50 protein-coding genes are annotated in these 53701 nt (G+C 71.8%); 12 read left to right on the plus strand and 38 right to left on the minus strand.

The features are described 5' to 3' along the window. Positions 1–72: 72 nt before the first annotated feature. The 3 genes from HAV40_RS35025 to HAV40_RS35035 form a co-directional block, all read right to left on the minus strand. Complete coding sequence (locus HAV40_RS35025; RefSeq protein WP_239086761.1) at positions 73–2892, minus strand: helix-turn-helix transcriptional regulator; 2820 nt, start codon at positions 2890–2892, stop codon at positions 73–75. Between the two features lie 71 nt (positions 2893–2963). Continuing rightward, positions 2964–3584 carry a TetR/AcrR family transcriptional regulator gene (locus tag HAV40_RS35030; RefSeq protein ID WP_166388596.1) on the minus strand — a complete coding sequence of 207 codons (621 nt, stop codon included), beginning with the start codon at positions 3582–3584 and terminating at the stop codon, positions 2964–2966. 139 nt (positions 3585–3723) lie between these two features. Then, positions 3724–4506: an SDR family oxidoreductase gene (locus HAV40_RS35035; protein ID WP_166388597.1), complete on the minus strand. Its 783-nt coding sequence runs from the start codon at positions 4504–4506 to the stop codon at positions 3724–3726. Positions 4507–4687: 181 nt separating this feature from the next. On the opposite strand from HAV40_RS35035, the gene HAV40_RS35040 reads away from it, so the two are divergent. Then, complete coding sequence (locus tag HAV40_RS35040) at positions 4688–5908, plus strand: acetyl-CoA C-acetyltransferase (RefSeq protein WP_166388598.1); 1221 nt, start codon at positions 4688–4690, stop codon at positions 5906–5908. Positions 5909–5985: 77 nt separating this feature from the next. On the opposite strand, the gene HAV40_RS35045 is transcribed toward HAV40_RS35040, so the two are convergent. The 7 genes from HAV40_RS35045 to HAV40_RS35075 form a co-directional block, all read right to left on the minus strand. Continuing rightward, positions 5986–7266, minus strand: coding sequence for an ABC transporter substrate-binding protein (locus HAV40_RS35045; RefSeq protein WP_166388599.1), 1281 nt, complete (start codon positions 7264–7266; stop codon positions 5986–5988). Positions 7267–7354: 88 nt separating this feature from the next. Continuing rightward, a complete protein-coding gene (locus HAV40_RS35050; protein ID WP_166388600.1) occupies positions 7355–8473 on the minus strand; it encodes a branched-chain amino acid ABC transporter permease in 1119 nt (372 codons plus the stop codon). Then, positions 8470–9348 (minus strand): branched-chain amino acid ABC transporter permease, encoded by an 879-nt coding sequence (locus HAV40_RS35055; protein ID WP_166388601.1) that lies wholly within the window; start codon positions 9346–9348, stop codon positions 8470–8472. The genes HAV40_RS35050 and HAV40_RS35055 overlap by 4 nt, the downstream gene beginning before the upstream one ends. A gap of 35 nt (positions 9349–9383) precedes the next feature. Next, positions 9384–10109 carry an ABC transporter ATP-binding protein gene (locus HAV40_RS35060; protein WP_166388602.1) on the minus strand — a complete coding sequence of 242 codons (726 nt, stop codon included), beginning with the start codon at positions 10107–10109 and terminating at the stop codon, positions 9384–9386. Then, entirely contained in the window at positions 10106–10942 is an 837-nt protein-coding gene (locus tag HAV40_RS35065; protein ID WP_166388603.1) for an ABC transporter ATP-binding protein, read from the minus strand. The genes HAV40_RS35060 and HAV40_RS35065 overlap by 4 nt, the downstream gene beginning before the upstream one ends. Positions 10943–11143: 201 nt before the next feature. Beyond that, positions 11144–12253: an acyl-CoA dehydrogenase family protein gene (locus tag HAV40_RS35070; RefSeq protein ID WP_166388604.1), complete on the minus strand. Its 1110-nt coding sequence runs from the start codon at positions 12251–12253 to the stop codon at positions 11144–11146. Beyond that, positions 12250–13425 carry an acyl-CoA dehydrogenase family protein gene (locus HAV40_RS35075; RefSeq protein WP_166388605.1) on the minus strand — a complete coding sequence of 392 codons (1176 nt, stop codon included), beginning with the start codon at positions 13423–13425 and terminating at the stop codon, positions 12250–12252. Before HAV40_RS35075 ends, HAV40_RS35070 begins: the two co-directional genes overlap by 4 nt. A 242-nt stretch (positions 13426–13667) precedes the next feature. Here HAV40_RS35075 and HAV40_RS38755 point away from each other — a divergent pair, with 242 nt between their 5' ends. Continuing rightward, positions 13668–13877, plus strand: a complete 210-nt coding sequence (locus HAV40_RS38755; RefSeq protein WP_239086759.1) for a DUF3311 domain-containing protein — start codon at positions 13668–13670, stop codon at positions 13875–13877. A 53-nt stretch (positions 13878–13930) separates the two neighbouring features. Next, positions 13931–15529: a sodium:solute symporter family protein gene (locus tag HAV40_RS35085; protein ID WP_166388640.1), complete on the plus strand. Its 1599-nt coding sequence runs from the start codon at positions 13931–13933 to the stop codon at positions 15527–15529. Between the two features lie 78 nt (positions 15530–15607). Here the strand turns inward: HAV40_RS35085 and HAV40_RS35090 are convergent, their stop codons facing one another. Then, complete coding sequence (locus HAV40_RS35090; protein WP_239086756.1) at positions 15608–16360, minus strand: hypothetical protein; 753 nt, start codon at positions 16358–16360, stop codon at positions 15608–15610. A 258-nt stretch (positions 16361–16618) separates the two neighbouring features. On the opposite strand from HAV40_RS35090, the gene HAV40_RS35095 reads away from it, so the two are divergent. The 3 genes from HAV40_RS35095 to HAV40_RS35105 are packed head-to-tail and all read left to right on the plus strand — an operon-like array spanning position 16619 to position 21476. Next, the gene (locus HAV40_RS35095; protein WP_166388607.1) at positions 16619–19666 is read left to right on the plus strand and encodes a putative bifunctional diguanylate cyclase/phosphodiesterase; all 3048 of its coding nucleotides are present in this window, start codon (positions 16619–16621) and stop codon (positions 19664–19666) included. 49 nt (positions 19667–19715) lie between these two features. Continuing rightward, the gene (locus HAV40_RS35100; protein ID WP_203671709.1) at positions 19716–20969 is read left to right on the plus strand and encodes an aminotransferase class I/II-fold pyridoxal phosphate-dependent enzyme; all 1254 of its coding nucleotides are present in this window, start codon (positions 19716–19718) and stop codon (positions 20967–20969) included. A 21-nt stretch (positions 20970–20990) separates the two neighbouring features. Next, on the plus strand, positions 20991–21476 hold the full coding sequence (locus HAV40_RS35105) for a DUF309 domain-containing protein (RefSeq protein WP_166388608.1): 486 nt from the start codon (positions 20991–20993) through the stop codon (positions 21474–21476). Here the strand turns inward: HAV40_RS35105 and HAV40_RS35110 are convergent, their stop codons facing one another. Together HAV40_RS35110 and HAV40_RS35115 are read right to left on the minus strand one after the other, a co-directional pair. Then, positions 21477–21935: a hypothetical protein gene (locus HAV40_RS35110; RefSeq protein WP_166388609.1), complete on the minus strand. Its 459-nt coding sequence runs from the start codon at positions 21933–21935 to the stop codon at positions 21477–21479. Positions 21936–22047: 112 nt separating this feature from the next. After that, complete coding sequence (locus HAV40_RS35115; RefSeq protein WP_166388610.1) at positions 22048–22788, minus strand: DUF6518 family protein; 741 nt, start codon at positions 22786–22788, stop codon at positions 22048–22050. Between the two features lie 153 nt (positions 22789–22941). On the opposite strand from HAV40_RS35115, the gene HAV40_RS35120 reads away from it, so the two are divergent. Further along, the gene (locus HAV40_RS35120) at positions 22942–23535 is read left to right on the plus strand and encodes a hypothetical protein (protein WP_166388611.1); all 594 of its coding nucleotides are present in this window, start codon (positions 22942–22944) and stop codon (positions 23533–23535) included. Between the two features lie 409 nt (positions 23536–23944). Here the strand turns inward: HAV40_RS35120 and HAV40_RS35125 are convergent, their stop codons facing one another. From HAV40_RS35125 to HAV40_RS35135, 3 genes are all read right to left on the minus strand, one after another. Further along, positions 23945–24430, minus strand: a complete 486-nt coding sequence (locus HAV40_RS35125; protein ID WP_166388612.1) for a GNAT family N-acetyltransferase — start codon at positions 24428–24430, stop codon at positions 23945–23947. Between the two features lie 80 nt (positions 24431–24510). Beyond that, on the minus strand, positions 24511–25251 hold the full coding sequence (locus HAV40_RS35130; protein ID WP_166388613.1) for a hypothetical protein: 741 nt from the start codon (positions 25249–25251) through the stop codon (positions 24511–24513). Positions 25252–25516: 265 nt separating this feature from the next. Beyond that, the gene (locus HAV40_RS35135) at positions 25517–25837 is read right to left on the minus strand and encodes a hypothetical protein (RefSeq protein ID WP_166388614.1); all 321 of its coding nucleotides are present in this window, start codon (positions 25835–25837) and stop codon (positions 25517–25519) included. 124 nt (positions 25838–25961) lie between these two features. Between HAV40_RS35135 and HAV40_RS35140 the strand changes: the two genes are divergently transcribed. Both HAV40_RS35140 and HAV40_RS35145 read left to right on the plus strand, forming a co-directional pair. Further along, the gene (locus HAV40_RS35140) at positions 25962–26894 is read left to right on the plus strand and encodes an MBL fold metallo-hydrolase (RefSeq protein WP_166388615.1); all 933 of its coding nucleotides are present in this window, start codon (positions 25962–25964) and stop codon (positions 26892–26894) included. A gap of 111 nt (positions 26895–27005) precedes the next feature. Beyond that, positions 27006–27944: an LLM class F420-dependent oxidoreductase gene (locus tag HAV40_RS35145; RefSeq protein ID WP_166388616.1), complete on the plus strand. Its 939-nt coding sequence runs from the start codon at positions 27006–27008 to the stop codon at positions 27942–27944. Positions 27945–28062: 118 nt separating this feature from the next. Here HAV40_RS35145 and HAV40_RS35150 read toward each other — a convergent pair whose 3' ends face one another. After that, on the minus strand, positions 28063–28971 hold the full coding sequence (locus HAV40_RS35150; protein WP_166388617.1) for an ADP-ribosylglycohydrolase family protein: 909 nt from the start codon (positions 28969–28971) through the stop codon (positions 28063–28065). A 174-nt stretch (positions 28972–29145) separates the two neighbouring features. Between HAV40_RS35150 and HAV40_RS35155 the strand changes: the two genes are divergently transcribed. Further along, positions 29146–30747: an MFS transporter gene (locus HAV40_RS35155; protein ID WP_166388618.1), complete on the plus strand. Its 1602-nt coding sequence runs from the start codon at positions 29146–29148 to the stop codon at positions 30745–30747. Between the two features lie 16 nt (positions 30748–30763). Here the strand turns inward: HAV40_RS35155 and HAV40_RS35160 are convergent, their stop codons facing one another. From HAV40_RS35160 to HAV40_RS35205, 10 genes are all read right to left on the minus strand, one after another. After that, complete coding sequence (locus HAV40_RS35160) at positions 30764–31120, minus strand: ADP-ribosylation/crystallin J1 (RefSeq protein ID WP_166388619.1); 357 nt, start codon at positions 31118–31120, stop codon at positions 30764–30766. 62 nt (positions 31121–31182) lie between these two features. Beyond that, a complete protein-coding gene (locus HAV40_RS35165; protein ID WP_166388620.1) occupies positions 31183–32178 on the minus strand; it encodes a LacI family DNA-binding transcriptional regulator in 996 nt (331 codons plus the stop codon). A 159-nt stretch (positions 32179–32337) separates the two neighbouring features. Next, on the minus strand, positions 32338–34116 hold the full coding sequence (locus HAV40_RS35170; protein WP_166388621.1) for a right-handed parallel beta-helix repeat-containing protein: 1779 nt from the start codon (positions 34114–34116) through the stop codon (positions 32338–32340). Positions 34117–34185: 69 nt separating this feature from the next. Further along, on the minus strand, positions 34186–35805 hold the full coding sequence (locus tag HAV40_RS35175; protein WP_166388622.1) for a glycoside hydrolase family 13 protein: 1620 nt from the start codon (positions 35803–35805) through the stop codon (positions 34186–34188). A 29-nt stretch (positions 35806–35834) separates the two neighbouring features. Beyond that, positions 35835–38798 carry a carbohydrate-binding protein gene (locus HAV40_RS35180; protein WP_166388623.1) on the minus strand — a complete coding sequence of 988 codons (2964 nt, stop codon included), beginning with the start codon at positions 38796–38798 and terminating at the stop codon, positions 35835–35837. Between the two features lie 168 nt (positions 38799–38966). Beyond that, positions 38967–39854: a carbohydrate ABC transporter permease gene (locus tag HAV40_RS35185; protein WP_166388624.1), complete on the minus strand. Its 888-nt coding sequence runs from the start codon at positions 39852–39854 to the stop codon at positions 38967–38969. An 11-nt stretch (positions 39855–39865) separates the two neighbouring features. Continuing rightward, positions 39866–40828, minus strand: a complete 963-nt coding sequence (locus HAV40_RS35190) for a carbohydrate ABC transporter permease (RefSeq protein WP_166388625.1) — start codon at positions 40826–40828, stop codon at positions 39866–39868. A gap of 99 nt (positions 40829–40927) precedes the next feature. Beyond that, positions 40928–42289 carry an ABC transporter substrate-binding protein gene (locus HAV40_RS35195; RefSeq protein WP_166388626.1) on the minus strand — a complete coding sequence of 454 codons (1362 nt, stop codon included), beginning with the start codon at positions 42287–42289 and terminating at the stop codon, positions 40928–40930. Between the two features lie 546 nt (positions 42290–42835). Beyond that, positions 42836–43846 (minus strand): LacI family DNA-binding transcriptional regulator, encoded by a 1011-nt coding sequence (locus HAV40_RS35200; RefSeq protein WP_239086750.1) that lies wholly within the window; start codon positions 43844–43846, stop codon positions 42836–42838. Positions 43847–43940: 94 nt separating this feature from the next. Then, positions 43941–45002, minus strand: a complete 1062-nt coding sequence (locus HAV40_RS35205; RefSeq protein ID WP_166388627.1) for an FAD-dependent monooxygenase — start codon at positions 45000–45002, stop codon at positions 43941–43943. Between the two features lie 55 nt (positions 45003–45057). Here HAV40_RS35205 and HAV40_RS35210 point away from each other — a divergent pair, with 55 nt between their 5' ends. Then, positions 45058–45615 (plus strand): TetR/AcrR family transcriptional regulator, encoded by a 558-nt coding sequence (locus tag HAV40_RS35210; RefSeq protein ID WP_166388628.1) that lies wholly within the window; start codon positions 45058–45060, stop codon positions 45613–45615. A gap of 43 nt (positions 45616–45658) precedes the next feature. Here HAV40_RS35210 and HAV40_RS35215 read toward each other — a convergent pair whose 3' ends face one another. Next, positions 45659–46210, minus strand: coding sequence for a signal peptidase II (locus tag HAV40_RS35215; RefSeq protein ID WP_166388629.1), 552 nt, complete (start codon positions 46208–46210; stop codon positions 45659–45661). Between the two features lie 89 nt (positions 46211–46299). Further along, positions 46300–46980, minus strand: coding sequence for a VOC family protein (locus HAV40_RS35220; protein ID WP_166388630.1), 681 nt, complete (start codon positions 46978–46980; stop codon positions 46300–46302). Between the two features lie 71 nt (positions 46981–47051). Between HAV40_RS35220 and HAV40_RS35225 the strand changes: the two genes are divergently transcribed. Further along, entirely contained in the window at positions 47052–47981 is a 930-nt protein-coding gene (locus HAV40_RS35225; protein WP_166388631.1) for a site-2 protease family protein, read from the plus strand. Between the two features lie 100 nt (positions 47982–48081). On the opposite strand, the gene HAV40_RS35230 is transcribed toward HAV40_RS35225, so the two are convergent. The 9 genes from HAV40_RS35230 to HAV40_RS35270 all read right to left on the minus strand — a co-directional run bounded on the left by HAV40_RS35230 (position 48082) and on the right by HAV40_RS35270 (position 53474). Next, positions 48082–48276, minus strand: a complete 195-nt coding sequence (locus HAV40_RS35230; protein WP_166388632.1) for a DUF397 domain-containing protein — start codon at positions 48274–48276, stop codon at positions 48082–48084. 132 nt (positions 48277–48408) lie between these two features. After that, positions 48409–48609: a DUF397 domain-containing protein gene (locus HAV40_RS35235; protein ID WP_166388633.1), complete on the minus strand. Its 201-nt coding sequence runs from the start codon at positions 48607–48609 to the stop codon at positions 48409–48411. Between the two features lie 59 nt (positions 48610–48668). Further along, entirely contained in the window at positions 48669–49565 is an 897-nt protein-coding gene (locus HAV40_RS35240; protein ID WP_166388634.1) for a helix-turn-helix domain-containing protein, read from the minus strand. 128 nt (positions 49566–49693) lie between these two features. After that, a complete protein-coding gene (locus tag HAV40_RS35245) occupies positions 49694–50119 on the minus strand; it encodes a DUF6232 family protein (protein WP_166388635.1) in 426 nt (141 codons plus the stop codon). A 316-nt stretch (positions 50120–50435) separates the two neighbouring features. Next, positions 50436–50807, minus strand: coding sequence for a hypothetical protein (locus HAV40_RS35250; RefSeq protein ID WP_166388636.1), 372 nt, complete (start codon positions 50805–50807; stop codon positions 50436–50438). A gap of 42 nt (positions 50808–50849) precedes the next feature. Continuing rightward, entirely contained in the window at positions 50850–51230 is a 381-nt protein-coding gene (locus HAV40_RS35255) for a roadblock/LC7 domain-containing protein (protein WP_239086748.1), read from the minus strand. 53 nt (positions 51231–51283) lie between these two features. Beyond that, positions 51284–52249 carry an ADAM 12 protein gene (locus HAV40_RS35260; RefSeq protein WP_166388637.1) on the minus strand — a complete coding sequence of 322 codons (966 nt, stop codon included), beginning with the start codon at positions 52247–52249 and terminating at the stop codon, positions 51284–51286. A 14-nt stretch (positions 52250–52263) separates the two neighbouring features. Further along, positions 52264–52641, minus strand: a complete 378-nt coding sequence (locus HAV40_RS35265) for a hypothetical protein (protein WP_166388638.1) — start codon at positions 52639–52641, stop codon at positions 52264–52266. A 407-nt stretch (positions 52642–53048) separates the two neighbouring features. Beyond that, the gene (locus HAV40_RS35270) at positions 53049–53474 is read right to left on the minus strand and encodes a hypothetical protein (RefSeq protein ID WP_166388639.1); all 426 of its coding nucleotides are present in this window, start codon (positions 53472–53474) and stop codon (positions 53049–53051) included. Between the last annotated feature and the right edge of the window lie 227 nt (positions 53475–53701).

The raw sequence follows: 53701 nt of genomic DNA on the forward strand, positions 1-53701 counted from the left end.
TGGTGGGGGCGGGGCGGCGGGCGGGGTGCCGCCAGGTGGGGCGGCGGGTGGCGGGGCTGGTGAGGGTGGGGTTCAGGTGAGGGCTTTGGCTAGTTCTATGCGGGAGCGGATGTTGAGGCGGGCGAAGATGTTGCGCATGTGGTGGTCGACCGTGCGGGGGCTGAGGAAGAGCTGAGCGGCGACCTCGCGGTTGGTCGCGCCGTCGCAGACGAGGCGGGCGATCTGGAGTTGCTGGGCGGTGAGGACGTCGGCGGCGCGTACGGCGGGGGCGTCGACGGCCTCGCCTGCTGCGCGCAGTTCGGCGCGGGCCTGGTCGGCCCAGGCGGGCGCGTCGAGCTGGGTGAAGGTCTCCAGGGCCCGGTGCAGGTGTTCGCGGGCGTCGCGGGGGCGGCGGGCGCGGCGCAGCTCCTGGCCGTACAGCAGCTCGGTGCGGGCCTGCTCGAAGTCGGCCTCCCCGGCCAGGTGCAGGGCCAGCGCCTGCTGGAAGTGCTCCTCGGCCTCGGCGCTGCCGCGCGCGGCGAGCAGGGCGTGGCAGCGGGCCGACAGGGCCCGGCGCACCGGGTCGCCGGTCGACGACGCCCACAGGTCGAACCCGGCCAGCGCCGCGACGGCCTGCTCCCGGTCGTCGGCCCGGACCGCCGCCTCGACCAGCCACGGTGTGGCCATGGCCTGCACCACGATGTGGCCCCGGCCGGTGACCGGGCAGGCGATGCCCGCGATGCGGGCGACGGTGTCGGCGGGGCGGCCCGCGATCAGGTCGAGCACCGCCAGCGCCCACTGGCTCAGCGCCTTGGGCCGGTTGACCTGCCCGGTGCCGGGCGCGACCTCGATGTCGCGGATATGGCGCAGGGCCTGTTCCCGGTCACCCCGGATGGCGGCCAGCACGGCCAGCATCGCCTGGTGGTCCCCGGCGTAGTTGCCCTGCCCGCAGGCCCGCGCGGCGCGCAGCCCGTGCATGCTGGTGGCCGCGGCGGCGTCGTAGCGGCCGAGCCAGTACTCGGCGTACGCGGTCATCTCCAGGGCCAGGGGCAGCGCCGACACGTCGCCGCTGTCCCTGGCGACCTCGACGGCGCGGGCGGCCAGCCGGTGCGCGCCGACGTCGTCGGCCAGCAGCAGTGCGGCGGCGCTGGCGCAGGTCAGCGGGGACGCGGTGTCCAGGGCCGCGCCGAGTTCGAGGACGCGCCGCAGGGGCGCGAGCGCGCGGTGGTGACGGCCGCCGAAGGTGTACGCGAACCCGGCGATGTGCTCGAACACCACCTCCAGGTCCGGCGGGTCGCCGGGGCGGCGCAGCGCGGCGGCCCGGCTCGCCACCTCGGCGTAACGCGGGTAGTCGCCGGAGAAGCAGACGGCCTCCCCGGCCCGCATCAGCGCCAGCACGGCCAGCTCGCGATCGGAGGCGGCGAGCCGGTCGGCGATGGTGAGCAGCGACTCGGCGGCGTTCGCGGTGGCCCCGGCGCGCAGCTCGATCTCGCCGGACAGCACCTCGCTCTCGGCTGACACGCCCGGGGCGGCCGGACGGGCGCGGCGCAGCAGGCTGCGGGCCCGCCCGGCGCTGCCGGACTGCCAGGCGTATCGCGCGGCGGTGACCAGCCTGCTGGCCGCCCCGCCGGGTTCGGTGGTGAGCTGCGCGGCGTGCTCCAGCGCCGCCGACGCCCGCGAGTAGCCGCCGCCGGTGGCCGCCTCCTCCAGTTCCTCGGCCAGCTCGGCGTCGGGGCCGTGCGCGGCGGCGGCCAGGTGCACCGCGCGGCGCAGCCGCTGGCTGTCGGCGTCGAGGATCTGCGCCAGGTGCAGGTGCGCGGCCCTGCGCTGGGCGAGGGGCGCCTCCTCGTACGCCAACGCGCGCGCGATGGGCTGCGGGAACACGATGCCGCCCCGGCTGACCCGGACCAGTCCCCCGCGTTCGGCGGGCGCGAGCGCGGCGATGTCCACGCCGGAGCTGTGCGCGGCCCGCATCAGGCCCGCGGCGTCGGTCTCCTCGTCGGCGGCGGCGAGCAGCAGCAGCCAGCGCGTGTCCGGCGGCAGCCGGTCGAGCCGGGCGCGGTACGTGCGCAGCAGCGCGCTGTCGGCGGGCAGCCGCGTCGGCAGCGGGGCCTCCCCGGCGAGCTGGCTGTCGCTGAGCGAGTCGGCCAGGTCGGCGAGCGCCCGAGGGTTGCCGCCGCCCAGCGCGGCGAGCACGGCCGGCACGTCATCGCTCGGTTCCACGGCACGCGGCCAGGCACCCGATGCCGTCCGACCGGAGCCGTCCTCGGCAGCGCTCCGGGCATGCGCGAGGTCTTCGGCCCAGCCGTGGTCACGCCCGGACAACAGATCAGCCAGCATGGCGCGGCCGGATGCCGGGTCGAGCGGCCGGAGCGGGAGGCGCGGCACGCCGTTGAGCGGGAGTTCGGCGGTGGAGGTGAGCAGCAGTGCCACCCGGTGGGCGCGGACCCGGCGGGCGGTGAACGCGATGGCGTCCAGCGACGGCCGGTCCAGCGCGTCGGCGTCGTCGACGCAGCACAGCACGGGATGCTCCCGGCCCAGTGTGCCCAGCAGCGTGAGCACGGCCATGGACAGGGCGAGCCGGTCGTCGGCGGCGCAGCCCTGCCCGGACAGCGCCCGGGTGAGCGCGAGCGCCTGGTGCGCGGGCAGGTCCGCGATACGTTCCGCCACCGGCTGGAGCAGGCTCTGCAGCCCGGCGTACGGCAGGTCGGCCTCCTCGTCCAGGCCGGTGGCCCACAGCAGGACGGTGCCGTCGGGGGCGGCGGCCGCGGCGTGGCGCAGCAGGGCGGTCTTGCCGCCGCCGAGGTCGCCGTGCAGGAGCAGGGCTCCGCCCACCCCGGCGGCCGCACCGGCCTGGAGTTCGGCGATCGTCTGCTGCTCACGGGCCCGCCCGCGCAGCCTTGGTATGTGCACTGTCGATGCATTTACCATGCCGACAGTGTTACCTATAAGTAACGGCTTTGGAAAGACGCGGATCGTGCCGCTTATGCCATCCCCGACGCCATCGCCGTGAGCAGCAGCGCGGTGACGGTGCGGACCATGACACCGCGCGCGGCGTCCACGTCCAGGTCCAGCCCGTCCAGCAGCATCGACCAGGCGGGCCACATGGTGGACGCGATCAGCGCGGCCAGCAGCTGGTCCCGTCCCTGACCGGCCATCTCCAGCTCGGGGGCGAACAGCGCGGACACCTCGTCGCGTACCCGGTCGATGTGCTTGAGCCGGTTGCGGCGCAGCTGGGCCGAGACCGGCTCGCGCATCGCCGCGGCGCGCGCCATCGGCGCGATCAGCTGCAGCAGCTCGGCCCGCTGGCGGCAGTACTCCTCCACCCGCCGGTGCAGCGGCAGCGACGGGTCCACCGGCTGGTAGGCCGCGTCCTGGCGGGCGAGCACCTGCCCGCCACTGGCCTCGAACAGGGTCTCCATGTCGGAGAAGTTGGTCCACAGGGCACGCAGCGACACCCCGGCCCGCTCGGCGATACGCTCGCCGGTCGGCCGCAGGTCACCCTCCGTGATGAGCGCGAGGTGCGCGTCCACGATGGCGGCCCGGGTGCGCTCGGCGCGGGCGGTGCGCCCGTCCACCCTGCCCTCGGTCCCGGTCCTGCTCATACCGCCCCCGCCACCCTCTCGACGGTGCTGCCCACCGCGCCGACCGAACGTGCACGCAGAGTGTAGTCGCGCGGCTCACGCCGTGATCCGGCCGCTCGCCGCCGTCCCACGATCGGGACGGTGTGGCCGGGTCGCGGCGTCACGGGTTCGCCAGCCGCTGCTCCAGGTCCTGCTGCAGGCGGTTCATGCCACGCAGCCAGCGGTCGGGGTCCTCGGCCCGGCGCGCGTAGTAGGCGGCGACCTCGGCGTGCGGCAGCACCAGGAACGTGTCCCCGCCGAGCGCGGCCACCACGGCCTCGGCGCACTCCTCGGCACTGATCGCGCCGGGATCGAGCAGCACGCTGCCGCCCGGCCCGGACGCCTCCAGCATCGGGGTGCGCACGCCCTGCGGGCACAGCGCCTGCACGACCACGCCGCGATGGGCGTACGTGGCCCGCAGCCACTCCGCGTGCGCCACGGCCGCGTGCTTGGTGACCGCGTACGGCGCGTTGCCGAGCATGGTGAGCAGTCCCGCCGCCGACGCCGTGACCAGCAGGCGGCCCCGCCCGGCGGCCAGCCAGCGCGGCAGCAGCGCCTGGGCGGCCAGCACGTGCGACCGCACGTTGACCCGCCACGCCAGCTCCCACGCGTCCGCGCCGTCGGCGGGCGGGGCGACCCCCGCGTTGGCGCAGAACAGGTCCAGCGCCCCGAACGTGTCCCACGCGTAGTCCACCAGCGCCGCGACCTGAGCCTCGTCGGCGACGTCGGCAGGGAACGCCAGGCCGCCGGTCTCGTCGGCGACCCGCTGGGCGGCGACCGGGTCGCGGTCGTTGACGATCACCCGCGCGCCGTCGGCGGCGAAGCGGCGGGCCAGGGCCGCGCCGATGCCGGACCCGGCGCCGGTGACGACGACCGCTGCGCGGTCGAGGTGGAGGGCGGTCACATGGGCTCCTTCGCCGAAGGCCTAGTTGCACTAGCAGTGCCGATATTAGGGAGAACGGGACGGTCGGTCAACGGAGCACGGTCATGGTGACATGCCCCACCTGGCACGGCATTGACAGGGCCGGTCAACAAGATGCAGCTTGGGTGCACAAAGTTTGCCGTACTCGCGAAAGGACCCGACCGTGCCTGAAGCTGTGGTGGTCGCTGCGGCCCGCTCCCCGATCGGCCGCGCCAACAAGGGCTCCCTGGCCACGAAACGCCCCGACGACCTGGCCGCCGACATCGTGCGCGCGGCGCTGGACCAGGTGCCCGCCCTGGACCCGCGGGAGATCGGCGACCTGGTGCTCGGCTGCGGCCAGCCCGCGGGCGTGCAGGGTCACAACCTCGGCCGGGTGGTCGCCACCATGCTGGGGCTCGACCACCTGCCCGGCACCACCGTCAACCGGTACTGCTCGTCGTCGCTGCAGACGACCCGGATGGCGCTGCACGCGATCCGGGCGGGCGAGGGCGACGTGTTCCTGTCCGTCGGCGTCGAGTCGGTGTCGCACTACGGCCTCGGCCGCAGCGACGGCATGCCCGGCACCCGCAACGCGCGCTACGACGGCGCGCTCGCCCGCACCGAGCAGCGGGCCGCCGAGGGCGCACCGTCCTGGCACGACCCGCGCGAGGACGGCGAACTGCCCGACGTGTACATCGCGATGGGCCAGACCGCAGAGAACGTGTCACAGCTCAGGGGCGTCTCCCGGCAGTTGCAGGACGAGTTCGCCTGCCGCTCGCAGAACCTCGCCGAGCAGGCGGTCAAGGACGGCTTCTGGGCCCGCGAGATCACCCCGGTCACGCTGCCCGACGGCACGGTGGTCAGCGCCGACGACGGCCCGCGCGCCGGGGTCACCCTGTCCGCGCTGGCCGGGCTGGCCCCGGTGTTCCGCCCCGACGGCACCGTCACCGCGGGCAACTGCTGCCCGCTCAACGACGGCGCGGCCGCGCTGGTCATCATGTCCGACGTACGCGCCGCCGAGCTGGGCATCACCCCGCTGGCCCGCATCGTCTCGACCGGACTGTCCGCGCTGTCCCCCGAGATCATGGGCCTCGGCCCGGTCGAGGCGTCGAAGCAGGCCCTCGCCCGCGCGGGCATGACCATCGGCGACGTCGACCTTGTCGAGATCAACGAGGCGTTCGCCGTACAGGTCGTCGCCAGCGCCGCCGAGCTCGGCCTCGACTGGGACAGGCTCAACGTCAACGGCGGCGCGATCGCCGTCGGCCACCCGTTCGGCATGACCGGCGCCCGCATCACCACCACCCTGCTCAACTCCCTGCGCTGGCACGACAGGTCCATCGGCCTGGAGACCATGTGCGTGGGCGGCGGCCAGGGCATGGCCATGGTCCTGGAACGCCTCTCCTGACCGCCCCACCGGCCCGGCACGCGTGGCGCGTGCCGGGCCGGGCTCACCCTGATGGGTCGATCATGAACTGACGAACGTCAGGATGCTGCGGGGATGGTGTTGGCGGTGGGCGCGGGGCGCTCCTCCTTGAACTCGTTCACCGGGCCGGCGGCGGAGTCGGTCTCGTAGACGGGGCCGAAGAACTCCTGGTTGCCGGCGGTGACCTTGGTGAGCTTGCCGCCGCCCATACCCGCGTGGTTGTCCTTGCTGAAGCGGAACGGGGCGAGGCCGGGGCCCTTGAAGCCGCCCTTCTCGACGGCGGCGATCAGGCCCTCCCGGGTGAGGTCCTTGCCTGCGGCCAGCAGCGACTGGACGAACAGGTACGCCACCGACATGCCGTAGACCGTGTTGCCGTTGAACGGGGCGCTGCCGTTGTACTGGTCGTGGATCTTCTTGAAGGCGGCGGTCCACGGGTCGCTCATGTCGACCGGCGACGGCAGGTTGGAGATGCCGACCATGCCCTCCAGCAGGACCTTGCCCTCACCGAGCACCTTGGACAGGGTCAGGTAGTCCGAGCCGACGTTCGACACGACCCACTGCGGCTTGAAGCCGAGGCGGGCCGCGGTGCCCATGGACAGCGCGGTGAAGCCCGGCACGGTGGCCAGCACGACGACCTCGCACCCGGCCGCCTTCAGCGCACCGATCTGCGGGGCGACGTTCTGGTTGCTGGTGACGTACTTCTCCTTGGCGACCACCGCTCCCGCGCCGAGCACCTGCTCGACGCCGACCAGCGCGTCGCGGCCGAAGTCGTCGTCCTGGCCGAAGAAGCAGGTCTTCTTGCCCGCGTAGGTGGCCTTGATGTGGGTGGCCAGGATCTTGCCCTCGACCGTGTAGTCGGTGTTGAAGCCGAACGTGCCGGGGTACTTGTCCGGCTGGTTCCAGCTGCGGCTGCCCGAGGCGACGAACAGGTCCGGGACCCGGTTGGTCTTCAGGAAGTCCAGCACGCCGGTGTGGGTGGGGGTGCCCAGGCCGTTGAGTATGGCGAAGACCTTGTCCTCCAGCACCAGCTTGCGCACCACGGTCTGGGTGTTGGCCGGGTTGTAGCCGTCGTCCATGAACTTGTACGTGATCTTGCGGCCGTTCACCCCGCCGTTGGCGTTGACGTGGTCGAAGTACGCCTTGCTGGCCGGGGCGATCTCGGAGTAGCCGGCCGCGGCGGGACCGGTCAGCGGCATGTGCGTGCCGACCACGATCTCGCCGGCGGTCACGCCGGGCACGTCGGCCGGCGGGGTGTTCGCGTCCTCGCTGCAGGCCGCGACAGCCGCGAGCAGCACGGCGGCCGTGGCGAGCGAGAGCCCGCGTCGGGTCAGGGCGTTCATGGAAACACCGGTCCTTCCGTCACGCTTACATTGATGAATATCGATATAACAGGGGTGGAGCGCTTGGTACGGTGGTGCGGTCGCGAGATCAGCGGGCGGGCGCCCGCCGCCGGGCCCTCGCGCCGATCCGGCGCAGCAGGCCCTGCACGCCGCCCGGGGCGGCGATCATCACGACGATCAGGGTCAGCCCGAAGACGGCCAGCGGAAGGTTGCCCTCCAGCCGCTGCGCCACCGCGGGCGGAAGGGACACCAGTTGCGCGCTGTCGTGGGTCAGGTCGGGCAGCGCCACCAGCAGGATCGCGCCCCACACCGCGCCCGACAGGCTACCCAGCCCGCCGATGACCACGGCCATCAGCAGGAACAGCGACAGCGTCAGCGAGAACGCGCCCGGCGACACGCTCTGCGCCAGCAGCGCCAGCAGGCCGCCGCCGAGCCCGGCGCTGGCCGCGCTCACCACGAAGGCCAGCACCTGCGTACGCCCGACGTGGATGCCCGCCAGCCGGGCGGCCACCTCGTCGTCGCGTACCGCACGCAGGTTGCGCCCGACCCGGCTGCGCACCAGGTTGGCCAGCAGCAGCATGGTCAGCAGCGCCCCGGTCAGCGCGACCCAGGCCTGCCAGCGCTCGTTCGGGAAGTACAGCCCGAGCGACAGCGGCGGCGGCTCGACGGCCACCGACAGGCCCTGCTCGCTGTTGAACACCTCGTCGAAGGTGACCGTCGCCGCGGGCACCGCGACCGCGACCGCGAGCGTCACGCCGGCCAGGTACGGCCCGCGCAGCCGGGCGGCGGCCAGCCCGATGACCGCACCCGCGGCCATGGTGACCAGCACGCCCAGGGCCAGCGACAGCGGCAGCACCTGGTTGCCGGTGATCCCCCGGTCGGCGAGTGCGTTCTGGGTCAGCGCCACGGTGTACGCGCCGACGGCCATCAGCGCCCCGTGCCCCAGCGACAGCTGACCGTTCATGCCGACCAGCAGCGTGAGCCCGGCCGTCGCGCACAGGTATGCCGCGACCGTGGCCAGCTGGAAGTTGCGGAACGGGTCGAGCTGCTGGGTGAGCAGGAACAGCACCACTCCGGCGAGCACGGCCAGCACCAGGTGGCGCAGCAGCGTCGACCGGTTCAGCAAGCCCGGCAGACCCGGTGCCCGGCGCGGAACGGCGGCCTCGTTCGTGCCCGTCTCGCGGGCCGGGGTGACGGTCTCGCTCATGCCTGCCTCGCCACGGTGCTGGAGAAGAGGCCGCCCGGACGGACCAGCAGCACCGCGAGCAGCAGCACGAGCACTGCCATCGGGGTGACGTCGCTGCCCAGGTAGCCGCTGACGTACGAGAGGATCAGGCCGACGGCCAGGCCGCCGACCACCGCGCCCGGTGGGCTGTCCAGCCCGCCGACGACCGCCGCGGTGAACGCGGACACGAACACCAGGTCCATGGCGTGCGGGTGCAGGCCCAGTTCGGTCGGGATGACCAGCATCGCGGCCAGCGCGCCGACCGCCGAGGCCAGCGCCCAGCCCAGCGTCAGCATGCCGCCGACGTTCACGCCGAGTAGCCGCGACACCTCGGGGGCGAACGCCGAGGCCCGCATCCGCAGCCCGACGGAGGTACGCGTGAACAGCAGCGCGAGCCCGAGCAGCACCAGCAGCACGGCCCCGAACACGAACAGGTCGTATCGCGACAGCAAGGGCACGTCGCCGACGCTCAGCGCGGTCCGGCTGAACGGGGTGCCCGCGGGCAGGAACTCGTTGCCGTAGATCATTCCCAGCACCGCCTGCATGACCAGGACCAGGCCCAGCGCCACGATCACTTCGGACAGCGGCGAGCTGTGGTCCACGAACCGCATCACCGCCCGCTCGACGAGCATGCCGATCAGCAGCCCGCCCACCAGCGCCGCGCCGAAACCCAGCCAGTACGAGCCGGTCGCCGTGGTGACGCTGTAACCGGCGTACGCCGCGGCCACCGCCATCGCGCCCTGGGCGAAGTTGACGATGCGCGCGGCCCGCCAGATCAGCACCAGGGCCAGCGCGAACGCGGCCAGCACCGCCCCCTTGGACAGGCCGTCGAAGGTGAGGAAGACGAAGCGGTCCAACGGATACCTCCTTACTCGCAGTAGCGGGGCGGGGCTCAGAAGCCCAGATAGGCGTGGCGCAGTTCCTCGTCGTCGCGCAGCCGGTCGGCGCTGGTCGCCGTGACGATGCGGCCCAGCGACATGACCACCGCCTCGTCGGCCACCGACAGCGCGCTGCGTACGTTCTGCTCGACCAGCAGCACGGTCAGCCCGGTCGTGTCGCGCAACTGCCGCAGCAGCGCCATGATCTGCGCGATGACGCGGGGCGCGAGGCCGAGCGAAGGCTCGTCGAGCAGCAGCAGTTTCGGGCGGGCCACCAGGGCGCGGCCCAGCGCGAGCATCTGCCGCTCGCCACCGGACAGCTGGTGCCCGGCGCTGCGGCGGCGCTGCGCCAGCGGTTCGAACAGCTCGTACACCTCGGTCAGCGCCTTCGCCGCGTCCTCGCGGTCGCGTCGCCACAGGCCGCCGAGCCGCAGGTTCTCGTCGACGGTCAGCTCGGCGACCACGCCCCGGCCCTCGGGCACGTGCGCCATGCCCCGGCGCACCAGCTGCTCCACCGGCACGTCGCGCAGCGGCTGCCCGCCGTAGACGATCTCGCCGCCGCTCGGCCGGACCAGCCCGGACAGGGTGCGCAGCAGCGTGGTCTTGCCCGCGCCGTTGGCCCCGAGCACCGCCGCGATGGTGCCCGCGCGCACGGTGAGGTCCACCTCCTGCAGGACGGGCGCTGCGCCGTACCCGGCGGTCAGGCCCTTCACCTGCAGGATCACGTCGTCAGCGGTCATGCCGAAGCCTCCTGGCGGCTGATGGGCGGGGTGGCCGCGTCGACCTCGGCACCGAGGTAGGCCTCGGCCACGGCGGGGTCGTCGCGCACCTGCTGCGGGGTGCCGGTGGCGATGAGGCGTCCGAAGTCGAGCACCGCGATCCGGTCGCAGACCCGCATCACCAGGTCCATGTGGTGCTCGACGAGCATCACCGAGCAGCCCGCCTCGGCCGGCAGCGTCGTGATCAGCTCGGCCAGCTCCTCGATGTCCTGCGCGCCCAGGCCGCCGGCGGGCTCGTCGAGCAGCAGCAGGCGCGGGCGGGCGGCGAGCGCGCGGGCCAGCGCGACGCGCTTGCCGACGGCGTAGGGCAGGGTGCCGGGCAGTGCTCCCGCGTACGCCGCGACGCCGAAGCGCTCCAGCAGCGTCATCGCCTGCTCGCGCAGCCGCCGCTCGTCGCGGTCGCTGCGGGGCAGGCCGAGCAGCCCGGTTAGGAAACCGGCGCGGGCGGTGCAGGTCGCGCCCGCCATCACGTTCTCGACCACGGTCAGACCCCGGAAAAGGCCGACTCCCTGCAGCGTACGGGCGATGCCGAGCCCCGCCAGCCGGTGCGGCGCGGGCGTCAGGCGCACCCCGTTGAGTTCGAGGGTGCCCGAGGTCGGCCGGACCAGGCCGCAGACCACGTTGAACAGGGTGGTCTTGCCCGCGCCGTTGGGGCCGATGACGCCGACCACCTGGCCGGGGGCCACTTCGAGGGACACGTCGTCCAGGGCGGTCAGCCCGCCGAAGCGCACCCCGATGCCCCGCAGGTACAGGCTGTGGCCTGCCGCGCTTGTCTCGCCGGACGGCGGTTTCATCGTCACCTCTACAGGTCGGGATCGGGGTCGATGTGAAGGAGGCCTAAGTTATTACACTAGGAGTGTAGGTTTGGGAAACCGCTCGTCAATACCCTTGTTACGACCCCGTGACCTCACCGCCCGAAGCCGCTCAAATCCCACTCGAAACCACTCCGGACACCGCCGGAGTCGATCTTTATTTGCACGCTCGGTGAAGCAACATCACGCGGGAGCGAGGTCGGCGAGCGTGGCCAGGGCGGTGCGGTGGTGGGCGGCGGTGCCGTAGGCGATGGCCGCGCTCTTGGCCCGCTTGAGGTAGAGGTGGGCGGGGTGCTCCCAGGTGAAGCCGATGCCGCCGTGCATCTGTACGCACTCCTCGGCCGCGCGCACCGCGAGCGGGCCGCAGTGCGCCTGCGCCAGAGCCGCCGCCAGCCGCGCGTCCGGGTCGCCCGCCGCAACGGCCGCCACGGCGTGCCTGGCCACCGCCCGCGCCTGCACCAGTTCCACCCACAGGTCGGCGAGCCGGTGCTTGAGCGCCTGGAACGAGCCCACCGGCCGCCCGAACTGGTAACGGGTCCGCAGGTGCGCCACCGTCGTGTCCAGACACCACTGGGCCAGCCCGAGTTGCTCGGAGGCCAGCAGCGCCGCTCCCGCGACCAGTGCCGCGTCCAGCGCCGACGCGGCGCGTTCACCGGCCGCCAGCAGCCGGGCGGGCGCGTTCCACATCGCCAGGTCGCACAGCGGCCGCGTCTCGTCCAGCGACACCACCGGGGTACGCCGCAACCCGGCCGCGTCCGCGTCGACCGCGAACAGCGCCCCACCGGCGGGCATCACCAGCACCCGCGCCCGCGACGCATCGGCGACCCCGCACACCGTGCCGTTGAGCAGCGGGCTTCCGTCCGCCGCCGTGGACACCTCGACGTCCGGCAGCCGCGCTCCCGGCCCGGCCGGGCCGACGTCGCACGGCATGGCCGGAGCGATGATCGCGCCACCGGCCAGGTCCCGGAGCAGTTCGTCCTCGCCCAGGTGCAGCAGCAGTTGTGCGGCGACCGTGGTGCCGAGGTAGGGCACCGGCGCGACGGCGCGGCCCAGCTCCTCCAGCACCACCGCCGTCTCGGCGAGCGACGCGCCCGCGCCGCCCAGGTGCTCGGGCACGGCCAGGGCCGCCAGTCCGGTGTCCACGGACAGCAGCCGCCACAGGTCGGCGTCGTCGGGCTCGGGACTCGCGGCGACCTGGAGCACGCGCGCCCAGCCGGCGTGGTCGGTGAGCATCGCCCGTACCGAGTCGCGCAGGGCCTCCTGCTCCTCGGTGTAGCGCAGGTCGAGGGTCATCGGGGCAGGTCCTTCCAGGCGACGCCGGTGTCGGTGCGCGGTTCGGCGGGCAGGCCGAGCACCCGCTCGGCGACGATGTTGCGCAGCACCTCGGAGGTGCCGCCCTCGATGGAGTTGCCCTTGGCGCGCAGCCACCGGTACGTGGGGCCGCGGCCGGTCAGGTCCAGCTCCTCGGGGCGGTCGGCGCGCCAGTGGTCGTGGCGCAGGCCCTCCGCGCCCAGCAGCTCGACCTCGGTCCCGGAGATCTGCTGGGTGAGCGCGGCGAAGGCCAGTTTCATCGCCGAGCCCTCGGGGCCGGGCTCGCCCGCGGCGAGCTGCTGGCGCAGCCGGATGCCGGTCAGCCGCAGCGCCTCGGCGCGCACCCACAGCCGCAGCACCTCGTCGTGCAGCGCGGGAGTACGCAGCTCAGGCCGGGTGCGCCAGGTGCGGGCCAGCACGCCGATCATCCCGCCCTCGCGGGGCAGCGCGGCCCCGCCGATGGCGACCCGCTCGTTCATCAGCGTGGTCCGCGCCACCGCCCAGCCCTCGCCGACCGCACCGAGCCGCAGCCCGTCGTCCAGGCGTACGCCGGACAGGAAGACCTCGTTGAACTCGGCCTCGCCGGTGGCCTGCCGCAGCGGCCGCACCTCGACACCGGGGGCGTGCATGTCGCACAGGAAGTAGGTCAGCCCGGCGTGTTTCGGGGCGGCCGGATCGGTGCGGGCGAGCAGGATGCCCCAGCGCGCCTGGTGCGCCATGGACGTCCACACCTTCTGCCCGTCGACCAGCCAGCCGTCGCCGTCGCGTACCGCGCGGGTGGCGACGCCGGCCAGGTCGGACCCGGCGCCGGGCTCGCTGAACAGCTGGCACCAGACCTCCTCGGCGGTCCACAGCGGACGCAGGAAGCGGGCCCGCTGCTCGGCCGTGCCGTGGCGCAGGATGGTCGGCGCGGCCATGCCGAGGCCGATGCCGATGCGGCGCGGGCTGTTGTCCGGCGCGCCCGCCGCGGCGAAGCGCTGGTCCACCACGGGTTGCAGCACCCTCGGTGCACCGAGGCCGCCGAGCCCGGCCGGGTAGTGCACCCACGCCAACCCGGCGTCGAACCGGGCGCGCAGGAACTCCAGCCGATCCTGGGCCGTATCGTGCCCGGCCAGGAAGCCGTCCACCCGCTCCCGCAGGGACTCGGCCGTCACCGGCTCCGTCGCGCTCGCTCCCACCGCTGTCCCCCTCGTCGCAAACTTGATGCACTGCGAGTGCAATATAAGCGCGGGACGGGCGCGACGGAAGGGGGCGGCCACCGGCGATGATCGCGAGCCGCAAGACCGGTGATTTCGCCGATGTCTCCGGCGCGTTACGACCGGACAGTGTCCTGATTACCCAGCGTGCTGCCCGGCGCGCCCGATCGTCGCCGGGACGCGACGAGAGGAGACGTCAGGTGCCCGAACACGGCGCACGTCCGGCCCGGCCGGGATGGCGGTGGCTGCTGCTGGTCCCGATCCTCGCCCCGCTGCCGGTCGGCCTCTACAACCGGCTGGAGCCGCAGCTGTGGGGCGTCCCGTTCTTCTACTGGTACCAGGTGGGCTGCGCGGTGCTGGCCATGGCCGTCACCACGTTCGTGCACCGGATGACCCGGGCGGGGCGGTGACCGTGACCGCACGTCAGGTCGAGATCGGCGTCTTCGCCGTGCTGCTGGGCGCCATGCTCGTACTCGGCTTCGCCGCCGCGCGCTGGCGCCGCCCGCACAGCCTGCACTCGCTGGAGGAGTGGGGCGTCGGCGGGCGCGCGTTCGGCAACTGGGTCACCTGGTTCCTGCTCGGCGGCAGCATGTACACCGCGTACACCTTCATCGCGGTGCCCGCGCTGGTGTACGGCGTCGGCGCGGCCGGGTTCTTCGCGGTGCCGTTCGCCATCATGACCGCCCCGCTGGCGTACCTGATCAGCACGCGTACCTGGTCGGTCTCGCACGCGCACGGCTTCGTCACCTCGGCCGAGTTCACCCGCGCCCGGTTCGGCTCGCGCGGGCTGGCCGCCCTGGTCGCGGTCACCGGGATCGTGGCCACCATGCCGTACATCGCGGTGCAGCTCGTCGCGTTGCAGGCGGTGATGAAGACGCTCGGCGTCACCGGCGAGTGGCCGCTGACCGTCGCCGTCGTCGTCGCGTCGATCTGCACGTTCCGGTCGGGGCTGCGCGCGCCCGCGCTGCTGTCCATCGCCAAGGACGTGCTGCTGCTGTGGCTGGTGCTGGCGATCGTGCTGCTCGTCGCCATGTCCGGCGGCTGGTCGGCGGCGTTCCGGGGCGCGGGCGAGCGCTTCACCGGCGACGTCTCCCCCGCCAGCGGGCTGCTGCTGCCCGAGGGCGGCTGGCTCGGCTACCTGACCCTGGTGCTCGGCTCCGCGCTGGCCATCTTCGCGTACCCGCACGCGCTGACCGGCATCCTGGCCGCCCGCGACCGGGCCACGGTGCAGCGCAACGCCGCCGCGTTGCCGGTCTACTGCCTGGCGCTGGGGCTGGTCGCGATGCTCGGCTTCTTCGCGATCGGCCAGGGTGTGCGGCCGGTCGCCGGGGACCTGAACACGGTCGTGCCACAGCTGTTCCACGAGGTTTTCCCGCCCTGGTGCGCGGGCATCGCGTACGCCGCCGTCGGGGTCGCCGCCCTGATCCCCGCAGCGGTCATGTCCATCGCGGCGGCCAACCTGTTCACCCGGTCCATCTACCGCGAGTACCTGCGCCCAGGCGCGTCGCCGGGCGAGGAGGCGCGGGTCAGCCGCTGGGTGTCGCTGCTGGCGAAGTTCGGCGCGCTCGTCTTCATCCTGCTGCTGGAACCGGCGTTCTCGATCGAGTTCCAGCTGATCGGCGGCGTCATCGTGCTGCAGACGGTGCCCGCCGTCGTACTCGGCCTGTGGACCAACTGGTTCCACCGCTGGGCGCTCGCGGCAGGCCTGCTCGGCGGCCTCGCCACCGGCCTGTTCCTGATGTACCTCATCCCCCAGCGCGCCCCCGACGGCCGCATCATCAAGGCCCACTTCGGCGGCTCCAACCTCCCGCTAGCCCAGCTCGGCTTCGACACCCGGTCGGCCGTCTACACCGGCCTGCTCGCCCTCGCCGTCAACCTGCTCATCGTCATCGCCGTCACCCTCCTGCTCCGCGCCTTCCGCGTCCCCGCAGGCCACGACTCCACCACTCCTGCCGACTACCACGCCGACGCCACCCCGGGAACCACCCCTGCCCCCCGCCACTCCGACCCCCTCCTCGACGGCCCCGCCCGTCCCCGCATCGGCGCCCACGCCGCCCGCTGACATCCCTCGGGCTGCGAACGCGACCAAGCCGCGCCGTCGGAGACGGCGCGGCTTGGTCATGCGTGGTGGTGCGTAGTGTCAGGCGGCGTACGGGCCCTGGCCGTACTTGGCCAGCACGAGGTCGGCGGCCAGCTTCTCCCACTTGGCGTAGTGGTCGGGGAAGGCCGAGACCTGCACGGTCTGCGCCGCGTCGGTCAGCGCCATCCGGTCGTAGCCCTCGACGTTCTTCAGGCCGGTGTAGAAGGCCTTCGAGGAGTAGACCGGGTCGGTGATCTCGTCCGGGGTGCCCCAGCCGGCCGACGGGCGCTGCTGGAACAGTCCCAGCGAGTCGTGGTCGTTGTGGTCGCCCAGGTGACCCAGGTTGCGCAGGGTCGACTCCTGGGCCGCGGTCGCGACCGCGATCACCCACGCGCGCGGGGGCAGGCCCATCTTCTGGCCGGTCTCGATGATGACCTCCGCGTTGCGCTTCTGCTCCGCGGTGGGCTTGAAGCTCTCCTGGTACTGGGCCACGGGCGCCGGCATGAGCTGCTGGCGGCTGGGCGCCTTGGCGGTCTGCTGGGCCTTGGTGGCGGCGGGCGTCTTGGTCGCCGGCTTCGCGGCGGGAGCCGCGGCGACGGCCTTGGCGTGCACGACGGCGGCCTCGGTGGCGGGCGCCGCCACGGCCTGGGCTACTGCCTTGGCCTCGGGCGCGGTGGCGGTTGCCGGGTGGGCGGTGGCGGGCGATCCGGCGATGCCGGTGAGCACTGCCATGCCGGTGGCGGCGAGTACTGCCCGGAAGGACACGCGCTTGAGTGCGGGCAGGTGCCGTGCCATCAGGTCGACGTTGACCATGAGTAGGTCCCTTCGTTGGGATTGCGTACGAGGGGATTCAACCGAGGGGGCATATCCGGTGTTCCGGACTTGTACCCTTTGTGGTCCAGGTCTCGCGTTCCCGGCAGCCGACCCCTCGGCAGCCGGGACGAACTACGCAGGAGCCCCTTGACCCCGCCATATCTCTCGCCGACCGAGCACTGCGAGGCGGTAAGTTATACGAAAAGCTGTCACAATTACCTAATTCGGGCCGCATGCCGCCCCGCCGGAAGGAGGAGCGTGTCAGCCCGCAGAGTGATGGCTTGGTACGGCGCCTGGATGGCCGTCCTGGCGGGGCTGTTCTATGCCCAGCCCGGCTGGCACATCCCGCTCTGGAGCGCGATCGGCCTGAGCAGCGCGGGCGCGATCGTGTACGGCCTGTTCCGCTACCGCCCGCGCCGCTGGTCCCCGTGGTTCTGGATCATCGCGGGCCTGCTCCTGCTCTCCTTCGGCGACACGCTCTACAATCTCATGACCGACGTGCTGCACCAGGTGAACCCGTTCCCGTCCCCGGCGGACATGCTCTACCTGGCGATGTATCCCGCGGTCACGATCGGCCTGCTCGGCCTGTCCAAGGCCGGAGCGGCCAGCCGGGACCGCACCGTGCCGCTGGACGCGCTGATCGTCACCGCCGGGCTCGGCCTGCTCTCCTGGATCTTCCTGATCAGCCCGCAGATCCTCAACCAGGACCTGACCATGAGCCAGCGCCTGGTCTCCGTGGCGTACCCGCTGGGCGACATCCTCATCCTGGCCACGGTGGGCCGGCTGATATCCGTGGTGCCGTTCAGCCCCACGGTGGCACTGCTGACCGTCGGAGCGGTCGGCCTGCTGGCCGCCGACGTCATGTACGGCCTGGTCCAGTTGCACGGCTACTGGACCGTCGGCGGGCCCGTCGACCTGGGCTGGATCATCTTCTACTCCTGCTGGGGCGCGGCCGCGCTGCACCCGTCGATGGCCGACCTGACCACCCCCCGTGTGGTCAAACCACGCGAGATGCGCACGCTGCACCAGGCCCTGCTCACGCTGTTCGTTCTCATTCCACTCGCGGTGCTGATCGTCGGCGTGGGCCAGGGGCGGCTCAAGTATCCGATGGTCATCGTCGCCTTCGTGGTGTGCACGGTGCTGCTGGTGCTGATGCGCCTGTTCGGTGTGATCAACAGCTACCGGGGCAACACCATCCGCACCAGCGGCATCCGGGCCAGCAACGCCGCGCTGATGTCGGCGACCACGGTCGAGGGCGTCACCTGGGCGCTCAAGCGCACCGCCGAGCGGCTGCTGCCGCCGGGCTCGGACTACCGGGTCGCCATGGTCATGAACGACGGCACCGCGCCCGACCTGTTCCATCCCGCGCCCACCACGATGGGCTCCCGGCTGCGCTTCACCAAGTCGCTGCCGCCGGACATCGCGGCCCAGATGGGCGATTTCGAGATCACCATGATCTGCCCGCTGGCCCTGGAGGACCGGCCCACCGGCGATCCGCACATCGGCATGCTGCTGATCTCCTCGGACGAGAACTCGCTCAGCTACCTGCAGCTGCCGATGGAGCTGGTCGCCGCCCAGGCCGCGCTGGCCATCGAGCGGATCATGCTGAGCAACGAGATCACCCGCCACAACAGCGAGCGCTACTTCCGCACCCTGGTGCACAACACCTCGGACGTGATCCTGATCCTCGAACCGGACGGCGGCCGCATCCGGTACGCCAGCCCGTCCGCCCCGTCGGTGTTCGGCACCGCGGAGCTTCCCGGCAAGAACCTCTCCCAGCTGGTCGACAGCCCGCACCACACCCTGGTCGCCGGCCTGTTCCGGCTGGCCGCAGCCGAGGACGAGGCGGTCGACACCGCGGACTGGACCGTGCTGCGCCCCGACGGCACCACCGTGCAGACCGAGGTCTCCTGCCGTGACCTGCGCGACGAACCGACCGTCAACGGCCTGGTGGTGACCCTGCGCGACGTCACCGACCAGCGCCGGATGGAGTCCGAGCTGACCCACCTGGCGTACCACGACTCGCTCACCGGCCTGGCCAACCGGGTGCGCTTCGCCGAGCGCATCGGCCAGGCCATCGCCCGCGCCGACGCCGACGGCTCCATCGTCGGCGTGCTGTTCATCGACCTCGACGACTTCAAGGTCGTCAACGACACCCTCGGCCACGAGCACGGGGACCGGCTGCTGCGTGCCGTCGGCGAGCGGCTGGCCGGGGTGCTGCGCGCCGACGACGTTGCGGCCCGGCTCGGCGGCGACGAGTTCGCCGCGCTGATCGAGGGCGCTCCCGACGCCGCCACCATCGACGACGTCGCCGATCGGATCGTGGCCGCGCTGGCCGAGCCGTTCACCATCGACGACCGGCTGGTCTCCGGCATCGCCAGCATCGGCATCGCCACCAGCGCCGACGCGCGCAGCGCACCCGAGTTGCTGCGACAGGCCGACCTGGCGCTGTACGTCGCCAAGGGCGAGGGCAAGGGCCAGTGGCGGCGCTACCTGCCCGACCTGCACACCGCGATCGTGGAGCGGCTGGAACTGCGCGCCGAGCTGGACCAGGCCATCGCGGGCAAGGAGTTCACGGTCGAGTTCCAGCCGATCGTCGAGCTGCGCACCGGCTTCACCGCCGGGTACGAGGCGCTGGTCCGGTGGAACCACCCCACCCGTGGGCGGCTGCTGCCGGGCGAGTTCATCGAGGTCGCCGAGGAGTCGGGGCAGATCGTGGCGATCGGCGACCAGGTGCTGCGCGGAGCGGTGGCCGAGGCGGCACGCTGGCAGCGCGAGGCGGGCACGACGTCGGTGCCGTACGTCAGCATCAACGTCTCCGCCCGCCAGTTCCGCACCCCGGGGTTCGTGGCCAGCCTGCACGAGACGCTGGCCGCCGAAGGGCTGCCGCCGCACCAGCTCATGCTGGAGATCACCGAGAGCCTGCTGCTGCGTGACGACGACGGGGTCTGGGAGGACCTCACCGAGCTGCGCACCACCGGCATCCGGGTGGCCATCGACGACTTCGGCACCGGCTACTCGTCGCTGAGCTACCTGCGCCACGTACCGCTGGACGTGGTGAAGATCGACCGGCTGTTCACCAGCACCATCGCCTCCTCGGCGCAGCAGGCCGCGCTCGTCGACGGGATCGTCCGGCTGGCCCACACGCTGGGCCTGCAGGTGATCGCCGAGGGCATCGAGCGCACCGTCGAACGCGACCTGCTGTCACGCATCGGCTGCCGCTACGGCCAGGGTTTCCTGTTCGCCCGCCCGCTCACCAGCGAGCAGGCCATCAGCTTCATCACCGAGCAGAAGGTGGCCGCATGAGCCGGCGATTCGGCAGTCCCGGAGACGGCGCGCGTACCGGGGAGGGGGCATGACGAAGACGTCGGCGCACCTGCCGGACGCGCACCGGGTGCCGTCGGTCGACCAACTGGACCGGCTGCGCACCCAGACGCCGATGTACGACGCGATCATCGAGGAGGTCGACGGCCGCCGCATCCGCGTCGGCGACACCTGGCTGACCGACTTCGCGTCCTGCAACTACCTCGGCTTCGACCTCGACGAGGACATCATCACCGCCGGTGAGCGGGCGGTGCGCCGCTGGGGCACACATCCCGGCTGGTCACGCCTGCTCGGCAACCCGCGGCTCTACCCCGAGATCGAGGAGCGGCTGACCGAACTGCTCGGCGCGCCGGACACCCTCGTGCTGCCGACGATCACCCACATCCACATGTCGGTGCTGCCCGCGCTGGTCGGCGGCGGCACGGTGTTCGTCGAGGCCAGCGCGCACAAGACGATCTACGACGGCGGCGCGTACGCCCGGGGGCTGGGCGCGCGGCTCTACCGCTGGCACGCGGAGGACCTTGACGAGCTGGTGCGGCTGCTGCGCTCGGCCGATCCGGGCCGGCCCCGGGTGGTCTGCCTCGACGGCGTGAACAGCATGACCGGCAACATCCCGGATCTGGCCGCGCTCGCCACGGTCTGCCGCGAGTGGGGCGCGCTGCTGTACGTCGACGACGCGCACGGCTTCGGCGTGATCGGCGAACGCGGCGACGGGGCGAGCACGCCGTACGGGTCGCGCGGCAACGCGGTGGTGCGCCACTGCGGGCAGACGTACGACGACGTGGTGCTCGTCGGGGGTTTCTCCAAGGCGTACTCGGCGCTGCTGGCGTTCGTGGCAGTGCCCACGGCGGTGAAGGAGCACCTGAAGCTCGCCGCCCCGCCCTACCTGTACTCCGGGCCGTCGCCGGTGCACTCGCTGGCGGCGGTGCTGGCCGGGTTCGACGTCAACGAGGCCCGCGGCGAGCAGCTGCGCGCCACGCTGCACCGGCTGACGGCCCGGGTGCTGGCGCACCTGCGAACGCTCGGCGTGCACACACCCAACCGGCACCAGACCCCGGTGATCGAGCTGCCGCTGTCCCCCGGCTACGACCTGGCGGAGGTGGCCGACCTGCTCTGGCGGCGCGGCGTGTACGTCACGCTGGCCGCGTACCCGCTGGTGCCGCGCGGGCAGGTCGGCTTCCGGGTGCAGCTGACCTCGGCCCATACCGACGCGCAGGTGGATCAGCTCAACGCGGTGCTGACCGAACTCGACGGCCGCGGCGCCCTCCGCCGTGCCCTCAGGTAGCGCGCGGGGCAGGATGGTGTGATGAGCGGTGCGGTGGAACGGGATCGGGACACGGCTGGACGGCCCCGCAACGCGCGCCCGCGCGACGGGCTCGGCCGCCCGCTGCCGCACGGTGCGCCGGGCGTGCCGACCACGCCGGACGACCTGCGCCTGCCGCCGGACGAGGCACTCGCGCAGGCGCAGCGGCTGCTGGTCGAGGGTCACGCGTTCCACGCGCACGAGGTGCTGGAGGGCGCGTGGAAGGCCGCCCCCGAGCCGGAGCGCGAGCTGTGGCGCGGGCTGGCGCAGCTCGCGGTCGGCCTCACCCACGCCCGGCGGGGCAACGCCACCGGCGCGGCCCGCCTGCTGCGCAGGGCCGCCGACCGGATCGAGCAGTACGCGGCACACCCGCCCCACGACGTCGCGGTCACCGGCCTGGTGACCTGGTCCCGGGCCCTGGCCGCACGGATCGAGCAGAACGGCCTGGACGGTCTCAGCCCCGACGCGTTCGTTGCGCGTCTGCGGTGATCAGCCGAGCGTCACGCCGGTGATCGAGGTGCCCGGCGGCAGGTCGCGGACCTGTTCGTGGATCTGCCCGGCGATGTTCACCGCGACGGTGAAACTCTCCACGACGACGGACTCGACCGTGACACCGCCGCCGATGACCGGTGGCGGCATGAACGTGTACACCTGGTCCGGCCCGAGTCTCAGGCCACGCGCGTCGGCCTGGGCGGCGAGCCCGCCCAGCAGGTAGCGGTCCTGCCCCTGCTCGGTGGACAGCTCGCGTTCCAGCTCATCGGCCGACGCCCAGACCCTGGTGAGCGCGCCCTCGATGGTGTCGAGATACCAGCAGCCGTCCCCGCCGGCCAGGAACACGTCGCCGAACAGCGAGGTGAACAGCGGCTTGCGGCCCTCCAGGCCGAGCCACGACCACGCGTCGAGGGCCTGGTCGTACTGCTGCTCGCTGAACGTCTTGGTGAACCGCATCCGCGCAGTATGCACGACCCGGCCCGAGGTCATCCGACTCGCCGTGCAGGTGGGCTGATGAGCGCTCAAAGACCCGCCCGGCTACCCGGCAGGTCCGGTGATCGTGGGCAGGTCAGAAGCCGGTGGAGCGGATCGCCTGCAGCACTGACCAGAAGGTGGCGCCGAGGGCGGCGGCGGACAGCGCCGAGGCGGTGTAGACCGGCCAGGAGACGGGCGCGTCGCGGCGGGCGGTCAGCACGGTCACGACGGCCATCGCGAGGCACACCTGCGCCGCGTACGAGATGACATAGGCCTGAACGAAGGAGTCACCGATCATCGTCCAGGCCATGGTGAACAGTCCGTACAGGCCCTCGCCGGCCAGCAGGCCGAAGGCCGCCCCCGCGGCGGCCGCGGACGTACGCGGGGAGCCGTTGCGCACGGCATGGCCGAGCAGGCCAAGCACCAGCCCCGCACCGATCGCGAGCAGCGCCCAGAAACCCGCCGCGCGGGCCAAGCTGAACAGGGCGTACGTGTCGGCGGACGAGCCGTCCTCAAGCTGACCGCCGCTCCAGCGCCGCGACACGAAAAGGATCAGCAGGTAGTACATCGCGGTGGCGACGAGCAGCACGACGGTCGCGACGAGCGGTGCGCGGCGGGCCTGGCGGACCAGGTGACCCGTGACGAGCGCGGCCGCTCCCCAGGCGAAGCCGTTGCTGGTCAGCATCAGTACGAGCTGCCCCGCGAGCCCGGGCAGCTCGTCGCCGAGAAAAGCCAGCGTGCCGAGCAGCGCTCCGGCGACCGGCACCCAGCGCAGCGGTCGGCGGACCACACCGGGCGGATCGATCCCGGCTGGAGGGGTTTCCACTGTGGCCATCGACAACTACTCCTCGGATGCGGCGAACGGCAGGATGCGGTTCTACCATCGCCGAGCGTCACTATGGGGGCCGCTCTCCCGATCGCTCACCGCCGACCCGGTCCGATCTCGACCACGCACGGGCCGACGCGGCGGCGTGACCAGGGCAATGCGATGGGCAACGCCCGGATGCCGCAGGAGCCGCTGTCGGAGCAGTGGCATCTGGGGCCGGACGACGACGTGACCGCCTGGGTGGCGGCCAGCAACGCCTGCCGGGAGCGGTACGAGCTGCGTGAGTATCACGACGCTGATCCGCCGGTGGGGGCGTACGACCTGGTGAGCCTGCCCGGGTTGAAGGAGCGCGTCGAGTCCCATCCGGTGGTGGTCGCGGCGTGGCTGCCGTTCTCGTCCTGCATGGCCGCGCGCGGGCACGCCGTCGCGTGGCAGGGGCGGGACGACTTCCTGTTCCGGAACTGGGACCTGCGCCCGGAGGAGGCGCCGATCGACGGCCGCCCGGCGGGGCCGGGGTGGGTGCTGGCGGAGGCCGAGCTGAAGGCGCTCTACACCGACGACGCCGAGTGCCGGATGCCCGCGCACCTGGCGGCGATGCGACTGCTGTCGTGGTGGCTGGACGCGTGGGAGACCGCGCACCGCGAGGAGCTGGACCGCGTACGCGCCGACTGGGAACGCCGCCTGGCCGAGGCCGCCCGGCTGCCGACCGAGATCGCCCTGCCCTCGTTCACGCCGCGCCCGTCCCCCGGGGCCTGAGGTGGAACCTCTGTCGACAGTGCGGCCGGCGGTCGCTCACCCCCGTTAGCGACCGCCGGCCTTTTTCACTGTCCGGGTGAACGCCGTCCCCCAACGGCATCTGTCCACCCATCCCCCTGTGCACTTCGCTCGGCGCCTGCGACCGGAAAACGAGTTCTCCGGCCTGGCCGGCCCGCTGGGACCCCTGGGGCCTTCATCGAGCGTCGCGCCACTGGGGATCACGCTACGTCGCCTGACCTGCGGTCGTCCAGGGCAAACTCAAGATTTTTTCACTGAAAGTAATTGGCTCTCTACTCTCCGCATTTGCCCCGAAGCGCGGATTTCGCAGCCGGACCCCGCACCGGTAGGTACGAATTCACCCGTTCTGAGCGCAGCGCGCCACCGGATCCCGCCCGGATGGGCGTTTCGGCTACAGCCGCTGGTACATGACGTGCAGGCCGACGCGGCCGTGCTCGGGGTGCTCGAACGCCTCCGGCACCGTGGCGAGGATCTCGAAGCCGAGCGCCTGCCACAGCCGTACCGCGGCGGTGTTGGTCTCCACGACGGCGTTGAACTGCATGCCGTGGTATCCCTGGGTCCGCGCCCAGTCCAGCACGTGCCCGCCCAGCGCCCGGCCCACGCCGCGCCCCTGGTGCGCCGGATCGACCATGAAACTCGCGGTCGCGATGTGCGCCCCGCGACCCGGCCGGTTCGGGCCCATCTTGGCCGAGCCGAGCACGGTGTCCCCGTCCACGGCCACCACGGTCTGGCCCGGGGCCTGCTCCATCCACCACGGCCGCGCCCGCTCGGTGTCCATGCCCTCCGGGAACGCGTAGCTCTCCCCCGCGGCAACGATCTCGGTGAAGAACGGGTAGATCGCCGCCCAGTCCGGGCCGGTCGCCTCTCGAATGATCACGCCCGGACCCTACCGCCCCGGCCGAACGCCCCTCGACCGCGTTTCCGGCGGTGGGTGCGTCGGCCGGAGGCGGGCGCGGGTCAGATCAGGTCGGCGAGGGTCGCGTCGGCGGGCGGGGTGACGCGGCGGGTGACCCGGCGGGCGCGGACGTGGGCGGCGTGCGCGGCCGAGCGCAGGGAGTCCGCCGCCGCGACGGCCGCCTCGGTGGCCAGCCAGGTCTGCTTCTCGGTGTCGGCCGCGCGGCGGTACGCGGTGCGCAGCGACGCGCGGGCGAACTGCGACAGCATCGTCTCCTGCTCGATCGGGTGCCGGCGCGGGTCCCAGCCGCCGCGGTGGGCCAGCGCGTCGCTCAGTTCCAGGGCGGACAGCTGCTGGTGCGAGCAGGCCGACATGGCGGCGCGGTGCAGGTGGCGCTCGCGGAAGGCGTACTCGGCGGGGGTCTGCGGGGTGCGCGGCAGCGGGATCGCGGCGGCGGTCAGCGTCCGGCGCGCCTGCGAGTCGGCCTCGTCGTAGCGCTGCCACGCGGTCTCGGCAACGTCCTGCGCGGCCAGCCACTCCTCGCGCCGCCGCCGGGCGGTCGCCGCAGCGCGCTCGGCCGCTGCCGTCGCCTCGCGCGCCTTGCGGACCAGCGCCTGCGCGTGCGCCGCCAGCAGCGCCTGCTGCTCCAGTTCCGCCGGGGCGGGCGCGACCGGCGCGGGCTCCGGCTGGCGGGTGTACAGGGTCAGCGCGCCGATGGCCACGACGGCCAGCACGGCGAGCAGTGACCAGACGAGCGCGGCGTTGGGCAGGTCACGGAGGAACAGGTCCAGGACGACGTTCATGATCGACACCTCGGGGTGGGTGGAGGGGTGGACGCGACTTCGGGGGTTCTTCGCGAGAGGAGACGTTGCGGGTGCTCAGACGCCGGGCATGGCGTTGCTCCGGTGCGCGGTCCCGCGGTGCTCAGTCGCGGGGAGAGGTCTCGCGGGGAGAGTCCTCGCGCGGCGAGGCGTGATCCGGACGGCGGACACGGATGAGCGTCAGCGCATCAGGGGCCCTTATGCCGGAGGCGACGCCGCAGATCGGCAGCGGCTAGACGACCGAGGATCAGGCAGGCGGGGCGCGGCTGCCCTGCGCCCGCTGGTGTGCCGAGCCCGGCAGCCTGACGGCGTACACGGCGACACGGTCGACCGTGACCTGCTCGGCGGTTCCGATCTGGACGGGTGCCGCCGCCGGGGCGGGTGCCGCCTCGTAGCTGGCGGCGGCCTCGCTGACCGTCGTCTGCTCGGCCTGCGGCCGGGCCACGGGCTGCGCGGCGTGTCCCGCCGAGGGGGCGAGCAGCAGGCCCATCAGGGCCAGCGCGGTGAGCATCCGCGCCGAAAGGCGCACGACCCACCGGATTGGACCGGTGGGCGCGCTGAATGTCACGAAACGAAAGCTACCCCGTTCGGGCGAACGTCGCATCCGGAGTGATCGAGACCACAGGGCGCGGCGGCACCGGTTCTCTGACAGACTGGCGACCGTCGCTGCCCGACGAACTCCGGGGGATCACATGGCCAGCACGGTATCGCCCGTCGTGGAACCCACGCCGTCCCTGACCCGCCTCGCCCCCGACGTGTACGCGTACCTGCAGCCCGACGGCGGCTGGTGCGTCAGCAACGCGGGCGTGCTGCTCGGGCCGGACGCGGTGACCCTGGTCGACGCGACCGCCACCGAACGCCGCGCCCGCCTGCTCGCCGAGCACATCGCTTCGCTGACCTGGGCTCCGGTACGCACCCTGGTGGTCACCCACCGGCACGGCGACCACCACTACGGCGCGCGCACGGTCGCGCCGGACGCGGTCGTCGTCGCCCACGAGAACGCGCGCGCCGACATCATCGGCGACGGGCTGAACCTGCCCGGCATCTGGCCCGACGTGACCTGGGGCGAGGTCGCCCCGGCCGTGCCCACGCTCACCTACACCGACCGGCTCACCCTGCACGCCGGGGAGCTGCGGGTGGAGCTGTGGCACCCCGGTCCGGCGCACACCACCGGCGACACCGTGGTGTGGATTCCCGAGCACCGGGTGCTGTTCACCGGGGACATCACGTTCTCCGAGGTCACCCCGCTGTGCATGATGGGCTCGATCGAGGGCTCGCTGGAGGTGCTGTCCCGGCTGGCCGCCCTCGACCCGGCGGTCGTGGTCAGCGGGCACGGCCCGCTCGCCGGGCCGGAGGTGTTCGCCGCCAACGCCGACTACCTGCGGCTGGTGCAGGAGCTGGCCACCGAGGGGATCGCGGCGGGACTCACCCCGCTGGAGGCCGCCCGCCGTGCCGACCTGGGCCGCTTCAAGACCTGGCTGGACTCCGAGCGCCTCGTGGCCAACCTGCACCGGGCGTACGCCGAAGCGCATGGCGTGCCGCGCGGCGCGGAACTGGACAACTACGCGATCCTCGCCGACGTCGCCGCCTTCAACGGCGGCCGCATCCCCGCCTGCCTCGCCTGACTGCCCTGCCTCGCCTGACAACCATCCCTGATCGCTGTCTCGTGCCAAGATCTGCGGCCTGACCTCGGGTTCTGGCACGAAACACCGATCTTGCTTGGCTAGGCTCGGGCTGTGGAACTGCGCGTGTTCACCGAGCCCCAGCAGGGCGCCACGTACGAGCAGCTGCTCGCGGTGGCGCGCGCCGCGGAGGACGCCGGATACGGCGCGTTCTTCCGGTCCGACCACTACCTGAAGATGGGCGACGTCACCGGCCTGCCGGGGCCGACCGACGCCTGGACCACGCTGGCCGGGCTGGCCCGCGACACCAGCCGGATCCGGCTCGGCACGCTGGTCACCGCGGCGACGTTCCGGCTCCCGGGGCCGCTGGCGATCAGCGTCGCCCAGGTGGACGCGATGAGCGGAGGCCGGGTCGAGCTCGGCATCGGCACCGGCTGGTACGCCGAGGAGCACGAGGCGTACGGCATCCCGTTCCCGCCGCTCGGTGAGCGCTTCGACCGGCTCGGCGAGCAGCTGCACATCATCACGGGGCTGTGGTCGACCCCGGTCGGCGGCGCGTTCGACTTCCACGGCGAGCACTACACGGTGAAACGCTCGCCCGCGCTGCCCAAACCGGCGCAGCGGCCCTATCCCCCGATCCTGATCGGCGGTGGCGGCAAGCGGCGTACGCCGGTGCTCGCGGCCCGGTTCGCCGACGAGTTCAACCTGCCGTTCGCCGGTGTCGAGGACACGGCGGCCCAGTTCGGCCGGGTACGCGAGGCGTGCGTGCGCACCGGCCGCGACCCCGGCGCGCTGCGCCTGTCCAGCGCGCTGGTGCTGTGCTGCGGGCGCACCGACGCCGAGGTGGCCCGCCGCGCCGCGGCGATCGGGCGGGAGGTCGACGAACTGCGCGCCAACGGCCTGGCCGGTTCCCCCGCCGAGATCGTCGAGAAGCTCGGCCGGTACGCCGAGATCGGCGCGCAGCGCGTCTACCTCCAGCTACTCGACCTGTCCGACCTCGACCACCTGGACCTGGTCGCCACCACCGTCATCCCCCAACTCCCGCCGCCGTAGCCCGTGAGCCAAGGCAGGGCACTTCTTACCGGCGTAGCCCGTGATGCGAAGGAAGGGCACCTTCCCAACAGAGCTCTGTTGGGAAGGTGCCCTTCCTCAGCCTGGGGCGTGGCGGCCGTCAACCGGCCCAGGTGGGCAGCGGTTCGCGGGCGGCGAGCCAGTCCGGCGGGATCCCGGCGAGCCCCGTGTACGCCGCGACGATGCCGCCGACGATCGCCGCCGTCGTGTCGACGTCCCCGCCCGCCTCGACGCAGGTGCGGATCGCCGCCGGATAGTCGTGCAGCATCCGGGCGGCGACCCACACCGTGAACGGCACCGTGTCCTGCGCGGTGATCGCCGCGCCGTTGCCCAGCTCGTACGCCGCTTCGGCGGCCGGCAGGTGCAGCATCTTCCGCGCCCGGCCGAGCCCCCGGTGCACCCGGCCCGGCGGGGTCAGCGCGCGCACCGCGTCCACGAACGGCCCCGGCTTCGGGCGCGTGCCCGACAACCGACCCGCGCAGGCGTGACTGGCCGCGACGGCGACCGCCACGGCCCCGGCCACGCCCTCCGGGTGCGCGTGGGTGACCATCGCCGACGCGACGGCCTCCTCGGCGGCCCGTTTCGGATCGTCGGGAAAGTACGCCCCCAGCGGCGCGACCCGCATCGCGGCCCCGTTGCCGCAGGAACCCTGCCCCTCGAACGCCTCGGTGGCGGCCTGCTGCCAGGGCGCGCCGCCGCGCACTCGCCGCAGGATGATGAACGCGCCGACGCCGTACCCCCGGAGGGGTTCACAGCGCTCGGCGAACGCCTCGGCGAGCCGGTCCGGGTCGATCCGGCCCGCCTCGTTCAGCATCCAGGTGATGGAGCACGCCATCTCGGTGTCGTCGGTCCATTCCCAGACCGGCGGCGGGACGACGCCCGCCACGAGGTCGGCGACCCTGCGACCGACCATGAAGTACTGCGCTCCCAGCGCATCGCCGACGGACAGACCCGCCAGGCTCTCGGCGGCGTATCCGCGCCGCGTGTTCTCGTGTAGGACGAACCTCATCGTGCTCCGATCATGGCCCACCCCGCCCACCCCGGCAATCGGGTAACCGAACCGAACCCCTCCTTCGAAGATCATTGTCTGGTCCGCAGAATCCGCGCCCGCTCGCGGCGCTGCCGCATAACGTGGAGCTACGCCCGGGTCACCTGCCGGGCGACACGGCGCGAGAGGCGAGCGATGACGCCGAGCAGGGCGGTGCCCGACGTGGCTCCCCCGCGCCAGGCCCTGGTGCTGGGCACGCTGATCCTGGTCGCCGCCGTGGCCAACCTCAACCTGAGCGTGGCCAATGTGGCGCTGCCCGAGATCGGGCGCGCGTTCGACTCGTCGCAGACCATGCTCAACCTGGTCGCGGTCGGCTACTCGCTCGGCCTGGCCGCCTCGGTGCTCTACCTGGGCGCGTTCGGCGACCGGTACGGCCGCAAGCTGCTGCTGATCCTCGGCGTCAGCCTGTCCGTGCCCGCCTGCCTGCTGGCCTCGCACGCCACCTCGGACGTGATGCTGGTCTGCGCCCGCATGCTCGGCGGCCTGGCCGCGGGCATGGCCTACCCGACGACGCTCGCCCTGATCGCCGCGTTGTGGCGCGGTGCGCCGCGCATCCGCGCCATCGCGCTGTGGTCGGGCATCGGCGGCGCGATCTCGGCGATGGGCCCGCTGCTGGCCGGTGCAGCGATGCAGCGCTACTGGTGGGGATCGGTCTTCCTGCTCACCCTGCCACTCGCGGTGGTAGCGCTGATCCTGGCGATCCGGTGCGTCCCGGCACACGTCAACGAGTCCACCGAGCCGGTCGACCATCTCGGCGGGGTGCTGTCCGTCGTGCTGGTCGGATCCCTGGTGCTGGCCGTCAACTTCGCGCCCACCCCCGGCGCGGGTGCCGCCGCGGCCGGGCTGGCGGTGGTCGCCGTCGCGGCGGCGATCGCGTTCGTGCTGCGCCAGCGCCGGGCCGCCAACCCGCTGTACGACCTGCGGATCGCCGCCCGGCGCACGTTCTGGGTCGCGGGGGTGGCCGGGGTCATCGTGTTCGGCTCGCTGATGGGCGCGCTGTTCATCGGGCAGCAGTTCATGCAGAACGTGCTCGGCTACACGGCGCTGCAGGGCGGGGCGGCGATCCTGCCCTCGCCGCTGATGATGACGCTGTTCGCGCCGTACTCGGCGAAGCTGGTGGAGCGCCGCGGCTCGCGGTTCACGCTGCTGGCCGGTTACCTGTTCTGCCTGCTGGCGTTCGTCACCATGCTGCTGCTGTGGCGCGAGGACGTCGGGTACTGGCGGGTGGGGCTGGCGTACGCGCTGATCGGGGTCGGGATCGGGCTGGCGGGCACCCCGGCGTCGCGTTCGCTGACCGGTTCGGTGCCGGTGCGCCGGGTCGGCATGGCCTCGGGCACCGCCGACCTGCAGCGCGACCTCGGCGGTGCGATCATGCAGTCGCTGCTCGGCGCGCTGCTCACCGCCGGTTACATCAGGTCGATCACCAAGCAGGTCCAGGAGGCGCCGCAGTCGCCGGAGATCGCCCAGGCGGTGGTGTCCGAGCTGCAGAAGTCCTTCGCGAGCGCCGCCGACACCGCCCAGCGCTACCCGCAGCACGCCGCCGAGATCATCGAAGGAGCCCGCAACGCGTTCCTGGTCGGCGACCGCTGGGCATACTCGGCGGCGATCCTCGCCATCGCCCTGGGCATGGCCCTGGTGGCCCGGTACTACCCGCGCCACGCCGAGGAGAACCGCCTGCTCACCTCCTACCAGTCGGAGGACCTGGCCGCGCCTTCGCCAGCCCGAGACGCGAGCTGACGAAGGCGCGGCGGTCTCAGACGGCGGTCGCGTGGAACTCGTGCACGACCTCGATCAGGCCGACGAGGTGCCGGTTGAACTCGTCCAGCTCCTCGGCGGGCACCCACAGCTCCAGAATGTCCCGCCCGCCGACCTGCTGCACGGGGTAACGCCCCGCGAACTCCCGGTCCACCGCGAACCGGGTGACGTAACCCGAGCCGCTGGCGGGCACATTCCAGTCACGGGCGATCATGATGGCGTACTGCTCGTTCAGCACCGGGTAGAAGATCGGCTGGTCGGGCAGGCGCGGCGGCCAGGCCCGCCAGCCGGACTCCCGGACCAGGTCCAGCTCCTTCGGCCCGGTGGGCCGCCACAGGGTCAACGTCTCGCTCATCGCGCGCTCCTCTCGCAGCGGCGCACGTTACCGGCGCAGCGGCACCCGGGCCACCTGTTTGCTCAGGCGGCGGGGGCCGGGCCGGTCGAGGCGCGTACCACCAGTTCGGGTTCGAACAGCAGCTCGTCGTCGGGCACCTGCTCGGCGTCGATCTGGCTGAGCAGCAGTGCGACCGCGGCCTGTCCCATGGCGACTATCGGCTGGCGCACCGTGGTCAGCGGCGGGTCGGTGAACGCCATCAGCCCCGAGTCGTCGAAGCCCACCACGGAAACGTCGGCGGGCACCTGCTTGCCGACCCGGCGTACCGCCCGCATCGCACCGATCGCGAGGACGTCGCTGGCGCAGATGAGCCCCGTCGCGCCCTCGGCGACCAGGCGCGCGGCGGCGGCGTGGCCCTCCTCCATGGTGAGCGCGCCGTGGGCGACCAGCTCGGGCGCGCCCTTGCGGGCGGCGCGGTAGGCGGCCAGCTTGCGGGCCGAGGGCACGTGGTCCGGCGGGCCGAGCACCAGCCCGATCCGTTGGTGGCCGAGCGCCGTCAGGTGGGCGTACGCCTGCTCGACCGCGTGCTCCTCGTCCGTGCACACGCGCGGGAAGGCCAGCCCGTCCGCGCTCGCATTGATCAGCACCGTGGGCAGTCCGCGCTCGCGCAGCCGGGCGTAGTGCTCGTGCGCGGCCCGTGCCTGCTGGTAGAGCCCGCTTGCGAAGATCACGCCGGAGACGTTCTGCTCCAGCAGGATGGTGATGTACTCCGACTCGGCCACCCCGTCGATGGTCCGCGCGCACAGCACCGGGGTGAACCCCTTCTTCGCCAGCGCACCAGCCATGACCTCGGCGAATCCTGGAAAGATCGGGTTCTGCATCTCCGGCAGCACGATCCCGACCAGCCGGGCCCGCTCACCGCGCAGCTTGGTCGGCCGCTCATACCCGAGCACGTCCAGCGCCGACAGCACCGCTGCCCGCGTCGCCTCGGATATCCCCGGCTTGTTGTTCAGCACCCGCGACACGGTGGCTTCGCTGACTCCGACATGTTGGGCCACCTCGGCCAGCCTCCGCGCCATCGCGCAAGTGTAGAACACCGGAATGCAAGCCACTTGCAGAAACCGAACCAATCTCGCATCACTTCCCGCCCCGCCGCCCAGCCCCGCACTCCCCTCCGAAGATCGCCGTCTCAGGTCGATAAGTACGGTCCGACCTCGCGTTTCGACCCGAGACGGCGATCACCTCGCCGGACGGAAGGGGCCGCAGTACGAGGGGGCCAGGGAGGTCCCGGTGAGGGTGAAGGTGACAGCTTCGGGGCAGTGGAATAGGGGTTCGGCGGCGACGGCGTCGGCGGTCAGGCCGGTGAGGGCGAGGGAGCCGGTGGACTGGATCTGGAGGACGTGGGTGCCGGTGGTGTGCACGCGCAGGCCGGTGACGGTCACGTTGGTCACTGAGGACCCGAAGACCTGGAGCGCGGCGTATCGGCTGTCGAGCAGCTCGTTGTCGGTGACGAGCACTTCGCCGGTGAGCGGGGCGTCCTTGGCGTAGAACCAGATCGCGGCGATCGGGGTGGACAGGAACGGGTGGTCGGCCCCGGCGCGCAGGGTGGTGTTGCGTTCGACGCGGGTGACGCCGCGCAGCAGGGTCGCCGAGAAGCGGTTGGCGACGTGGATGCCGCCGCCCTCGACCTGGATGTCGGCGACGACGTTCTCGCGGACCGTGTTGTCGTGGCCGCCGTACATCGCGATGCCGTTGGCCAGCATCGGCAGTTGCACGGTGTTGCGTTCGACGGTGATCTGCCGGTCCGCGCCGTACGTGCCGTCGAAGCCGTCGGGTCCGGCCTCCGACCACAGCGCGATGCCGTCGTCGCCGGTGTTGCGGACCAGGTTGTCGCTGATCACGGCGTTGCTGACGCCCTGGTGCAGGTTGATGCCGTCGGCGGTGACGTCCATGATCCGGCAGCCGGTGATCCGCAGCCCGTCGAACGGGCCGTCCAGCCACATGCCGACCTTCACGTGCTGGATCCACAGCCGCTCCAGCACCGAGCCCCCGCCGAGCGCCCCGCCGACCCCGGCGAGCGCCGCCTTGTCGTCACGCTCGCCCACCTCGCCGATGATCGCCAGGTCGGCGACGCGCACCCGCTGGGAGGGATTCGGCGCGGCGTCGCCGTAGACACCGACGCCCGCGCCGCGCAGCTCGGTGTGCCACATGCCCGCACCCTGCACAGTGACGCCGTCGACCAGCAGGTGCCGCGCCACCGCGTACCGGCCTGCGGGCACGTAGAGCGGTTTGCGCTGGGCGCGGGCGGCTTCGATCGCCTCGGCGAAGGCTTCACCAGCCGGTTTCGCGCCACTCGGGTCGGCTCCGAAGTCGGCCACCGACAGGGACCCCGTAGGCCGTGGCAACGGGGCCGCCACCTGCTCGAACTCGACCAGGTCGAGGGTCGTCGGCAGGTCGCCCGCGCGCAGCGTGACGGTCGCGCCCGCGGGCAGGTCGGTGCCGAGCAGGGCGCGGGCGCTGTCGTACAGGTGGCGCTCGCCGCCCTGCGCGGGGTCGTTCGTGAATGGGAAGCCGCCGTAGAACCAGCTGTAGCGCGAGGTCAGCGCCAGTGCGGGCAGGGTCGCCCCGGCGGCTTCGAGCTGGAGCGAAGCGTCCTGTCCCCGGCCGTCGGCGCTGTCCGGGATCGAGAACCGCACGTTCACCGCGCTAGCCGGGGCGGTTAGCGTGACGGTCAGGCGCTGTCCGGGTTGGAGCGTCACGGCCATCCGCCCGGAGGCCTCCCCCGCGAGCGTCCCGTGGCGGCGATCCGGCCCGAGCACGGTCCCGTCGGTGTCCACGTGCTCCGCCTCGTACGCCCGCCAGGGCAGCGACGCCCCACGCCCGGCGATGTCGCCGACGGCGGTCAGGCGCGGCGGCGCGCTCGCGGGCTTGTCCTTCACCGGCCAAGCGAGTGCGGCGGCGGTGCCAGCCGCCACGACCAATGCCACGACCAGCGGAATCAGCACCTTGCGGGACATCGGAACTCCTGCCTCAGGTCGAGGGGAACCCGCGGCGGTGGTCCGCTCAACCACCGCCGCGGGGGTCTGTCAGGCCGTGCGCAGCCAGGCGGCGGCGTCGGCGGGCAGGCGGCCGTCGATCAGGTCGATGCTGGTCAGCAGCACGGCCGTGTGGGCGGGGAGGTCGACCGGCTCGGCGGACAGGTTCACCACGCAGGTGAAGTCGCCGGGGCGGGTGAACGCCACGACCTCCTCCGGGGTGTCGAGCCAGGTCATCGGGCCGTCGCCGAGTCCGGCCTCGGCGCCCCGGATGGCCAGGGCGGCCTGGTAGAGGCGCAGCATCGAGCCGGGGTCGGCCTGCTGGGCCTCGACGGTCAGGCGCGCCCAGTCCGGCTGCGGCAGCCAAGCCGGGGCGCCACCGGACGGGCTGAAGCCGTGCGAGGCACCGGTCGACGACCAGGGCAGCGGCACCCGGCAGCCGTCGCGGCCGGGGTCGGTGCCGCCGGAGCGGTGGTAGATCGGGTCCTGGCGGGTGTCGTCGGGCAGCCGCTCGACGTCGGGCAGGCCCAGTTCCTCGCCCTGGTACACGTACACCGAGCCGGGCAGCGCCAGGGTCAGCAGCGCCGCCGCACGGGCCCGGCGCAGGCCGAGCGACGCGTCGGTGGGCATGAGATGGCGGGCCTGGCGCAGGGCGTGCTCGAAGCCGGTGTCGGTCCGGCCGTAGCGGGTCACCGTACGCGTGACGTCGTGGTTGGCCAGCACCCAGCTGCTCGGTGCGCCGACCGGGGCGTGCGAGGCCAGGGTCGCGTCGACGCAGTGGCGCAGCGCCTTGGCCTCCCACGGGCAGCCGAGGAAGTGGAAGTTGAACGCGGCGTGCATCTCGTCGGGGCGCAGGTACAGCGCGAACCGGTCGATGTCGGCGAGCAGCACCTCGCCGATGAGCGCCCGGGGCTGCTCGTAGGAGTCGGCGATGACGCGCCACGAGCGGTAGATGTCGTGGATGGCGTCGCGGTCCTCGAACGGGTGCGGGGTCGGCGGGGCGGCCGGGTCGAAGTCGGCCAGCGTCGGGTCCTTCACGCACAGCGCGGCGGAGTCGATGCGGATGCCGTCGATGCCGCGGTCGAACCAGAACCGCAGGATGTCCTCGAACTCGGCCCGGACCAGGGGGTTCTCCCAGTTCAGGTCGGGCTGCTCGGGGGCGAACAGGTGCAGGTACCACTCGCCGTCGGCGACGCGGGTCCAGGCCGGTCCGTTGAAGATGGAGTTCCAGTCGTTGGGCGGCAGCTCGCCGTGCTCGCCCCGGCCGGCCCGGAACCAGAACAGGTCCCGGGCCGGTGAGCCCGGCCCCTCGGCCAGCGCGCGCTGGAACCACGCGTGGGCGTCGGAGCAGTGGTTGGGCACGATGTCGATGATGATGCGGATGTCGCGCTCGTGCGCCTCGGCGATCAGCAGTTCCGCCTCTTCGAGGGTGCCGAAGGACGGGTCGATGTCGCGGTAGTCGGCCACGTCGTAGCCGGCGTCCGCCATCGGCGACGGGTACCAGGGGCTGAACCAGATCGCGTTGATGCCGAGGGTGTGCAGGTACCCGAGCTTGGCGCGGATGCCCGCCAGGTCGCCCACGCCGTCGCCGTTCGCGTCGGCGAAGGAGCGCGGGTAGACCTGGTAGATGGCGGCGTGGTGCCACCAGTCGCGGGTGTCGTTGTGAAACACGGGTACCTGCCTTCAGTTCAGTGAGTCGGTCAGAAACCGCTGTTGCCGGGGCCGCGGTTGAGCGTGTAGCCCAGGCGGTTGATCAGCCCGCCGCTCGCGGCGCCGGACACGGTGACGTACGTGACGTACGCGCTGCCCGCGGCGTTGAGCTCGATCCCGTACGTCCCGGCGCCGTTGACGGTGACGTGGTCGAGCGTGAGGTTGGTGATGTTGCGCTGGAAGCTGAGCAGGATGCCCTGGTACGTGGAGTCGATGATGTCGACGTCCTTGACCAGGACCGGGGCCGTGATGTCGGTGGCCTCCGCGTAGATCCACAGGCCGCCGAGCGAGGAGTTCCAGTTGCGCTCGAAGCTCGACGTGCGGGTCAGCGTGTTGCGCTGCACGGAGGTGGTGTTGCTGAACGGCAGCGCCCCGTGCCAGGTGCTGATGGCGATGCCGGACCCGGCGTACACCGAGTCGCTGATCAGGTTGTCCTCGATGCGGTTGCCGTTGCCGCCGTAGATCGCCGCGCTGTTGGCCAGCATCGGCAGCGCGATCGAGTTGAAGGTGAACGCGCTGTTCGTCACCGGGGCCGAGTTCGACCACATGGCCAGCGCGTCGTCGCCGGTGTTGCGCAGCGTGCTCTGGTCGACGCGTACGTTCGTCGCGCCGCCGTTGACGTTCACGCCGTCGGCGAAGGTGTTGCGCATCCGGGTGCCGACGACGTACAGGCCGTTGGTGCCGGTGGTCGGCCACAGGGCGACCTTGGTGTGCTCGATCCAGACGTTGCTGACCAGCGAGCCGGTGCCGAAGTTGCCCTCGATGGCGGTGTCGAACGCGTTGTCGTCGCGGTAGCGCACGTCGCCGCTGATGGTGAGGTCGGCCAGGCGCACGTTCGACCCGGTGGCGAAGAAGCCGCCCTTGCCGTTGGTGCCCTTGACGACGGTGTGCCATACGCCCGCTCCGCGCAGGTGCACGTTGGCGATGTTCATCCGGGCGTTCACGACGAACGTTCCGGCGGGCACCCACAGGCCCTTGTTCTGGCTCTGCGCCGCCGAGATGGCGCTGTTGAACGCGTTGGTGTCGTCGCCGCTGTCGTTGGCGACGGCCCCGTAGGAGGTCACGTTCAGGAAGTCGGCCGGGGCGGACAGGGCCGCCGGGGCGACCTCGGCCTCGATCAGGTCGATCGTGTAGTAGGCCGCGTTCGACGAGGCGTCCTTCTGCAGCTTGATGACCGTGCCCGCCGGGTACGTGGTGCCCAGCAGGACGCGGACGTCGTCGAAGAAGCGGTGCGGCTCGCCGCCGGCCGGGTTGTTGTTGTACGGGTAGGCCCCGTACACCCAGCTGTAGGTCGAGTTCAGGCTGACGTCGGTGATCTTCGTCGAGCCCGCGTACAGCGCCAGCGGGTTGGTGTTGCCGGTGCCCGCCGCGTTGTCCGGGATCGAGTAGCGGATCGTGAACGCGTTGGCCGGCTTGGTCAGGGTGACCTGCACGTACTGCCCGGTCGAGGACAGCCTGACCGCGCGGCGGCCCGACGCCTCCGACGCCTCGGACAGGTAGGCCCGGTTCGGCCCGACCTGAGCGGCGTTGGTGCCGGCCGACTCCGCCTCGTAGACGGTGTACGGCAGGGTCGCGCCACGCGTGGCGAGAGCGGTGCCGCTGCCGACGGTGACGTTGTCGAGCAGCACGTTGCCGGAGTCGCCGGAGTCGTACTGGTAGCCGACGATGTTCAGCCCGGCGCGCAGGGTGAGGCTCTGCGCGGCGTTCAGCCAGCCGGAACCGGCGGGCAGCGAGAGCTGGCCGGTCTTGAGGCCGTTGACGTACACCGACACGGTGCGCGCCGCGCCGTTGGTGTTCGTGTAGCGCAGCGTCACCGTGGTCGCCCCGGACGTGGCGGCGTTGACGGTGCGGATGACGCGTGCCCCGGCCGTGGTCAGGCCGGTGACGTAACCGCTGCCCGTGTAGCCGCCGGTGGACGTCGCGGTCGCGGTGCCACCGGAGACGAAACCGGTCTCCAGCTCGTACGCCACACCGGTGACCGGCGGGGTCGGGCTGGTGCTCGGGGTCGGCGACGGGCTGCTCGGCGGTGTCGTCCCGGACACGGTGATGTTGTCCAGGTTGACGTTGCCCGAGTCGGTGCCGTCGAACTTCAGCGCGACCGTGTTGCTGCCCGCGTTGAGGGAGACCGACTCGGCGATCGTGCCCCAGGTGTCCCAGTTCGCGGTCGCGGCCAGGTTGACCTGGCGCACCTTCGTGCCGTTGGCGTACAGCGACAGGGTCATGTTCGCGCCGGTGCCGTTGGCGTAGCGCACCGTCACGGTGGCGGTGCCCGCGCTCGCGGCGCTCACGGTGAACGTCGTGTTCGCGTTGCCCTTGTTGCCGTCGGTGTAGCCGCCGACGAAGCCGGAACCGGTGAAGCCGGGGTGGTCGGTGGCCACGGTGGTGCCGCCGGACAGCGACGCGGACTCGGCCTCGTACTGGCCCGCGGGCGGGGCCGCGATGTCGGCGACGGTGAGGCTGTCGAGGTTGACGTTGCCGGAGTCGGCCGTGTCGAACCTGTACGACACCGTGCTGTTGCCGTTGCCCAGCGACACGGTCTCGACCTGCGTGCCCCAGCTGTCCCAGTTGGCGGTCGCGTTGAGGCTGACCTGCTTGATCTTCGCGCCGTTGACGTACAGCGACAGGGTCTTCGTCGCCGTGGTGCCGTTGGCGTAGCGCAGGGTCAGCGTGCGGTTGGCCGTCCCGGACACGTTCACCGTGAACGTCAGGTTGGCGTTGCCCCGGTTGCCGTCGGTGTAGCCGCCGACGAACCCGGAACCGGTGTACCCGGTGTGGTCGGTGGCGACCACGGTCCCGCCCGAGCGGGCGGCCGACTCGGCCTGGTACGTCGTGGTCGCGGCCGACGCGGGCAGGGCCGTGAGCAGGCCTGCGCCCAGGGTGAGCACGGCCGCGGCGAGGGCGGCCAGCAGGGTGCGAGCGGGGATGCGTGGAGCGGTGCGATGGTGCAGCGTCATTGCGTACTCCCTTCACTTGCGTGGGTGTGTCCCCCGTGGCGGTGGAACGCGGCCGCCGCCGGGCGGCCGTGTTCCGGGCAGCACCGACCGGCCCCCGGGCATGGGAACCGGGCGGCGGTGCGTGAGCGGATCTCTGAACCGGCCGGTGTCGGCCGGAAACTGGTGGGCCTACCCCTTGAGGGCCCCGGCGGACAGGCCGTTGAGGATGCTGCGCTGGAAGACCATGAAGATGACGACCATCGGGATGCTGGCGATGGCCAGTCCCGCGAACATCTCGTTGTTGGTGACCCGTCCGGTGCTGGCCAGGCGGCTCAGCGCCACGCTGATCGTCTGGCTTTCGGCCTCCTGCAGGACCAGCAGCGGCCAGAGGAAGTCCTTCCAGGAGCCGATGATCGCGAAGATCGAGACGACCGCCAGCACCGGGCGCGACAGCGGCAGGATGATGTGCCACAGCAGCCGCAGCCGCCCCGCGCCGTCGATGCCCGCCGAGTCCAGCAGGTCGTTGGGGATCTGGTCGAAGAAGCGCTTGAGCACGTAGATGTTGAACGCGTTCGCCGCGCCCGGCAGCCACAGCGCCCACGGGGTGTTGAGCAGGTTGCCCCCGAAGATCGGCACCTCCGCCACGGTCAGGTACGCGGGCACCAGCAGCGCGGCGGCGGGCAGCATCAGGCTGGCCAGCATGCCGCCCAGCACCACGTTGCCCAGGATCGGCCGCAGCTTCGACAGGGCGTACGCCGCCGCGACGTCGACGATCAGCTGGATGAGCCAGCCGCCGAGCGCGTAGAACGCCGTGTTCGCCAGATAGCGGCCGATCTCCAGCCGCCGCCACGCCTCAAGGTAGGTCTCCGGGTGCCACTCGGTCGGCCACAGCGTCGGCGACGGCTGCGCCAGCTCGATCGGCGTCTTCATCGCGCCGGTGACCATCCAGTACAGCGGGAAGATGAAGGCCAGCACGAAGGCCACCGCCATCGCGCCCAGCACCAGGCGGTAGATCAGGCGGCCACGACCACGGCGCAGGTCGGCGTCGGAGATCAGGGATCGCGTCAGGGAACTCATCGGGGATCCTCTCAGTCGGCCTTGCGGGTGAGCCGCAGGTAGAGGGCCGAGAACGCGCCGAGCACGATGAACAGCAGCACACTCATCGCGGCGGCCATGCCGAAGTCGTGGTTGATGGTGAAGGCGTACCGGTAGATCAGCACCATCACCGTGATCGTCTCGGGGTTGGTGGTGCCGGTGAGCTGGAACGGCTCGATGAAGACCTGCATCGTGGCGACGATCTGCAGCAGCAGCAGGACCAGCATGATGAAGCGCATCTGCGGGAAGGTCACGTGCCGCACGCGCTGCCAGACGGTCGCGCCGTCGAGCTCGGCGGCCTCGTACAGCTCGCCCGGGATACCGGCCAGGCCGGCCAGGTACATGATGGTCGCGCCGCCCATGTTCGACCAGGTCGAGACCAGCACCAGGGAGACCATCGCCATCTTCGGCGACTGGTTCCAGTCGGAGGTCGGCAGGCCGACGCCGGACAGGAGCGCGTTGAACAGGCCGTTGCCGGGGTCGTAGAAGTACTGCCAGAGCAGCACGCTGACGATCGGCGGCAGCATCACCGGCAGGTACACCGCGAACCGGAAGAAGCCCTTGGCGTGCCGGAACTCGTTGATGACCAGCGCCAGCACGAACGGCACCGCGAAGCCGAACAGCAGCGCCAGGCCGGTGAACTCCAGCGTGTTCAGCCACGCGGTGGCGAACAGCGGGTCGTCGAGCACGGCCGTGTAGTTGTCCATGCCGACCCAGATCGGATCGGTGACGAAGTTGTCCTGCTGGAAGCTGAGGATGATGCCCTTGACCAGCGGATACCAGGAGAACAGGGCGAAGCACAGCAGGCCGGCCGCGAGGAACGCGTACGCCTGGAGGTTGTCGCCGATCCTGCGGCGCAACCGCGCCGCGCGGGCCGAACCCGGCCCACCGGGCGCGTCGGCGCGCCCCGTCCCCCGTGTCACCGCTGCCGAGCTCTGCGGCGCGATCACCGTCATCGTCGTGCTTCCTTCCCTGCTGTGCTTGACCTGGGGAGGTGAGTCCCGGACCCGCGCCGGTGGCGGTCGGCCACCGGCGCGGGTCGCGACCCTACCGCGTCACTTGACGGTCGACAGGATCTGGTTGACCTGCTTCTCGGCGTCCGACAGCAGCTTGGCGATGTCGGCGTTCTCGTCGGTCAGCACCTTCTGCATGGCCGTGTCCAGCACCGCGTAGATCTGCTGCGCCAGCGGCGGCTCGAGCTTCAGCGGGATGGTGGTGGCGGTGGCGAGGAAAGGACCGAAGTTCTCCGACGGGATGTTGGCGTGCTTCTTGGTCGCCTCCTCCCACTTGGCCAGCGAGGCGCCGGTCCAGATGTTCGGCTGGGGCAGGCCCACGGGCTGGCCCTTGGCGGCCGCCTTCTCGTTGTCGGCCGCGATGCGGTCCGGGTCGAGCGCGCCGCCCTTGAAGGACAGCCAGGTCAGACCGGCCTTGATCTTCTCCGGGCTGAGACCGGCCTTGAACATGTAGCCGTCGCCGCCGCCCAGGGTGCCCTGGCCGCCGGGGATGCCGCCGAGCCCGAAGTCCTCGTACTTGGCCTTGTACTGGTTCACGATGACGGGGAAGTTGTCAGCGGAGCCGATGTACATGCCGAGCTTGCCCGAGGCCATCATCTGCAGCAGGTCGGCCCACTCGAGCAGCTGGCGCTGCCCCATGGTCTTGTCCGTCCAGCGCATGTCCTTGAGCTGCTGCAGGACCTGCTTGCCCTTGTCGTTGTTGAACGCGGCCTTCCAGGTGTCGCCGTCCTTGACCGCGACGTCACCGCCGACCGAGTACATCTCCGCGGTGAAGTGCCAGCCACCGGTGTTGTTCTTGCTGTAGTCGCCGTAGCCGACGGTGCCGTTGCCCAGCGCCGTGATCTTCTTCGCCGCCTCGCGGACCTCTTCCCAGGTCTTCGGCGGGCTGGTCGGGTCGAGACCGGCCTTGGTGAACAGCGTCCGGTTGTAGACCAGGCCCAGCGAGTAGTTCGCCACCGGCACGCCGAAGATCTTGCCGTCGGAGCCGGTGAAGACCTTCATCAGGTCCGGCTTGACGTCCTTGATCGACGGGAAGTCGGCCAGCTGCGCCGAGATGTCCTGCACCTGGCGCTTGGCGATCAGCGCCGCCGGGTCGGTCAGGTAGACGTAGAAGACGTCCTCCAGCTGGCCGCCAGCCAGCTTGGTGGCGAACGTCTGGGGGTCCATGAACCCCTCTTTGGCGGTGATCTTGATGTTCGGGTACTTCGCCTCGAACGCCTTGACGTCGGCCTCGAAGTTGGCGCGGTTGACCGCGTCCGTCGCCGGGGGCATCCCGTTGACGGTGATCGACACCGGACCGCTGGGGGTCTCCGGCTCCTTGTCGCCGGCGCAGGCCGCGCCGAGCATCGTCGTGCCGGCCACCAGCGCGAGCGCCAGCGACTTGCCGAGCAAACGTCGGTTCATCGGTTCTCCGATCCCTTCTGTATGCACATCCCGGACCTCAGCCGGCCCGGCTGCTCCGGCAGCGGCGAGCGCTCCGGGTTTGTTAATCGCGTATTGCGGCCGCGTCGCTCGGGGGTTACAGCGCCGTGGCGTGAGCAGAAGGATAGGCGCGCTCGCGCGCAGAAGTCCAGAGGATGACGCAAAAACGTGATCACAGCTTTGCCATCCACTTGCACAGTCCCGCAAGTTCGTGACTCATCAATATGATCGACCAAGAAGGGCCCCACCAGCCCATACCCCCACCCGCCCCACCCCGCGACCCGGCCGCGTCCCGGGCGCCGCCGCGTCCCGGGCGCCGCCGCCGCGTCCCCGCCGCCGCCGCGTCCCGGGCGCAACTCTTAAAGAGTCGCGCCCTCGTGACGTGTTTGAGGGCGCGACTCTTTAAGAGTTGCGGCAGGTGGGGGTGGGGCGGTGGCCGGTGGCCGGTGGCCGGTGGCCGGTGGCCGGTGGCCGGTGGGCGGTGGCCCGGTGGCGGGCGGGTGGGCGGAGGCGGCCCGTGGTGGGGGGTCAGGCGGGGACCGGGCAGGGGCCGGTGGTGCTGCGGACGATGAGTTCGGGGTCGAAGAGGACCTCTTCGGAGGCCGCGGGGCGGCCTTCGAGCTGGGACAGCAGGGAGATCACGGCGGCGCCGGCCATGGCGCGGACCGGTTGGCGCACGGTGGTCAGGGGCGGGTCGGTCACGCCCATGAAGGTCGAGTCGTCGAAGCCGACCACCGACACGTCGTCGGGGACCTCCAGGCCCTGCTTGCGTACGGCCCGCACGGCCCCCAGCGCCAGCGCGTCACTCGCGCACACCAGCCCGGTCACCCCGGCCGCGAGCAGCCGGTTCGCCGCTCCGCGGCCGCCCTCGACGGTGAACACCGTGTGGTCGACCCAGCGCCGCCAGCGGGTCTCGCCGCGCTCCTCCCAGAACTTGGCGAACCCGGCCAGCTTGCGGGCCGACGGAACGTGCCCGACCGGCCCCAGGATCAGCCCGATCTTCTCGTGGCCCAGCCCGGCGAGGTGCGCCAGCGCCTGCTCGGCCGCGCCGGTGTCGTCGACGCAGATCCGGGCCACGCCGAGGTTCTCGTCAGCCGCGTTGATCAGCACTATCGGCAGCCTGCGCTCGGTGAGCTGCTTGATCGCGGCGGGCCCGGCGTCGGCGTAGCTGCTGCCGACGAACACGATCCCGCCGACCTGCTGCGCCAGCAGCATCTCGATGTAGTGCGCCTCGGAGACCCCGTCGGAGGTGCGCGTGCACAGCACCGGAACCAGCCCGCGCTGGATCAGCGACACCCCGATGACCTCGGCGAACGCCGGGAAGATCGGGTTGCTGAGGTCGGGCACGACCAGCCCGATCAGCCGGGCGCGCTCGCTGCGTACGGGTTCGGGCCGGGCGAACCCGAAAACGTCCAGCGCGGTGAGCACCGTGTCGCGGGTCGCCTGGGAGACGCCCGGCTTGCCGCGCAGCACCCGGCTCACGGTCGCCTCGGACACGCCCGCGAACTTCGCCACCGCCGAAAGCCTGCTCGTCGTCACCCCCGGGATCTTACAGCAAGCAGTGCAAAAACCAAGACGGCCTGCGCAACCTGTTGCACGCTCGTGAACCCCCAGCTCACGCTGTCCGCGTGCGTCAGGCGGGCGGACCCAGGGACAGCGCGAGGCGGAGCACGCCGTCGCGCAGCGCAAGGAAGCGACGAGCCTGCGACATGCGGTTCACGAGCAGGGAGGTCGCCGCCAGGCGCTGGGTGGGGCGGCGGCGTTCCCGGTCGTACGCCCGCAGGCCCGCCGCCACCTCGCCGCCGGACAGGCACCGGGCCAGCGTGACCCCGTCGATGATCGCCTGACAGGCCCCCTGCCCCAGATCGGGTGTCATCGCGTGCGCGGCATCGCCGAGCAGCGCCACGTTGCCGACCGTGTACGACGGCAGCGCCGGGGCCACGTGGTGCAGGTCGTGCCGGATCACCTGCGAGGTGGCGTACCGGTCGAGCACGGCCGGGATCGGGTCGTGCCAGCCGCCGAAGACCCGGCGCAGCTCGTCGGCGTCGTCGAGTGCGGGACGGTACCCCTCGGGCGCGGTCAGCACGGCGTACCAGTTGGTGCGGCCCGGTCCCTGTGGCGTGATGCCGAAGCGGGCGCCGACGCCCCAGGTCTCGCCGCCGGTGGCGACGTCCAGGTCGGCGGTGCCGCGCCAGACGGTCGCGCCCGCGTAACGCAGGCCGTGCCGGTCGCCGAACAGCGCGGTGCGGATCCGGCTGCCGATGCCGTCGGCCGCGACGACGACGTCGTGGTCGCGGCGCAGCGCGGTGATGTCGCCGACGGGGCTGCCGAAACTGAGCACGCCGCCGGGCAGCGCGCTGCTGAGCACGCCGAGCAGGGCGGGCCGCGACACCAGGTGGACCGGCTCGCCGTGCTTCTCGCGTACCTGATCCATGTCCAGGGTGACGATGCGCGACCCGTCCGGGCGGCGGATCGCGCCGTTGCGCTGGGGCAGCCCTGCGGCTCGCACGGCCGCGCCGACGCCGATCTCGTCGAGCGCGCGCAGCGCCGACGGCCAGATGCCCAGGCCGGTGCCGGTGGCCGGCAACGTGTCGCTGCGCTCGTACACGCCGACCTGCCAGCCCGCTGCCCGCAGCCCGATGGCGGTCGCCAGACCGCCGATGCCGCCACCCACGACGGCCGCCGTTCTCGTCATGCCGCGAACGTACTACAGATGTAGTTGGCGTGACTACAGCTGTAGTGTTCGTCTCATGTCCGATCGCAAGGAGCAGGTGCTCGACGCCGCCATCGCCGTCCTCGGCACGAAGGGACTGCGCGCGCTGACGCACCGCGCGGTCGACGCCCAGGCAGGACTCCCGGAAGGCTCGACGTCGAACGGTTTCCGCACGCGGGAGACCCTGATCGGCGGCATCCTGGACCGCCTCGTCGACCTGGAGACGGCACTGTGGCAGCGCCTGGCCGGGCAGCGCCCACCTCACTCGCTGGAGGAGTTCGCCCAGCTCATAGCAGCAATGGTCGGTGAAGTGACCGGCTCCGCCAGGGCGCTGACCCTGGCCCGGCACGCGATCTTCCACGAGGCGGCGTTCCAGCCGGAGTTACAGCGCAAGATCCGCATAGCGCGGCAGCGGCTGGCCGGCTGGGGTGAGCCGTGGCTGGCGCAGTTCGGGTCGACCGCGCCGCAGGCCGACTTCCTGACCATGCTCGCCCTGCTCGACGGCCTGGTGGCCATCCAGCTCGCCTGCCCGGAGCCAGGCTTCGACCCGACACCGTCCATCCTCACCGCGCTGCGCGGCATGCGCTCCGCCTGACGGGCGGGCGCAAGCCGTCAACCCGGCCACGGATCGACGGCAGTTATGACGCGGGCGTGGTCGCGGGCTCAGGTTCGGCAGCCCGCCCGGTCAGCGGGATGTTGCGCACGTTGAGGACCAGGATCAGCGCCACGCCGCCCACCAGGGCGATGTCCGCGACGTTGCCGACGAACGGGCCGTAGTCGATGAAGTCGACGACGTGTCCCCGAGCGAAACCGGGCTCGCGCAGCAGCCGGTCCAGCAGGTGCGTCGTAGCGCCGCCGAGGACCAGGCCGAGCCCGATCGCCCAGGCCCGCGACCCGACCCGCCGCGCGGCGTAGGTGATCGTCACGACCGCCGCCGCCGCGATCAGCGTCAGCACCCAGGTGTACCCGGTGCCGATGGAGAACGCCGCGCCCGGGTTGTAGGTCAGCCGCAGCTGGATCAGCTCGCCGATGACGTCGATCGGCGCCCGGCCGGTCAGCTCCGACACCGCCCACCACTTGGTCAGCTGATCCACCGCCACCAGCGCCGCCGCGAGGACGAGCACCAGCGTGAACAGCCGCGTGACGCGGCGCTCCGCCGGAACGTTCGGTGCAGCCTGCCCTGTCGCCATCACGATCTCTCCGTATGCCCTCGACCAGCTCGCCGGCTGGCAACCCTAACCCATGCGGCGACACGCCTGACGATCTTCACAGGCATCGCTCAGTCGCGGCCGAGCCACGTCGTCACGCAGGCCTCGTTGCCCTCCGGGTCGGCGAGCACCCGGAACGCGGGCGCCTCCTTGTCGTACACCACCCGCCCACCGGCGGCGACAGCCGCCGCGACGCGGCGGTCCGCCTCGTCGTGCGGCACCGAGACGTCCAGGTGGATGCGGTTGCGCTGGGCGCGTGGGGCGTCCATCTGCTGGAACCACACCGCAGGCCCCTGGCCGTACGGGTCGAGCAGCGCAGCCCCCGGATCGTCGGCGTCGGCGTCGGTGTAACCGAGCACCGCCCGCCAGAACGGCCGCACCGCACCGATGTCCATCGCGTCGATGGCGATCTCCAGCAGCTGCGCGGCCCGTGGCCCGCCGACAGCGTCGACGGCGTGCCCCGCCTCGGCCAGCGCGGCCGACACCCGCACCGCCAGCGCGGTCTCCCGGCCGCTCAGCCGCATCGCACCGGGCACCTGCACCGTCAGCAGGACCCGCTGTCCGCCCAGGTCGAGCCGCAGCAGGCGCTCCCCGTCCGCACCCGCGGCCGCCACCGCGAGCGCGGCCACCTCCACCGCCCCGGCCAGCGACGACACCGCGACAGCGGTGCACAGCGAGCCGAGCACGAACCGCCATCCGTGTCCGGTGACCGCTTCGGACGCCTGCTGCCGGGTGAGGGCCGTTTCGCTCATACCCCGATGCTTCCAGGGCACGGCCCACAGGTACAGCGGACTTGGGGTCTGCTCGGGTAGCCTTGCCCGCCATGAGCGGTGGCCACGGGCAACACGACGATCCACTCGACCGCCTCGCGGCCGAAGAGGACTGGAGCAGCCGCGCCAAGGCGGTCGAGAACCAGGTGGCGCGCGAGCAGCGGATGCCCTCCCTGCGCTCGGCCCGCGCGCCGCGCCCCCGGGGCGCACGCGAACCGCACGGCGGCATCTCCCCGATCTTCGTCGGCCTCGTCGTCGTGATGCTGGTCAGCGCCGTGGCGATGTGGATCGGCGCCGGGCACCCGTCACTGGTCGTGTTCCTCTTCGTGATCTCGGGCTGGCTGGTGACCCTCTGCCTGCACGAGTTCTCCCACGCGTACACCGCCCACCGGGGCGGCGACCACACCGTGGCCGAGAAGGGCTACCTGCGCCTGGACCCCCGCAAGTACGGCCACCCGGTGCTCACGCTGGTGCTGCCCCTGCTCTGGCTGCTGATCGGCGGGCTGCCGCTGCCGGGCGGCGCGGTGATGATCGAGAGCCACCGGCTGCGCAACCGGTTCCGCGACGCCCTGGTGTCGGCGGCCGGACCTGCCGTCAACATCGTCGCGGCCGCAGGCCTGCTCGTCATCATCGCGGTGGCCGGACCGGAGTACTCCTTCGGCCTGTCCGGGCCGGAGCTCACCTTCTGGGCGGGACTGACCTTCCTCGCGTACCTGCAGGTCGCGACGGCGATCCTCAACCTGCTCCCGGTCCCGGGCCTCGACGGGTACGGCATGATCGAGCCCTACCTGCCGCCCGGCGCCCGCCAGGCGGGTAACAAGATCAAGCCGTTCGGCATCCTGCTGGTGTTCGCTCTGCTGTACTTCCCGCTGGCCCGCGGCCTGTTCGGCGACGCGACCTACTTCTTCATGGACGTCGCGGGAGCGCCGCTCAACCTGGTCTACGAAGGCAGCCAGCTGTTCCAGTTCTGGCGCAGTTGGTGACGGGAGACGGCGCGGTGAGGGCGCATCGGCCGACGACCCGGCCAGGTCTCGACGGTCGCCGCTGACCGCCGCGCCGCTGCGCCCGAGTGCTTGCGGGCGGTCAGAGGTCGAACTCGCCGTCCTTGGCGGACCTCAGGAACGCCGCCCACTCTTCACGGGTGAACACGACGACGGGTTCGTCCGTGCGGGCGCGGCGGATGCGCACCTCGTCGCCCGCCGTGCCTACCTCGACGCAGGCGCCGGTGTCGCAGTAGGACCCCACCCGCCACGCGACGTGCTGTTCTTCCGATGTCATGGGCTGACCCTTCATCGGTGACTGGCAGTTCAGCGTACTAGGCGAAACCGTCGCGATGGACCGTGCGGGCATTGTTGGCACAACGCCGAACAGGTCCGTTCGCCAGGGCGAGCGGACCTGTTCGGCACACCGTTATGCGGCGGCGAAGTCCCCCGCCCTCACCCCCGCGATGAAGGCGGCGAACTCCTGCCGGGAGAAGCGGAGCGCCGGGCCCTGCGGATCCTTGGCGTCGCGGATCGCGACACCGTGGTCGAGCTGCGCGACCTCTACGCAGGCACCGCTGTCGCAGTAGCTGCTCCGGCGCCAGGTGAGCTCGGCCTCGAGAACGGACATGCGGAAACACTGATCCTTTCGTGGTGGTGACGGGAGTGGTCTTCCGGCGGCCGGACCGCCTAGCTATCGGACTCCGCCCGCAAGGCCGCGATACGGGCCTCCAGCAGGCGTCCGGAACGTTCGGCGCCGTACGACCTCGCCAGGATCACGTCGAAGATCCGGTGATGTCGCGAGACCTCCTCCGGAGCATGGATGATCTCGTCGTTCTGCCAGCTCTCGCGGTAGAGGACCGCGTCCTGCGCGCTGCCGAGGTCGAGCAGGGTGAACGAGCCGAGGGTGACCGCGAACGCGCCGAGGCTGAACGGCACCACCCGCAGGGTGACCTTGCCTTCGGCGATGAGCTTCAGCAGATGCTGGAACTGGGCGAGGGCGATCTCGCGGCTGCCGACTTCGCGATAGAGCACCGACTCGTCGATCGCCAGCAGGTACGTCGGCCGGTCCGGGCGCTCGAAGATGTTCTCGTGCCGCCGCAGGCGCACCTCCAGCCGCGCCGCCCGCTCGTCCTCGGTGATCATGTTGAGTTCCGCGTGCCAGAAACCCAGCACCGCCTCGGCGTGCGCCGGTGTCTGCAGGATTCCGGGCAGGATGGTCGAGGCGAAGAACCTGATCGTGGTGGCCTGTCCCTCGAACTGCATCAGCTGCATCAGGGCCGGGGTCAGCAGGCTGCGGTAGCGCGGTCCGTCCCACCAGCCGCTGGTGCGGCGGCGCGCGGTCCTGGCCTCCTGGATCAGTTCGGCGACCGCGGCGGGGTCGTCCACGCCGAACTTGGTCAGCAGCGCGCGAAGATCGGTGCTGGAGACGCTGACCTCGCCGCTCTCGATGCGCTGCACCTTGGACAACGACCACTCGAGCGCGGCGGCGACGTCACCCTGGGTCAGCTCGGCAGCCTCCCGCCGGCTGCGGATCGCGATGCGGAGTCGGCGGCGGGCCACTGCGGGCGAATCACCCGAGACCATGGCGGCCCTCCCGGTCGTCTCCCGTTCCGCGATCTAGCCGTACAGCAGATGGGGATGCCGCTGTGTGATGCAACGTCCAGACGTTACACCGCGGCATCCCGGTACGACACCACTGCGGGAAAGCGATGTCAATTCGTGTCCGCGTGATACTCCATCGCGCGCACCAGACCACGTCTGACCTGCTCGAACATTCGCTCGTCAGTGGTCGCGAAGAGCAGTCGCCACGACCCGCGGTAGAAGGCGTGCAACTCGTACGAGTGAGTCCTGGTCCGCCAGCAGCCGCGCGTCCCGACCAGGAACGCCGCGGCGATCGTCGCCGCGACCGACGTCGCACCCGTCCCGAGCACCGGCCAGGCGGTCGCCGCGGCGACTCCGGCGGTGCCCGTCGCGTAGAGCCGGGTGGTGGCGCCACCACTGCCGGCCCGACCGGACGGGACGCAGACGATGTGTACGCCGCGCAGTCCGCGCAGGGCGAACCGGCGGGGCTCAGGGCCGCGCACCTCGAAGTATCGGTGGTCGATGTGCGCGCACGGGCCTCGGTAGTAGACGGGCATCCTTCCTCTCCCTTGAACGGCCCTTGCAGGGAGAGAGTTGCATGCGTAAAGATGGCATGTGATGGTCCTCCTTCCCCTGCGTGGGACGAGGCCAAGAGCGGCGCCCGGTGCCAGCCGGGCGCTGTTCCTGTTCCAGGAAGCGAACCGCTTCCTTACCGATCAGTATGGGTTCGCCACCCGTTGATCGCCATACTGCAATCTGCGATACGGCTGATCTGAACGGACATTAAAGTGAATCACGTCCGATCGCGACCGCCCCCTCGCCGATGGCCTGGCGCACCACGGCTCCGGCCACCGGCGACGAGATCGGCGGTGATCACATCTGCAGACCCTCCTCGATGGTCCGGAGCTTGTGCCGGGCCATCGCGAGGTTGGCGCGCGACCGGGCCAGCACCAGGTAGAGGAAGAGCCCCTGGGTGTTACGGCTGGTCAGTGGCCTGATCACGTGGTACTGCACGCCGAGCGTGATCAGGATGTCCTCGATGGTGTCCTTGAGCTTGAGCATCTCCAGGGTGCGCAGTTTCGCCCGGACGACGTCGGTGTTGCCGGCTGCGGCAATGGTCAGGTCCATCTCCTTGGAGCTGCCGAGCGCGCCAAGAGCCATACCGCTGGTGTAGTCCACGAGCGCGACACCCACCGCGCCCTCGATCTGCATCGCTTCCTGGAGCGAGCTTTCCATGTCAGCCATGGTGGAACCTCGTTTTCGTTCGCTAAGGGATGGTCAGGTGGTTCAGCGGATCTCAATGTGCTGGAAGTACTCTCCGATGCGCGCCGCGACCGGACGCGCCTCGTGGTGCAGGCGGGCGACGTTCAGCTCCCGGCCCGCGATGACGGTGAGCAGGGCCGACGCTCCGGCGGCGAAGACCGCCACGTAGCCGTTGCTGGCCGTGGTGACCGTCTCCCGGAACTCCCCCGAGCGCACCGCGGCGATGATCTGCTGCCCCAGGCCGAGCTGCGCGGCCGACATCGCGGCGAAGACCTCGGGCTCGACGCTTTCGGCGTCCTGCGCGATGAGCAGCCCGTCGACGCTCGCCACGAGTACGCCCACCACGTGTGGCAGCCGCATGCGCAGCTCGTGTATCTCGACGAGCACCGGACTGTCGGGGGCCAAGAGGATGACTCCTTTCTTCCTACCGCGTAGGACCGATCTCAGAAGGTCTCGTTTCACAGCGCCCCCAGTCCCGCGATGAGGCGGGTGAGGATCTGCTCGGGCACGCGGGTGTCCAGCGTGCCGGCGAGTTCGGTACGCCGGTCGGGCTCCTGCCGTACGGCGCGGCGCGGCAGCGGGACGTGCGGCCGCGGTTCACCGGGCGGCTCCGGCGGCGGGCCGGGCGCGGGTTCGGCCACGGGCTTCGCGTGCCGTCCGGGCTGCGCCGTGGCCGTCGCCGTCGCGGTCACCCCGGCGGCGGCCCTGGCCCGCACCGTCGCGACGGATTCGGCGGCGGCGGAGCCACCGGGGCGGCCCGGCTCGACGAGGCCGGTCCTGGCCATGCGGCGCACCTCGAGCATGACCGTGAACGTGTCGCGGCCGAGCAGCCGGGCGAGGTCGATCGGGCTGCGGCGGCGGTCGGCGTTGGCGACCACCTCCCACTGCAGCGCGGTGAGCGCGACGCACTGCGAGCGCAGCCGCCGCTGGGGCAGCACGGCCGCGGTGTCGATGGCGGCGTCCGGCCACGCGTCGGCGAGCAGCCGTTTGCGCCGGTCCACCTCCTGGCAGACCGTACGCAGGTCGAGGGTCCGCAGGTGGCCGACGGGGTGGCGGGCGCGGTGCTCGAAGTGCGCCGCGACGACGAGGTCGAACAGGAAGAACGCCGCGTCGTAGAGGGCGATCACGCCGAGCGCCTCCAGTTCGGCCTGGGTGACCAGTCCGGCGTCGACGAGTTCGGGCCCGATGCGGTGCTGGGCGCGACCGGCGGTCACCGCGGCGCGCCAGGCGTCGGCGGGCAGCCGCCCGGAGGCGGTGAGCAGCCGCTCCACTCCGGACGCGACAGGCGTCTCGGCGTACGCGACCCGGCCGTCGACGACGTACACGACGCCGCCGGGCGGGTCGAGGATGCGCAGCGCGCCGGTGACCCCCGCCGCGCACCACGGCTCCAGCGACTCGCGCAGCATCGGCGGACGTGAGCTCATCGACATGCGGCGGGTCAGTTCGCGCTGAACTGGGAGGCGATCACGCTCAGCTGCCGCTGCGCCATGACCAGGTTGCCGACCGCGCGGTCGAGCCAGACGTAGAGCACCATGCGGGCTTCGACGTCCGACGCGAGCAGGCGCATGACGTGGTATCCGTTGCCCGCCGTGATCACGATGTCCTCGACGTGCGCGGGCTGGCCGACCGTCGCGAACGCGGCGGTCTGCATGGTCGCGTGGATCATGCCGACGGCGTCGGCGGGGGTGTCGTCGCGGCTGCCCGGCCCGCGCCCGGCCGCGCCGATGACCGAGCCGCTGGGGTAGTCGATGAGACTGGCGCCGTGGACGCCCTGGAGCGCCATCAGGCGGTGAAGACAGTCGTCGATGTCAAGCACAGCCGCTCCCCGGAAGAACATGACACCACCCACGATTCACGCCACCGCCCGGAACGCCTGGGAGCGCATCGATGGTGACGGTTAGCTCGGTGAAGACTACAACAGGTAACCGAGATTGAGGATGGTTCGGGTGAAAACTATTCGTTCGCAACTTCTGCCCGAAAGGCCATTGAAGTCGTATATAGACGGTTGGCTGACGGAAGCCCGGGGAAGCCCCGCCAACCCCCGGCCGTTGCGGAGGTTACGCACGTTCGACCTCGGCGAATCGCACAAGCTGTCCGTCACCGAGAGCTTGCGTAATGCAGCCGACTGTCCTATGGCGACCGGTTCGACGTCGTCACAAAACCGGGCGGGCGGTCCGTATCACGTGGATACGGACCGCCCGCCCGGTGCAGCGCTGATCGCGCTCAGTGAGAACGCTTCGACTTGCGGCCCAGCCACCAGACGACGGTGACCACCGCCGCGCCGATGAGCCAGGGTCGCGGGTTGCGGCGGACACTGTCCATCACGTCGCGGCCCATGTCCTCCCACTCCTGGGAGCTGGACGGCATCCGGTCGGCCAGGTCGTGGGCGACCTCGCCCGCCTTGTCCTTGGCCAGCACCGCCGTCGCGGCGACCTGGTCCCTGACCTCACCGGCCTGTACGGCGACGGTGCGGCCGGACGCGGCCAGCGTGTGCCCGACCTCACCAGCCTGCGCGGCGACGGTGCGACCCGACTCGGCCAGGGTGTGCCCGACCTCACCAGCCTGCGCCGCGACCGCCCGGCCCGACTCGGCCAGCGTCTGCTTGAGCTGCTCCGCCGAAGCGGCGACTCCGTTGCTGTTCTTAGCCATTTGAGCTGCCCTCCTCTTTCGCGCCGAGCACGCCCCGAGGAAACGGCGGCCCGTCGCCACCCCGATACCCGTCCCCCACCGCCCTAACCACCGTCCGCCCCAGACATTCACTCCACCCACCACCCACCACCCCCACCGCCAACCCCACCCACCCACCCGGGCCGCCGGCCCAGGCCCGTCGACAACTCTTAAAGACTCGCGGCCTCCAGACTGTCTGGAGGCCGCGA

The sequence above is a fragment of the Catellatospora methionotrophica genome (assembly GCF_011297335.1).
Lineage (GTDB): Bacteria > Actinomycetota > Actinomycetes > Mycobacteriales > Micromonosporaceae > Catellatospora > Catellatospora methionotrophica.

Excerpts from the sequence above, each read along its gene's own strand:
- HAV40_RS35050 (WP_166388600.1), bottom strand. The coding sequence starts at position 8,473 with ATGAGCGAGACCGTCACCCCGGCCCGCGAGACGGGCACGAACGAGGCC.
- HAV40_RS35205 (WP_166388627.1), bottom strand. The coding sequence starts at position 45,002 with ATGACGAGAACGGCGGCCGTCGTGGGTGGCGGCATCGGCGGTCTGGCG.
- HAV40_RS35150 (WP_166388617.1), bottom strand. The coding sequence starts at position 28,971 with ATGAGGTTCGTCCTACACGAGAACACGCGGCGCGGATACGCCGCCGAG.
- HAV40_RS35085 (WP_166388640.1), top strand. The coding sequence starts at position 13,931 with ATGCTCGTACTCGGCTTCGCCGCCGCGCGCTGGCGCCGCCCGCACAGC.
- HAV40_RS35160 (WP_166388619.1), bottom strand. The coding sequence starts at position 31,120 with ATGAGCGAGACGTTGACCCTGTGGCGGCCCACCGGGCCGAAGGAGCTG.
- HAV40_RS35190 (WP_166388625.1), bottom strand. The coding sequence starts at position 40,828 with ATGACGGTGATCGCGCCGCAGAGCTCGGCAGCGGTGACACGGGGGACG.
- HAV40_RS35270 (WP_166388639.1), bottom strand. The coding sequence starts at position 53,474 with ATGGCTAAGAACAGCAACGGAGTCGCCGCTTCGGCGGAGCAGCTCAAG.
- HAV40_RS35045 (WP_166388599.1), bottom strand. The coding sequence starts at position 7,266 with ATGAACGCCCTGACCCGACGCGGGCTCTCGCTCGCCACGGCCGCCGTG.
- HAV40_RS35065 (WP_166388603.1), bottom strand. The coding sequence starts at position 10,942 with ATGAAACCGCCGTCCGGCGAGACAAGCGCGGCAGGCCACAGCCTGTAC.
- HAV40_RS35170 (WP_166388621.1), bottom strand. The coding sequence starts at position 34,116 with ATGTCCCGCAAGGTGCTGATTCCGCTGGTCGTGGCATTGGTCGTGGCG.
- HAV40_RS35110 (WP_166388609.1), bottom strand. The coding sequence starts at position 21,935 with ATGCGGTTCACCAAGACGTTCAGCGAGCAGCAGTACGACCAGGCCCTC.
- HAV40_RS35230 (WP_166388632.1), bottom strand. The coding sequence starts at position 48,276 with ATGACATCGGAAGAACAGCACGTCGCGTGGCGGGTGGGGTCCTACTGC.
- HAV40_RS35120 (WP_166388611.1), top strand. The coding sequence starts at position 22,942 with ATGGGCAACGCCCGGATGCCGCAGGAGCCGCTGTCGGAGCAGTGGCAT.
- HAV40_RS35225 (WP_166388631.1), top strand. The coding sequence starts at position 47,052 with ATGAGCGGTGGCCACGGGCAACACGACGATCCACTCGACCGCCTCGCG.
- HAV40_RS35140 (WP_166388615.1), top strand. The coding sequence starts at position 25,962 with ATGGCCAGCACGGTATCGCCCGTCGTGGAACCCACGCCGTCCCTGACC.
- HAV40_RS35260 (WP_166388637.1), bottom strand. The coding sequence starts at position 52,249 with ATGAGCTCACGTCCGCCGATGCTGCGCGAGTCGCTGGAGCCGTGGTGC.
- HAV40_RS35060 (WP_166388602.1), bottom strand. The coding sequence starts at position 10,109 with ATGACCGCTGACGACGTGATCCTGCAGGTGAAGGGCCTGACCGCCGGG.
- HAV40_RS35235 (WP_166388633.1), bottom strand. The coding sequence starts at position 48,609 with ATGTCCGTTCTCGAGGCCGAGCTCACCTGGCGCCGGAGCAGCTACTGC.
- HAV40_RS35245 (WP_166388635.1), bottom strand. The coding sequence starts at position 50,119 with ATGCCCGTCTACTACCGAGGCCCGTGCGCGCACATCGACCACCGATAC.
- HAV40_RS35090 (WP_239086756.1), bottom strand. The coding sequence starts at position 16,360 with ATGGTCAACGTCGACCTGATGGCACGGCACCTGCCCGCACTCAAGCGC.
- HAV40_RS35115 (WP_166388610.1), bottom strand. The coding sequence starts at position 22,788 with ATGGCCACAGTGGAAACCCCTCCAGCCGGGATCGATCCGCCCGGTGTG.
- HAV40_RS35180 (WP_166388623.1), bottom strand. The coding sequence starts at position 38,798 with ATGACGCTGCACCATCGCACCGCTCCACGCATCCCCGCTCGCACCCTG.
- HAV40_RS35220 (WP_166388630.1), bottom strand. The coding sequence starts at position 46,980 with ATGAGCGAAACGGCCCTCACCCGGCAGCAGGCGTCCGAAGCGGTCACC.
- HAV40_RS35030 (WP_166388596.1), bottom strand. The coding sequence starts at position 3,584 with ATGAGCAGGACCGGGACCGAGGGCAGGGTGGACGGGCGCACCGCCCGC.
- HAV40_RS35130 (WP_166388613.1), bottom strand. The coding sequence starts at position 25,251 with ATGAACGTCGTCCTGGACCTGTTCCTCCGTGACCTGCCCAACGCCGCG.
- HAV40_RS35165 (WP_166388620.1), bottom strand. The coding sequence starts at position 32,178 with ATGGCGCGGAGGCTGGCCGAGGTGGCCCAACATGTCGGAGTCAGCGAA.
- HAV40_RS35240 (WP_166388634.1), bottom strand. The coding sequence starts at position 49,565 with ATGGTCTCGGGTGATTCGCCCGCAGTGGCCCGCCGCCGACTCCGCATC.
- HAV40_RS35210 (WP_166388628.1), top strand. The coding sequence starts at position 45,058 with ATGTCCGATCGCAAGGAGCAGGTGCTCGACGCCGCCATCGCCGTCCTC.
- HAV40_RS35070 (WP_166388604.1), bottom strand. The coding sequence starts at position 12,253 with ATGACCCTCGACCTGCGCTACACCGAGGAGCAGGAGGCCCTGCGCGAC.
- HAV40_RS35185 (WP_166388624.1), bottom strand. The coding sequence starts at position 39,854 with ATGAGTTCCCTGACGCGATCCCTGATCTCCGACGCCGACCTGCGCCGT.
- HAV40_RS35250 (WP_166388636.1), bottom strand. The coding sequence starts at position 50,807 with ATGGCTGACATGGAAAGCTCGCTCCAGGAAGCGATGCAGATCGAGGGC.
- HAV40_RS35215 (WP_166388629.1), bottom strand. The coding sequence starts at position 46,210 with ATGGCGACAGGGCAGGCTGCACCGAACGTTCCGGCGGAGCGCCGCGTC.
- HAV40_RS35195 (WP_166388626.1), bottom strand. The coding sequence starts at position 42,289 with ATGAACCGACGTTTGCTCGGCAAGTCGCTGGCGCTCGCGCTGGTGGCC.
- HAV40_RS35105 (WP_166388608.1), top strand. The coding sequence starts at position 20,991 with ATGAGCGGTGCGGTGGAACGGGATCGGGACACGGCTGGACGGCCCCGC.
- HAV40_RS35155 (WP_166388618.1), top strand. The coding sequence starts at position 29,146 with ATGACGCCGAGCAGGGCGGTGCCCGACGTGGCTCCCCCGCGCCAGGCC.
- HAV40_RS35100 (WP_203671709.1), top strand. The coding sequence starts at position 19,716 with ATGACGAAGACGTCGGCGCACCTGCCGGACGCGCACCGGGTGCCGTCG.